At 64.4% G+C, this 56799-nt stretch carries 48 protein-coding genes (1 of these 48 cut by a window edge); 18 read left to right on the forward strand and 30 right to left on the reverse strand.

Annotated features, from left to right (window positions below):
- The 4 genes in view from SB756_RS05730 to SB756_RS05745 are tightly spaced (at most 2 nt apart) and all read left to right on the forward strand, a layout consistent with a single transcriptional unit that may run on beyond the window.
- On the forward strand, nt 1-527 hold the 3' end of the coding sequence (locus SB756_RS05730; protein ID WP_410910368.1) for a sigma-54-dependent Fis family transcriptional regulator. Its footprint begins 1384 nt before the window's first position; only the last 527 of its 1911 coding nucleotides appear in the window; its start codon lies beyond the left edge, outside the window; the stop codon is at nt 525-527.
- 2 nt (nt 528-529) lie between these two features.
- The gene (locus SB756_RS05735; RefSeq protein WP_410910369.1) at nt 530-2263 is read left to right on the forward strand and encodes an ABC transporter ATP-binding protein; all 1734 of its coding nucleotides are present in this window, start codon (nt 530-532) and stop codon (nt 2261-2263) included.
- Nucleotides 2253-2930, forward strand: coding sequence for a peptidase S8 and S53 subtilisin kexin sedolisin (locus SB756_RS05740; RefSeq protein WP_410910370.1), 678 nt, complete (start codon nt 2253-2255; stop codon nt 2928-2930). Before SB756_RS05735 ends, SB756_RS05740 begins: the two co-directional genes overlap by 11 nt.
- A complete protein-coding gene (locus tag SB756_RS05745; protein ID WP_410910371.1) occupies nt 2923-4215 on the forward strand; it encodes an NAD(P)/FAD-dependent oxidoreductase in 1293 nt (430 codons plus the stop codon). The genes SB756_RS05740 and SB756_RS05745 overlap by 8 nt, the downstream gene beginning before the upstream one ends.
- A 37-nt stretch (nt 4216-4252) precedes the next feature.
- Here the strand turns inward: SB756_RS05745 and SB756_RS05750 are convergent, their stop codons facing one another.
- Nucleotides 4253-5566, reverse strand: a complete 1314-nt coding sequence (locus tag SB756_RS05750) for a hypothetical protein (protein WP_410910372.1) — start codon at nt 5564-5566, stop codon at nt 4253-4255.
- 126 nt (nt 5567-5692) lie between these two features.
- Nucleotides 5693-7186: an aldehyde dehydrogenase family protein gene (locus tag SB756_RS05755; RefSeq protein WP_016499470.1), complete on the reverse strand. Its 1494-nt coding sequence runs from the start codon at nt 7184-7186 to the stop codon at nt 5693-5695.
- A gap of 494 nt (nt 7187-7680) precedes the next feature.
- Here SB756_RS05755 and peaA point away from each other — a divergent pair, with 494 nt between their 5' ends.
- From peaA to SB756_RS05780, 5 genes are all read left to right on the forward strand, one after another.
- Nucleotides 7681-9246, forward strand: coding sequence for a quinohemoprotein amine dehydrogenase subunit alpha (gene peaA, locus SB756_RS05760; RefSeq protein WP_341798740.1), 1566 nt, complete (start codon nt 7681-7683; stop codon nt 9244-9246).
- A gap of 48 nt (nt 9247-9294) precedes the next feature.
- Entirely contained in the window at nt 9295-10725 is a 1431-nt protein-coding gene (gene peaB, locus SB756_RS05765) for a quinohemoprotein amine dehydrogenase maturation protein (RefSeq protein WP_341798741.1), read from the forward strand.
- 1 nt (nt 10726) lies between these two features.
- A complete protein-coding gene (qhpC, locus tag SB756_RS05770) occupies nt 10727-11050 on the forward strand; it encodes a quinohemoprotein amine dehydrogenase subunit gamma (protein ID WP_016499473.1) in 324 nt (107 codons plus the stop codon).
- A gap of 32 nt (nt 11051-11082) precedes the next feature.
- Nucleotides 11083-12204: a quinohemoprotein amine dehydrogenase subunit beta gene (peaD, locus tag SB756_RS05775; protein WP_241801178.1), complete on the forward strand. Its 1122-nt coding sequence runs from the start codon at nt 11083-11085 to the stop codon at nt 12202-12204.
- Nucleotides 12205-12391: 187 nt separating this feature from the next.
- A complete protein-coding gene (locus tag SB756_RS05780; RefSeq protein WP_410910373.1) occupies nt 12392-14065 on the forward strand; it encodes a fatty acid CoA ligase family protein in 1674 nt (557 codons plus the stop codon).
- A gap of 67 nt (nt 14066-14132) precedes the next feature.
- Here the strand turns inward: SB756_RS05780 and mobA are convergent, their stop codons facing one another.
- The 3 genes from mobA to SB756_RS05795 form a co-directional block, all read right to left on the reverse strand.
- Complete coding sequence (gene mobA / locus SB756_RS05785) at nt 14133-14708, reverse strand: molybdenum cofactor guanylyltransferase MobA (RefSeq protein WP_174370435.1); 576 nt, start codon at nt 14706-14708, stop codon at nt 14133-14135.
- A gap of 61 nt (nt 14709-14769) precedes the next feature.
- Complete coding sequence (locus tag SB756_RS05790) at nt 14770-17898, reverse strand: efflux RND transporter permease subunit (RefSeq protein ID WP_341798744.1); 3129 nt, start codon at nt 17896-17898, stop codon at nt 14770-14772.
- Between the two features lie 11 nt (nt 17899-17909).
- Nucleotides 17910-19085 carry an efflux RND transporter periplasmic adaptor subunit gene (locus tag SB756_RS05795; RefSeq protein WP_410910374.1) on the reverse strand — a complete coding sequence of 392 codons (1176 nt, stop codon included), beginning with the start codon at nt 19083-19085 and terminating at the stop codon, nt 17910-17912.
- Between the two features lie 216 nt (nt 19086-19301).
- Between SB756_RS05795 and SB756_RS05800 the strand changes: the two genes are divergently transcribed.
- Both SB756_RS05800 and SB756_RS05805 read left to right on the forward strand, forming a co-directional pair.
- Nucleotides 19302-20003: a response regulator transcription factor gene (locus tag SB756_RS05800; protein WP_016499479.1), complete on the forward strand. Its 702-nt coding sequence runs from the start codon at nt 19302-19304 to the stop codon at nt 20001-20003.
- Between the two features lie 6 nt (nt 20004-20009).
- On the forward strand, nt 20010-21308 hold the full coding sequence (locus SB756_RS05805) for an ATP-binding protein (protein ID WP_016499480.1): 1299 nt from the start codon (nt 20010-20012) through the stop codon (nt 21306-21308).
- Here SB756_RS05805 and SB756_RS05810 read toward each other — a convergent pair.
- The 4 genes from SB756_RS05810 to nrfB all read right to left on the reverse strand — a co-directional run bounded on the left by SB756_RS05810 (nt 21283) and on the right by nrfB (nt 28515).
- On the reverse strand, nt 21283-22374 hold the full coding sequence (locus SB756_RS05810; RefSeq protein ID WP_341798746.1) for a sensor domain-containing diguanylate cyclase: 1092 nt from the start codon (nt 22372-22374) through the stop codon (nt 21283-21285). The genes SB756_RS05805 and SB756_RS05810 overlap by 26 nt on opposite strands.
- Before the next feature lie 125 nt (nt 22375-22499).
- On the reverse strand, nt 22500-23339 hold the full coding sequence (locus SB756_RS05815) for a DUF4434 family protein (RefSeq protein WP_410910375.1): 840 nt from the start codon (nt 23337-23339) through the stop codon (nt 22500-22502).
- Nucleotides 23339-26344, reverse strand: a complete 3006-nt coding sequence (locus SB756_RS05820; RefSeq protein WP_410910376.1) for a phage receptor — start codon at nt 26342-26344, stop codon at nt 23339-23341. Before SB756_RS05820 ends, SB756_RS05815 begins: the two co-directional genes overlap by 1 nt.
- A complete protein-coding gene (nrfB, locus tag SB756_RS05825) occupies nt 26341-28515 on the reverse strand; it encodes a cyclic di-3',5'-guanylate-activated glycosyltransferase NrfB (protein ID WP_410910377.1) in 2175 nt (724 codons plus the stop codon). Before nrfB ends, SB756_RS05820 begins: the two co-directional genes overlap by 4 nt.
- Nucleotides 28516-28707: 192 nt before the next feature.
- On the opposite strand from nrfB, the gene SB756_RS05830 reads away from it, so the two are divergent.
- Nucleotides 28708-29139: a PACE efflux transporter gene (locus tag SB756_RS05830; RefSeq protein ID WP_016499485.1), complete on the forward strand. Its 432-nt coding sequence runs from the start codon at nt 28708-28710 to the stop codon at nt 29137-29139.
- 180 nt (nt 29140-29319) lie between these two features.
- Nucleotides 29320-30879: a threonine ammonia-lyase, biosynthetic gene (gene ilvA / locus SB756_RS05835; protein ID WP_410910378.1), complete on the forward strand. Its 1560-nt coding sequence runs from the start codon at nt 29320-29322 to the stop codon at nt 30877-30879.
- A gap of 88 nt (nt 30880-30967) precedes the next feature.
- Here the strand turns inward: ilvA and SB756_RS05840 are convergent, their stop codons facing one another.
- Entirely contained in the window at nt 30968-31174 is a 207-nt protein-coding gene (locus tag SB756_RS05840; protein WP_341798750.1) for a hypothetical protein, read from the reverse strand.
- 368 nt (nt 31175-31542) lie between these two features.
- On the opposite strand from SB756_RS05840, the gene SB756_RS05845 reads away from it, so the two are divergent.
- Together SB756_RS05845 and SB756_RS05850 are read left to right on the forward strand one after the other, a co-directional pair.
- Complete coding sequence (locus SB756_RS05845) at nt 31543-32343, forward strand: lipopolysaccharide biosynthesis protein (protein WP_410910379.1); 801 nt, start codon at nt 31543-31545, stop codon at nt 32341-32343.
- Nucleotides 32344-32415: 72 nt separating this feature from the next.
- Nucleotides 32416-32916: a methylated-DNA--[protein]-cysteine S-methyltransferase gene (locus tag SB756_RS05850; RefSeq protein WP_341798752.1), complete on the forward strand. Its 501-nt coding sequence runs from the start codon at nt 32416-32418 to the stop codon at nt 32914-32916.
- Between the two features lie 3 nt (nt 32917-32919).
- Here the strand turns inward: SB756_RS05850 and SB756_RS05855 are convergent, their stop codons facing one another.
- The 3 genes from SB756_RS05855 to SB756_RS05865 all read right to left on the reverse strand — a co-directional run bounded on the left by SB756_RS05855 (nt 32920) and on the right by SB756_RS05865 (nt 34494).
- On the reverse strand, nt 32920-33162 hold the full coding sequence (locus SB756_RS05855) for a hypothetical protein (protein WP_016499490.1): 243 nt from the start codon (nt 33160-33162) through the stop codon (nt 32920-32922).
- Entirely contained in the window at nt 33159-33902 is a 744-nt protein-coding gene (locus SB756_RS05860; RefSeq protein ID WP_410910380.1) for a carbon-nitrogen hydrolase family protein, read from the reverse strand. Before SB756_RS05860 ends, SB756_RS05855 begins: the two co-directional genes overlap by 4 nt.
- Nucleotides 33903-33978: 76 nt before the next feature.
- Nucleotides 33979-34494 carry a DUF3016 domain-containing protein gene (locus SB756_RS05865; RefSeq protein ID WP_410910381.1) on the reverse strand — a complete coding sequence of 172 codons (516 nt, stop codon included), beginning with the start codon at nt 34492-34494 and terminating at the stop codon, nt 33979-33981.
- A 75-nt stretch (nt 34495-34569) separates the two neighbouring features.
- Between SB756_RS05865 and SB756_RS05870 the strand changes: the two genes are divergently transcribed.
- A complete protein-coding gene (locus SB756_RS05870) occupies nt 34570-35301 on the forward strand; it encodes a metallophosphoesterase (protein WP_410910382.1) in 732 nt (243 codons plus the stop codon).
- On the opposite strand, the gene SB756_RS05875 is transcribed toward SB756_RS05870, so the two are convergent.
- Together SB756_RS05875 and SB756_RS05880 are read right to left on the reverse strand one after the other, a co-directional pair.
- Nucleotides 35249-35863, reverse strand: a complete 615-nt coding sequence (locus tag SB756_RS05875) for a LysE family translocator (protein WP_410910383.1) — start codon at nt 35861-35863, stop codon at nt 35249-35251. The genes SB756_RS05870 and SB756_RS05875 overlap by 53 nt on opposite strands.
- Nucleotides 35864-35968: 105 nt before the next feature.
- Nucleotides 35969-36787 (reverse strand): AraC family transcriptional regulator, encoded by an 819-nt coding sequence (locus SB756_RS05880; protein WP_410910384.1) that lies wholly within the window; start codon nt 36785-36787, stop codon nt 35969-35971.
- A gap of 131 nt (nt 36788-36918) precedes the next feature.
- Here SB756_RS05880 and SB756_RS05885 point away from each other — a divergent pair, with 131 nt between their 5' ends.
- The gene (locus tag SB756_RS05885) at nt 36919-37542 is read left to right on the forward strand and encodes a LysE family translocator (RefSeq protein ID WP_410910385.1); all 624 of its coding nucleotides are present in this window, start codon (nt 36919-36921) and stop codon (nt 37540-37542) included.
- Here SB756_RS05885 and SB756_RS05890 read toward each other — a convergent pair.
- The 12 genes from SB756_RS05890 to SB756_RS05945 form a co-directional block, all read right to left on the reverse strand.
- Nucleotides 37539-39959: an autotransporter outer membrane beta-barrel domain-containing protein gene (locus tag SB756_RS05890; protein WP_410910386.1), complete on the reverse strand. Its 2421-nt coding sequence runs from the start codon at nt 39957-39959 to the stop codon at nt 37539-37541. The genes SB756_RS05885 and SB756_RS05890 overlap by 4 nt on opposite strands.
- A 133-nt stretch (nt 39960-40092) precedes the next feature.
- Entirely contained in the window at nt 40093-40368 is a 276-nt protein-coding gene (locus SB756_RS05895; protein WP_016499499.1) for a peptidylprolyl isomerase, read from the reverse strand.
- Nucleotides 40369-40467: 99 nt separating this feature from the next.
- Nucleotides 40468-40947, reverse strand: a complete 480-nt coding sequence (gene eco, locus SB756_RS05900) for a serine protease inhibitor ecotin (protein WP_410910387.1) — start codon at nt 40945-40947, stop codon at nt 40468-40470.
- A 55-nt stretch (nt 40948-41002) separates the two neighbouring features.
- Nucleotides 41003-41773 (reverse strand): 3-hydroxybutyrate dehydrogenase, encoded by a 771-nt coding sequence (gene hbdH / locus SB756_RS05905; protein ID WP_410910388.1) that lies wholly within the window; start codon nt 41771-41773, stop codon nt 41003-41005.
- Between the two features lie 38 nt (nt 41774-41811).
- A complete protein-coding gene (locus SB756_RS05910) occupies nt 41812-42828 on the reverse strand; it encodes an ABC transporter permease (RefSeq protein ID WP_341798762.1) in 1017 nt (338 codons plus the stop codon).
- Nucleotides 42828-43886, reverse strand: coding sequence for a microcin C ABC transporter permease YejB (locus SB756_RS05915; RefSeq protein ID WP_341798763.1), 1059 nt, complete (start codon nt 43884-43886; stop codon nt 42828-42830). Before SB756_RS05915 ends, SB756_RS05910 begins: the two co-directional genes overlap by 1 nt.
- Nucleotides 43883-45808 carry an extracellular solute-binding protein gene (locus tag SB756_RS05920; protein WP_410910389.1) on the reverse strand — a complete coding sequence of 642 codons (1926 nt, stop codon included), beginning with the start codon at nt 45806-45808 and terminating at the stop codon, nt 43883-43885. The genes SB756_RS05915 and SB756_RS05920 overlap by 4 nt, the downstream gene beginning before the upstream one ends.
- Before the next feature lie 13 nt (nt 45809-45821).
- Nucleotides 45822-46103, reverse strand: a complete 282-nt coding sequence (locus SB756_RS05925) for a peptidylprolyl isomerase (protein ID WP_410910390.1) — start codon at nt 46101-46103, stop codon at nt 45822-45824.
- Between the two features lie 79 nt (nt 46104-46182).
- On the reverse strand, nt 46183-47244 hold the full coding sequence (locus SB756_RS05930; protein WP_410910391.1) for a 3-deoxy-7-phosphoheptulonate synthase: 1062 nt from the start codon (nt 47242-47244) through the stop codon (nt 46183-46185).
- A gap of 554 nt (nt 47245-47798) precedes the next feature.
- Nucleotides 47799-48350 carry a YbhB/YbcL family Raf kinase inhibitor-like protein gene (locus SB756_RS05935; RefSeq protein WP_410910392.1) on the reverse strand — a complete coding sequence of 184 codons (552 nt, stop codon included), beginning with the start codon at nt 48348-48350 and terminating at the stop codon, nt 47799-47801.
- A gap of 48 nt (nt 48351-48398) precedes the next feature.
- Nucleotides 48399-48707, reverse strand: coding sequence for a hypothetical protein (locus SB756_RS05940; protein WP_059395338.1), 309 nt, complete (start codon nt 48705-48707; stop codon nt 48399-48401).
- 165 nt (nt 48708-48872) lie between these two features.
- On the reverse strand, nt 48873-50171 hold the full coding sequence (locus SB756_RS05945; RefSeq protein ID WP_341798767.1) for an MFS transporter: 1299 nt from the start codon (nt 50169-50171) through the stop codon (nt 48873-48875).
- A 414-nt stretch (nt 50172-50585) separates the two neighbouring features.
- Between SB756_RS05945 and SB756_RS05950 the strand changes: the two genes are divergently transcribed.
- Nucleotides 50586-51461 (forward strand): AEC family transporter, encoded by an 876-nt coding sequence (locus tag SB756_RS05950; RefSeq protein ID WP_410910393.1) that lies wholly within the window; start codon nt 50586-50588, stop codon nt 51459-51461.
- Nucleotides 51462-51477: 16 nt separating this feature from the next.
- On the opposite strand, the gene SB756_RS05955 is transcribed toward SB756_RS05950, so the two are convergent.
- From SB756_RS05955 to SB756_RS05965, 3 genes are all read right to left on the reverse strand, one after another.
- Nucleotides 51478-52611 carry an HlyD family secretion protein gene (locus SB756_RS05955; protein WP_410910394.1) on the reverse strand — a complete coding sequence of 378 codons (1134 nt, stop codon included), beginning with the start codon at nt 52609-52611 and terminating at the stop codon, nt 51478-51480.
- On the reverse strand, nt 52608-54257 hold the full coding sequence (locus SB756_RS05960; RefSeq protein WP_410910395.1) for an MFS transporter: 1650 nt from the start codon (nt 54255-54257) through the stop codon (nt 52608-52610). Before SB756_RS05960 ends, SB756_RS05955 begins: the two co-directional genes overlap by 4 nt.
- Before the next feature lie 65 nt (nt 54258-54322).
- Complete coding sequence (locus tag SB756_RS05965; protein ID WP_410910396.1) at nt 54323-56740, reverse strand: TonB-dependent siderophore receptor; 2418 nt, start codon at nt 56738-56740, stop codon at nt 54323-54325.
- Nucleotides 56741-56799: the final 59 nt, after the last annotated feature.

Here is a 56799-nt window from a genome sequence, read left to right on the forward strand (position 1 = left end):
TGGGGGCGGGGGACGAGCAGGATATCGACGTTGCGCTGATCTGCGCCACCCACCGTGACCTCAAACGCCTGGTGCAGGAACAGCATTTCCGCGAAGACCTGTACTACCGGGTCAACGGCGTATCACTGCGCTTGCCGGCGCTGCGCGAGCGTGATGACCTGGCGCAGATCATCCAGGGCCTGCTGGACAAGGCCGATGCCCGTGGCGTAACCCTGGACCCGGCACTGGCCACATTGCTCGAAGGCTTCGACTGGCCGGGTAACATTCGCCAGCTGGAAATGGTAGTGCGCACGGCGCTGGCCATGCGCGAGGACGGCGAGCAGGTGCTGACCCTGGACCACCTCACCGATTGCCTGCTGGACGAACTGGCCAGCGGCACGGCGCCCTCCGGCAGCCTGAAGGACAACGAACTGGAACTGATTCGCGGCGCCTTGGCGCGCCACCAGGGCAACGTTTCCGCCGCGGCCGAGGCACTTGGTATCAGCCGGGCGACGCTGTACCGCAAGCTCAAACAGTTGCGCGGCTGACCATGGGCCCCTTGTTCGCAAGGCTGGTGGACTCCAGCGACCCTGCGCTCATGCGCCAGGCGTTGGCCTGGCTGTATGGTTTCGTACGCCCGCATCGGCGTGCCATCGGCCTGTTGCTCGGCTTGTCACTGGGCGCCTCGCTGCTGGCGCTGGCACAGCCCTGGCTGGTCAAGACACTGATTGACGAGGGGCTGTTGGCCAAGGACTACCAGACCCTCTGGCACATGGCGGCGATCATGATCGGCGCGGGCCTGTTGGGCACGGTGCTGGCCGGGGTCAACCGCTACCTGCATACGCGGTTGTCGGGGCGCATCCTGTTTGCCCTGCGTGATGACCTGTACCGTCACCTGCAGCAGTTGTCGCCGACATTCTATGGGCGGCGGCGCATGGGCGACATTCTTTCGCGGCTGGATGGCGATGTGGCGGAGATCCAGCGGTTTGCCGTGGATTCGTTGTTCTCGGCTGTATCTGCCGTCATTGGCCTGGTGGGCGCGGTGGCGTTGATGCTGATGCTGTCATGGCAGCTGTCGCTGTTGCTGGCGTTGCTTGTGCCGATCGAGGTGCTGTGGCTGCGCTGGATGCGGCGCAAGGTGGAGCGCGAGGTGCGCAGCCTGCGCGAGCGTTCGGCGGATGTGTCTTCGTTCCTGGTCGAGACCTTGCCGGCGATGAAGTTCATTCAGGCAGCCGGCCAGCAAGGCCGCGAGGCAGGGCGGCTGGACCAGCTTGGCCAAGGCTACATGCGTCAGCTGTTAAAGGTGCAGGTGACCGAATTCTTCACCCAGGCCATCCCCGGCACGCTCACCTCCTGGTGCCGCGCTTGCGCGTTCCTGGTCGGTGGTTGGTGGGTTATCCAGGGGACCTGGCAGTTGGGCGCGCTGATCGCCTTTTCCACCTACATGGGCATGGCAGTAGGCCCGGTGCAGAGCCTGCTGGGCCTGTACGTGGCGGTGCAGCGCATGGCGGTGAGCCTGGGGCGGGTGATGGAGCTCAAGCGCGAGGCCGTGGCCGTGCGCCCGGCAGCCAACCCGCTGCCCATGCCCGACGGGCCGGGCGAATTGCGCCTTGAGGCGCTGAGCTTCGCCCATGAAGGGCGGCAGGGCGCCGTGCTGGACAACGTGCAGGTGTGCGTGCCGGGTGGCCTGAAGGTGGCCATCAGCGGTGCCTCGGGGGTGGGCAAGTCGACCCTCATCGACCTGCTGCAACGTTTCTATGACCCGGACGCCGGGCGCATCCTGCTGGATGGCACCGACCTGCGCGAACTGGACCTGGCCGCGCTGCGCCGTCGCATAGCCGTTGTCAGCCAGGACATCGTGCTATTCCGTGGCACCCTTGCGCAAAACCTTGCCTACGGCGTGCCGGAAGCCAGCCGCGCGGAGCTGGAGCGAGTGGTGCGCCTGGCGCGGCTGGACAGCCTGGTCGACAGCCTGCCGTTGGGTCTGGACAGCCTGTTGGGCGAGCGTGGCCAGCAGTTGTCCGGCGGCCAGAAGCAACGCATTGCCATCGCCCGTGCGGTACTGCAAGCCCCGGCGATTCTGGTGCTGGACGAGGCCACCTCGGCGGTGGACGAAGCCACTGAACGCGAAGTGATCGCGGCCATCGACCAGTTGTTCGCCGGCCGCACGCGCATCCTGATCAGCCACCGGGCTTCGACCCTGGCCGACGCCGACCTGCACTTGCAGCTGCATGACGGCCAGCTGCAGGTGCTGCCGCAGGAGGTGATCAAGCATGGGCACTGATGTGCGCGTTGGCATTGTCGACAGTGGCTGTTCGCCGCAGCAGGCCAGCGGTTTGCTGGGCGCCCGGCGTTTCTGGCTGGGGGACGGTCAGCTGCGTGAAGGAGAAATGCTGCCCGACCCGCTAGGGCATGGCAGCGCGGTACTTGCCAGCATGCAGCGTGAGGCCGGGCCGGTACCGTTGCTGGTGGCTCAGGTGTTCAGCGGTCAGGCCAGCACCAGTGCCCTGCAGGTGGCTGCGGCGCTGCTGTGGCTGGTGGAGGCGGGGGCTACGCTGGTCAACCTCAGTCTCGGCTTGCAGCAAGACCGGCCTGTGCTGCGCCAGGCCTGTACCGAAGCGCTGGCGGCTGGCGTGCTGTTGTGTGCATCCAGCCCGGCGCAGGGTGAGCCGGTGTACCCCGCCAGCTACCCCGGCGTGTTCCGGGTTACCGGTGATGCCCGTTGCGCGCCCGGCCAGTGGTCCTGGCTGGGCACCCGGCAGGCAGACTTTGGCGGTTATGTCGGGGCAGGCGGCAGGGCGGGCGCGAGTTTGGGTTGCGCAGCCTTGAGCGGCAGGATCGCGGCGCTGATGCGCGAGGAGCCGGGGATGGACCGCCAGCAGGTTTATGACTGGTTGCGCCGCAATGCAGCGTTTACCGGCCCTGAGCGACGAGGTGCCAGCCATGCCTGAACCGCGCATTGTGGTACTGGGCGCCGGCCCTGCAGGTGCTGCCACGGCTATCGGCTTGCGGCGGCTTGGCTACACCGTGACGGTGGTGTCGCAATGGCGACGTTTCGCGGCAGTGGAAGGGGTTTCGCAGCGGGTACTGGAGGGCTTGCGGCATGCGGGTCTTGGCGGGGCCTTGGGCCACGCGGCCATGCCGGCTACCCGGCAGGTGCACTGGAATGGCCAGCACCTGCACATGAACCAGGAATTTCTGCTGGATAGGCAACGGTTTGACCGGGCGCTGCGCGACGACCTTCAGCGTGCGGGTGTGAGTGTGGTCGAGGGGCGGGTGCGCGAGGTCGTGCACGAGGGCGGTCATCGTGTTCGTCTGGACGATGGGCAGGTACTGATCGCTGATTTTCTCGTTGAGGCCCGAGGCCGTCAGGCACCGCTGGCCGCGGACCGCCTGCGCGGGCCGGAAACCGTCAGCCTGCTCAATGCCTGGGAGGGTAGCCCCGGGGCGCCTGCGTCGGCAGTGGAAAGCCTGGAGGATGGCTGGGCGTGGATGGCGCGGCTGGAGGATGGCCGCTGTTATTGGCAAGTCACGCTGGACGCCGCCGGGTTGCCGGGTAAGTCCGAGCTGGGGGCCTACTGCGCAGACCGCCGATGTCAGAGTGCACTGGTAGCCGAGCTGTTCGATGAGAGGGCGCGGGTGCCAGCACAGGTGCATGCCCGCAGCAGTACGGCGATTGTGGCGGGCGAATGTGTCGGGCAGGACTGGATACGGGTGGGTGATGCCGCGATGGCCGTTGATCCGCTGTCGGGCAACGGTATCTTCCAGTCGCTATCTTCGGCGTTACAGGCACCGGTGGTGATAAATACATTGCTGCGCAGGCCTGAACGGGCCGAGTTGGCGCGGCAGTTCCACCAGCAGCGGATCGAGCAGCTGTTCTTGCGCTTTGCCCGTATCGGGCGGGATTTCTACGGGCAGGAGCAGGGGCGGGCAGGGCAGCCGTTCTGGGCCAGGCGCCAGGGCTGGCCGGATACGCAGCCACTGCATCAGGCGGCTGATTGGCAAGCAGTACGGGTTGAGCGGCGGCCGGTGCTGCGTGATGGGCTGGTGGATGCGGCCGAGGTCGTGGTAACGCCGGATCAGCCGTTGGGGGTGTGGCATTTGCAGGGCGTGGCGTTGGCGCCTGTACTGCGGGAAATACGTAGTGGCCGGCCTGTTGAGGCGGTGTTGTCGGGGCTTGCGGGTGAACAGCAGAGGATGGTGCGGCGGTGGCTGATGGAGCAGGGCTTGGCTTGAGATTGCCGGGGCTGCAAAGCAGCCCCAGCATCTTGAATCAGAAGAAGGTCCCGACCACCAGTTGCATATAGGTCCCGGTGTCCGTCCCACCCAGCTGCGTACCGCCATTGGCCGCACTGCGCTCAGGCTGGTAGAACCCCACCAACGGGCTGATCAGCAAGTGGTCGTTGACCATCCACTCCACATACAGGTCCAGCTCCCGCCCGCCGAGGTTGCCCTGGTCGGTGTCCAGCGTATCGAAGTCGAAGTACAGCGCGCCGACGGTCAGGTTGTCCCTTGGCTTGCCTTTGAGCGCCATGTGGTGCACCTGGCTGTTCTTGTTGAACGGCCCGGCATAGTTGGCTGCCACTTCACCCTGGAACCAGGTGCCATAGCCTCGGCTCAGGCCGTAGAACAGTGGGTCGAAACCTTCGGAGAAGCGGCTGTAGCGGTAGGTGGCGGTGGGTGACCAGGGCAGTTCGGAGAAGGTCCAGTTGCCCTCCAGGTACCAGGCATTCTCGCGCCCGCCGGTCTTGTCCTGGGTTACGTACTCGGCGGCCAGTTCCAAGTCTTTCACGCCCAGGTTGCCGCGCCCGCGCAGGCTGGCGGTGTTCATGCCATCGCGGTGCTCCAGGCCCATGATCTGCGCGTAGCGCTGGTCCACGTCCAGGCCGCGGATCCAGCTGAGGCCAAGGGTACCGGCGTCGGCGACGTGCTCCAGGTTGGCCACCGCCAGCGAGGTGTCGGCCTGGTAATGGTTGTCGGATTTCAGCCACATCAGGTCGCCGCGCCAGCCCTGTTTGCCGCCCAGGCGCAGCACGGCGGTGCGGTCGAAGGCCTTGCGGGCAGCCAGGTAGTAGGCACCGCCACGGTCGAAGTTGGCGCCCAGGTCGACCTTGCCCAGGTTCACCGGGTCGCCCTGGATCAGGAAGCCGTCACCCAGCGTCACCACCTGGCGGCCGCCAGAAATGTCCACGCCGTCTTCGCCTAGCGCCGGGAACAGGTTGGCCGAGCGCCAGCCCAGGTACAAGTCTTCGATGGCGGTACGGCGCTCATCGCCCAGGGTCAGGCCGGCAGCATCGCCGTCGCCCCAGGTGGCGGAACTGAGCAGGTTGAAGGCGCCGTACACGGCCCCGCTATCGGCCAGGGTCTGGCTGCCGCTGAGGCCGTATTTTACGTAGCCTTCCTGCCAGGCGGTGCTGCCGGGTTGGCGGTTGCCGGCCTGGTTGAAGCTTTCGTCGCTATGGAACGTGCCGAACAGGGCTTCGAGGTCGGCGTTGAGGGTGGTGCCGTTCTGGTTGTACAGCTCGTAGGCTTGGCTGGCGGGCGCGGCGAGCAGCAGGGCCAATGTGCAGGCGAGTGTGTGCTTCATGGGGGGCTCCATGGTTTTTTATTGTTGTTTTTGGGTTGCCTGGGCCGGCCTCTTCGCAGCACAAGGCTGCTCCTACAGGGACCGCTTGCGCTTGCGTGCGGCGAAGAGGCCGGTACAGGCGGAAGATCAGAGCTTGATCAGCACCGACTTGAGCTCGGTGTAGTGCTCGATGGCCGCTGCGCCCATCTCACGACCCACGCCAGACATCTTGTAGCCACCAAATGGCAGCGCCGGGTCAAGCGCGCTGTGGCAGTTGACCCACACCGAGCCGGACTTGATGCGCGGGATCATCCTATGCACCGCCGCCAGGTCGTTGGACCAGATGCTGGCGCCCAGGCCATAGGGGTTGTCGTTCGCCATGCCGATTACTTCGTCCAGGTCATCGAACGGCATCGCCACCAGCACCGGCCCGAAGATTTCTTCCTGCACCAGGCGGTGGCGCTGGTCGACATCGACGATCACCGTCGGCTTGACGAAGTAACCCGGGCCAAAGCCTTCGCCGCCGCAGGCGATGGTCGCACCCAGTTCGCGGCCAAGCTCGATATAGCCGGTGACGCGGTCCTGCTGCTTGGCCGAGATCAACGGGCCCATCTGCACGGCCGGGTCCAGCCCGTTACCCAGCTTCATGCCGTTGGCGATCCCGGCGATGTCGGCCACCACATTGTCGAAGTGCTTGCGGTGCACGTACAGCCGCGAGCCAGCGCAGCACACCTGGCCCTGGTTGAAGAAGATCGCCGTGGCGGCGCCGGCAGCAGCTTCCTGCAGGTTGGCGTCGGGCATGACGATGGTCGGCGACTTGCCGCCCAGCTCCAGGGTGACGCGGGTCATGTTGTCCATGGCCGCCTTGCCGATCAGCTTGCCCACTTCGGTGGAACCGGTGAAGGTCAGCTTGTCGACGCCGGGGTGGCGGCTGAGCGCGGCGCCGGCATTCAGGCCGGTGCCGGTCACCACGTTGAACACGCCTGCCGGGTAGCCAGCTTCGTCTACCAGTTCAGCCAGCTTCAGCACGCTCAGCGGGGTTTCATCGGCGGGCTTGAGCACGATGGTGCAGCCGGTAGCCAGGGCCGGGCCGAGCTTCCAGCAGGCCAACAGCAGCGGGAAGTTCCAGGCGACGATGGCGCCGACCACGCCGATGGCCTCACGGCGCACAAAGCCGTGGAACTGGTCGTTGGGCATCAACGGCATGGAGGCTTCTACGGTGCTACCCTCGATCTTGGTGGCCCAGCCCGCCATGTAGCGCAGGAAGTCGATGGCCAGCTGCACGTCCATCACCTGGGCGACGGCGGCGCTCTTGCCGTTGTTCAGGCATTCCAGCTCGGCCAGCTGGCGAGCGTCGCGCTCCATCAGGTCGGCCAGGCGCCACAGCAGGTTTTGGCGTTCCCGCGGGCGCAGGCGGCTCCACGGCGAGTCGTCGAAGGCCTGGCGTGCTGCGCGCACGGCGCGGTCGACATCCTCGGCGTCGGCGGCGGGCACTTCGCCCAGCACTTCGCCAGTGGCCGGGTTGCGGAACGACAGGGTGCGACCGCTGGCGGCGTCCTGCCAGTCGGCGCCGATGCGCATCTTCAGCTTGCGTTCGAGAAAGGCGCGGGTGGCGGGCAGGATGGGCAGTTCACAAAGCATGGGGCTGTGCCTCTTGTCATTGGGTGTAAAGGGCACAGGCGCAATGGGCGTGCCAAGGTGGGCGGATGCCAGCAAGGCATTGAGTTGACTGGGTTTTGCCGTGATGCAAGGTTCGGATTGCAGGCGTGCGCTGTTGCACATTGAGACGGTGTGAGACCGTGGTGAAACAGTGGCTTCAAGGGCCAATCGCCGGCAAGCCAGCGCCCACAGGTACAGCGCAGGTCTTCAAGGTAATGGTTAACCTGTGGGAGCGGGCATGCCCGCGAAGGCCTGCATGGCAGGCCCCTGTCTCAGGATGAAACACCCTGTCGCGAAATGGCACGCTGCAATTGGCCATCCTTGCTGCTGGCCAACCCCAGCAAACTGCCTAAGAGGTTGAAAGGCCACGCTTTTACTGCAACTGGCACAGTTCCTGTATCACATCTGCCACATGCACACCTGCTGTACCAAAGCGTGCGAAAAACGATAAGAACAACAACCGTGGAGGTCTGACCTTGAAGACGACTCGACTCCGGCGGCATGCGGGCAAACTGGCGCTGGTCGCCGCCGCGCTGCTGAGCACCCAGGCCATGGCGGCCGAGCAGGGCCCGAGCCTGTTGCAGAACAAGTGCATGGGGTGCCATATCCCCGAAGGCAACGATACCTACAGCCGCATCAGCCACCAGCGTAAAACGCCGGAAGGCTGGCTGATGAGCATCGCTCGCATGCAGGTGATGCACGGCCTGCAGATCAGCGACGACGACCGTCGCACGCTGGTCAAGTACCTGGCCGACAAGCAGGGCCTGGCGCCCAGCGAAACCGATGGGGTGCGCTACGCCATGGAGCGCCGGCTGAACACGGTCGAGCATTTCGACACCCAGCTCAGCGAAACCTGTGGCCGCTGCCACTCTGGTGCTCGCGTCGCCTTGCAACGCCGCCCGGCCAAGGAGTGGGAGCACCTGGTCAACTTCCACCTCGGCCAGTGGCCGTCACTCGAATACCAGGCCCAGGCGCGGGACCGCGACTGGTTGCCGCTTGCCCTGCAACAGGTGGTGCCGGAACTTGCCAAGCGCTACCCGCTGGACAACCCGGCCTGGGCTGAATGGCAGCAGGCAAAACCGAAGGCCGACGTGCTGCCGGGGCAGTGGGCGTTCAGCGGCCACATGCTGGCCAAGGGCGATGTGCGCGGTGTGATGAGCGTTTCGGCCGGGGAGGGCGACACCTTCAAGGTCGAGGTCAAGGGCGCCTATGCCGACGGTACTCCTTTCAACGGCAGCGGCACTGCGATCCTGTACAACGGCTATGAATGGCGCGGCAACGTCAAGGTTGGCGACACCAATCTGCGCCAGGTATTCGCGGCGCTGGATGGCGAAATGAAAGGCCGCATGTTCGAGGCCGAACACGACGAGCGTGGCCTGGACTTCATGGCAGCCAAGGAAGGCAAGGCGCGCCTGCTGGCGGTGCAACCGGCATTCATCAAGGCCGGTGGCGAGAGCGAGATCACCTTGGTGGGCAGCGGCCTGGACGGCAAGCCCGACCTGGGTGCCGGGGTAGAAGTGACCCAGGTACTGGAGCAGACCCCGACGCTGGTACGGGTCAAGGCCCGCGCGGCAGCCGACGCCAAGCCCGGGCAGCGCGAAGTTGCAGTGGGCGCGCTTAAAGGCGTGAATCTGGCGGTGTACGACAAGGTCGAGGAAGTGAAAGTCGTGCCGGCGTTCTCCATTGCCCGCATCGGCGAAAACGGCGCTTCAGTGCCGAAGGTGCAGGGCCGCTTCGAGGCGGAAGCCTGGGGCAAGGATGCCAGTGGCCAGCCGCTGCGCATTGGCTACCTGCCGGCCACCTGGAAGGTCGAGCCGTTCAACGAGCGTGCGGTCGAGGACGAGGACGTCAAGTTCGCCGGGCAGATGCAGGCCGATGGCGTGTTCGTGCCAGGCGGTGCCGGCCCTAACCCCGAACGCAAGATGATGACCAACAACGCGGGCAACCTGAAGGTTATCGCCACGCTGGCCGACGGTGGCCAGACCGGCGAAGGGCACATGATCGTCACCGTCCAGCGCTGGAACAACCCGCCGCTGCCGTAACGGCAGGGTGTAACGGTTTTCCATCGGATCGATTACCGGGAGGTCGCCATGGGCGCACTACTGAACCTGGTCGAACGCAACCTGCATGAAGTGCAGGTTGATGCCGACCGCATGCTGTTCCATATCCCCAGCAGTTCGCTGTTCACCGCCGACGCGGTGACCGGGGGCATCATCGACACGTTGCGCCAGCAAGGCTGTTCGGCCGAGGAGCTGATGCAGCGCCTGGGCCAGCAGTTTGCCGGCAACGATATCCAGGACACCCTGCGCGAGCTGATCGCGCTGGAGCTGGTCAGTGACGGCTCGCCGCTGACCCCGGAAATCGGCGTCAAGCGGGTCGAGCGCACCGCGCTGAATACCGTGGTGCTCAACGTCAACACTGGTTGCAACCTCAGCTGCACCTATTGCTACAAGGAAGACCTGGACAAGCCTTCTGCCGGCAAGAAGATGAGCACCGCCACCGCCGAAGCCTCGGTGGAAATGCTGCTCAAGGAGTCGCCCGACGAGGAGCGCTACAGCGTGGTGTTCTTCGGTGGCGAGCCGTTGTCCAACCGGCCGCTGATCGAGCACATGGTGGCTTACTGCGAGCGGCGTTTCGCCGAGGCGGGCAAGCAGGTGGAGTTCATCATGACCACCAATGCCACGTTGCTGACCGAAGAAATTGTCGACTGGCTCAATGCCCACCGTTTCGGCCTGTCGATCAGCATCGACGGCCCCAAGACCGTGCATGACCGCAACCGCATCACCGTGGGCGGGCAGGGCACCTATGACGTGGTGCGGCGCAAGGCCGACATGCTGCTGTCGCGTTACAACAGTCGCCCGGTGGGCGCGCGGGTAACCTTGACCCGCGGCATCACCGATATCGAGACCATCTGGAACCACCTGTTCAACGAAATGGGCTTTGCCGAAGTCGGCTTTGCCCCGGTCACCTCCGGCGACATGGCGGCCTTCAACCTCACCGGCGAAGAACTGGTTGAGGTCTTCGCCAACATGAAGGCGCTGGGCCGCCGTTACCTGGACGCAGCGCTGGAGCACCGCAACATCGGTTTCTCCAACCTGCACCAGCTGATCACCGACATTCACGAGGGCCACAAGAAGGCCCTGCCATGCGGTGCCGGGCTGAAAATGCTGGCGGTGGACCATGAAGGTGAGCTGAACCTGTGCCACCGTTTCACCGGCTCTAGCCTGCCGACCTTCGGCAACGTGCATCAGGGGGTGAAGCAGGTGGAGCTCAACGACTTCCTGTCGCAGCGCCTGGACCGCAGCAACACCGGCTGCGAGAGCTGCCGCATTCGCAACCTGTGCTCTGGCGGCTGCTACCACGAAAGCTACGCCCGCTACGGCGACCCGCAGCACCCGACTTACCACTACTGCGAACTGATGCGCGACTGGGTCGACTTCGGCATCGAAGTCTACAGCCGCATCATGGCCGCCAACCCGGCCTTCATCGACCGCTACATCACCCCGCGGAAGGCGCACTGACATGAAGCACTTGAAGCCCCTGAACAACAAGGCGCGCATCCTTGAGCAGGCCGCTGCCGAAGACCGCATCGAAGAAGTCATGGCCATGAGTGCGGTGGCCGGCTGCACGGCCACCACGGACCCGGGTTGGGAAGTGGATGCCTTTGGTGGCGTGAGCTCGCTGTGCCAACCGATGGAGGCCGACCTGTATGGCTGCTCCGACCCTTGCTGGTGGCCGGCCCAGGTGCCGGACATGATGAGCACCTATCAGGACTGGAACGCCCAGGCGACCAACTCGGCGGATGACTGGCGCAACCTGGGCACTGTGTTCCCGAAAGACAAGTAACCGGCCCAACAAGAATGACAAGGGGAAACCGCATGAAAGCTGGACGCTGCGCGCAACTCGCGCTCACCATCGCCGCCACGGCCTGCGCCGGGCTGGCTCAGGCTGACGACACCGGGCCTGCGCTGAAGGCTGGCCACGAATACATGATCGTGACCAACTACCCGAACAACCTGCATGTGGTCGATGTGGCCACCGACACGGTGTACAAAAGCTGCCAGATGCCCGACAAGTTCGGCCCTGGCACTGCGATGATGGCGCCGGACAACCGCACCGCCTACGTGCTCAACAATCACTACGGCGACATTTACGGCATCGACCTGGATACCTGCAAGAACACCTTCCGGGCCAACCTGTCGAGCGTGGCGGGTGAAGTGGGCCGGTCTATGTACTCGTTCGCCATCAGCCCGGATGGCAAGGAAGTGTACGCCACGGTCAACCCGACCCAGATGCTGAACGACCATTACGTGGTCAAGCCGCCACGGCTGGAGGTGTTCAGCACCGACGATGGCCTGCAGGCCAAGCCGGTGCGCACATTCCCGATGCCGCGCCAGGTGTACCTGATGCGTGCCGCCGACGATGGCAGCCTGTTTGTCGCAGGGCCGGACATCTACAAGATGGATGTGAAAACCGGCAAGTACACGGTGGCCTTGCCGCTGCGCAACTGGAACCGCAAAGGCTACAGCGCCCCGGACGTGCTGTACTTCTGGCCGCATCAGAGCCCGCGGCACGAGTTCACCATGCTGTACACGATTGCCAGGTTCAAGGACGACAAGCAGGACCCGGCCACCGCCGAGCCACTGTATGGCTACCTGAGCGTCGACCTCAAGACCGGCAAGACCCACACCCAGGAATTCGCCGACCTGACCGAGCTGTACTTCACCGGCCTGCGCTCGCCTAAAGACCCGAACCAGATCTACGGCGTGCTCAACCGCCTGGCCAAGTACGACATCAAGCAGCGCAAGCTGATCAAGGCGGCTAACCTTGAGCACACTTACTACTGCGTCACCTTCGACAAGAAGGGCGACAAGCTGTACCTGGGCGGCACCTTCAACGACCTGGCAGTGTTCAACCCGGATACGCTGGAGAAGGTGAAGAACATCAAGTTGCCGGGTGGTGACATGTCCACCACTACGCCGCAGGTGTTCATCCGCTAGAACGAGGGTGGATTTACTGGCCTCTTCGCAGCACAAGGCTGCTCCTACAGGTCACCGCGTTCCGATGTATGGGCTGGCCTCTTCGCAGCACAAGGCTGCTCCTACAGGTCACCGCGTTCCAATGTAGGAGCAGCCTTGCGCTGCGAAGAGGCCGGCCGAGACACCACAAAAACAACAAGAGGTTGCCATGCCCCAGCCAAGCTACTCCCAGGGCAATCCAGACAAAGCCCTGCTTACCCAATGCATCGGCGACGCCTTCGATACCACTGTCGCCCGCTTCCCCGACCGGGAGGCGCTGGTGGTGCGCCACCAGGCCCTGCGCTACACCTGGCAGCAACTGGCCGAGGCCGTCGACCAGCACGCCCGCGCGCTGATGGCACTGGGCGTGCAACCCGGTGACCGGCTGGGTATCTGGGCACCCAACTGCGCCGAGTGGTGCATCACCCAGTTCGCCAGCGCCAAGGTGGGCGCGATCCTGGTCAACATCAACCCGGCCTATCGCTCCAGCGAGCTGGATTACGTCCTCGGGCAGTCTGGCTGCCGTTGGGTGATCTGTGCCGACGCGTTCAAGACCTCCGATTACCACGCCATGCTGCAGGGGCTGATCCCAGCCCTGGCCAGCGGCCAACCCGGCGCGCTGATCTGCGAGCGCTTCCCCGAACTGCGCGGCGTGGTCAGCCTGGCCGTCTCGCCACCCCCAGGCTTCCTGGCCTGGCCCGCGTTGCAAGCCCGTGCCGACGCTGTCAGCCGCGAGGCCCTGGCCGAGCGCCAGGCGCAATTGCGCTGCGATGACCCGATCAACATCCAGTACACCTCGGGTACAACCGGTTTCCCCAAAGGTGCCACCCTCAGCCACAGCAACATCCTCAACAACGGCTACATGGTCGGCGAAAGCCTGGGCCTTACCGAGCACGACCGGCTGGTGGTGCCGGTGCCGCTGTATCACTGTTTCGGCATGGTCATGGCCAACCTTGGCTGCATGACCCACGGGAGCACCCTGATCTACCCCAATGATGCGTTCGACCCGCTGGCCACACTGCGTGCGGTGGCGGAGGAAAAGGCTACCGCGCTGTACGGTGTGCCGACCATGTTCATCGCCGAACTGGACCACCCGCAACGCGGCGAGTTCGACCTGTCGAGCCTGCGCACCGGGATCATGGCCGGCGCCACCTGCCCGATCGAGGTGATGCGCCGGGTGATCGGCGAAATGCACATGGCCGAGGTGCAGATTGCCTATGGCATGACCGAAACCAGCCCGGTGTCGCTGCAGACCGGGCCCGATGATGACCTGGAGCGCCGGGTGACCAGTGTTGGCCGTACCCAGCCACGGCTGGAGAACAAGGTGGTGGACGCCGACGGCAACACCGTGCCGCGTGGCGAGATCGGCGAACTGTGCACCCGCGGCTACAGCGTGATGCTCGGTTACTGGAACAACCTCAAGGCCACGGCCGACAGCATCGATGCCGAGGGCTGGATGCACACCGGCGACCTGGCGGTAATGGACGAGCAGGGGTATGTGCGCATCGTCGGGCGCAGCAAGGACATGATCATTCGCGGCGGCGAGAACATCTACCCGCGCGAGCTGGAAGAGTTCTTCTTCACCCACCCGGCGGTGGCGGATGTGCAAGTGATTGGCGTGCCGTGCAGCAAGTACGGCGAAGAAATCGTGGCCTGGGTGCGGCTGCACCCGGGGCATACCGCCAGTGAAGAAGCGCTGCGTGAGTGGGCGAAGGCGCGGATTGCGCACTTCAAGGTGCCCCGTCACTTCCGCTTTGTCGACGAGTTCCCGATGACGGTGACCGGCAAGGTGCAGAAGTTCAGGATGCGCGAGATCAGTGTCGCGGAGTTGCCTGCTGGATGATGCATTACCTGTACCGGCCTCTTCGCGGGTTTACCCGCGAAGAGGCCGGTACAGGCAGCAGAGAATCTCAGCCTTGCAGCAGTTCCGGGCTGTTGAAGTTGCTCAACCGGCGATCATCATCGGCACACTCCAACCCCTGCACCGCCTCGCGCAGCAAGGCCTTCTGCAAACTCCGCTCTCCCGTCGCCCAGGCCTGCTCCAGCATTGGCAGTAACCGCCGTGGCAGCACGCTGAACATCGGCTGCCAAAACCCACCCTGACGTACCATTGCCGCACTGTCACTGGCCACCGCCAGCCTTGACAGCGCCTCGATCAAATCGCGGTCAACCAGTGGTGCATCGCAGGCCAGTACCACCATCCACTCATGCCGTGCCACCTTGAGCCCGGCAATCACCCCCGCCAACGGCCCGGGGAAGTCCGCTTCGGCATCGCCCACCAGCTGGTCAGCGTACGTACGGTAAGCCTCCTGGTTACGGTTGCAGGAAATCACCAGGTCATCGCTTAGCGGCCGCACCACCCGCTGTACATGCGCAACAAGCGGTTCGCCCTGCCACGCGACCAGGCCTTTGTCACGGCCGCCCATGCGTTGGCCACGGCCGCCGGCGAGAATGAGGATGGAGCAGGGGGGCAGTGCATCAGGCATGAAAAAGGGCTCCGGGCAGTCATTGCCGGGAACCCTCCCATTTCACACGGGGCTTGTCCAGTCAGCTTTCGCTGATCCCAACTTGTGCGTTGGCGTCACGCGCCTGACGCCGTCCCGCAAGGCGCATCACCACCACGAAGAACACCGGCACAAACACCACCGCCAACGTGGCGCTGAGCATGCCGCCGATCACCCCGGTGCCGATGGCCTGCTGGCTGGCCGAGCTGGCGCCGCTGGCAATGGCCAGGGGTACCACGCCGAGGATGAACGCCAGCGAGGTCATCACGATGGGCCGCAGGCGCAGGCGGGCGGCCTGTACGGCGGCGTCTGCGGCGTCCATCCCTTGGTCGACCAGGTGCTTGGCGAACTCGATGATGAGGATGGCGTTCTTCGCCGACAGGCCGATCAGGGTAATCAGGCCAACCTTGAAGAACACGTCGTTGGGCATGCCGCGCAGGGTCACGGCCAGCACCGCGCCCAGGATACCGAGCGGTACCACCAGCAGCACGGCGGTCGGGATCGACCAGCTTTCGTACAGCGCTGCCAGGCACAGGAACACGATCAGCAACGACAATGCCATCAGCATCGGCGCCTGGCTGCCGGACAAACGCTCCTGCAGCGACAGGCCGGTCCACTCCAGACCGGCGCCGGGCGGCAGCTGCGCCACCAGGCGTTCGATTTCGGCCATGGCTTCGCCCGAACTGTGGCCGGCAGCCGGCTCACCGGAAATCGACACCGCCGGGTAGCCATTGTAGCGGGTCAACTGCACCGGGCCGCTGACCCACTTGGCCTGGACGAATGCGCCCAGTGGCACCATCTTGCCGCTGTTGTTGCGTACGTGGATTTTCAGCAGGTCTTCGACCTGGCTGCGCTGGTCGCCTTCGGCCTGCACCACCACCCGCTGCATGCGGCCCTGGTTGGGGAAGTCGTTGACGTAGCTGGAGCCCACCGCCACATCCAGTACCGAGCCAATGTCGGCGAACGACACGCCCAGGGCATTGGCCTGGCGGCGGTCGATCTCCAGTTGCACCTGCGGGCTTTCGGCCAGCGAGGCTTCGCGCACGTTGGTCAGTACCTTGCTTTTGCCTGCATTGGCCAGCAGCGTGTCGCGGGCGGCCATCAACTCGGCGTGGCCCATACCACCGCGGTCCTGCAGGCGGAACTCGAAGCCGGTCGACTCACCCAGGCCGTCGATAGGCGGCGGCAGCACCGAAAACGCCACGGCGTCCTTCAACTGGGAGAAGGCCGCGCTGGCGCGGTCGGCAATCGATTGGGCGCTGTCGTCGGCACCACGCTCGGACCAGTCCTTGAGGGTGGTGAACGTCAGCGCTGCATTTTGCCCGCTACCAGAGAAGCTGAAGCCGAGGATCACGGTGGTGTTGCCCACGCCGGGTTCTTCGGCGTTGTGTGCCTCGATTTGCGCGGCCACCTGCTCGGTGCGCATGCGGCTGGCCCCGGGTGGCAGCTGGGTGTCGGTGATGGTGTAGCCCTGGTCTTCGGTGGGCAGGAATGCCGTGGGCAACTGGCTGAAGCCATAGCCCAGCACCGCCAGCAGCACCGCGTACACCAGCAGGTAGCGGCCGCTGCGCTTGAGCGCCTGCACCACCCAGCGCTGATAGCCGTTGCTCATGCTTTCAAAGCGCCGGTTGAACCAGCCGAAGAAGCCTTTGCGTTCATGGTGCTCGCCCTTGGCCACCGGTTTGAGCAAGGTGGCGCACAGCGCCGGGGTGAGGCTGAGGGCCAGGAATGCCGAGAACAGGATCGACACTGCCATCGACAGCGAGAACTGCTGGTAGATCACTCCCACCGAGCCCTGCATGAAGGCCATGGGCAGGAACACCGCCACCAGCACCAGGGTGATGCCGACGATTGCACCGCTGATCTGGCCCATGGCCTTGCGCGTTGCTTCCTTGGGCGGCAGGCCTTCCTCGGCCATGATGCGCTCGACGTTTTCCACCACCACGATGGCATCGTCGACCAGGATGCCGATGGCCAGCACCATGCCGAACAGGGTCAGCACGTTGACCGAGAAGCCCATGGCCAGCATGACCGCGAATGTGCCCATCAGCGCCACCGGCACCACCAGGGTGGGGATCAGGGTGTAGCGCAGGTTCTGCAGGAACAGGAACATCACCGCGAACACCAGCAACATGGCTTCGAACAGGGTGGTAATGACCTGCTCGATGGACACCTTGACGAACGGCGAGGTGTCGTAGGGGATGTCGTACTTGACGCCTTCCGGGAAGTAACGCGCCAGTTCCTGCATTTTCGCCCGCACCAGGGTGGCGGTTTCCATGGCATTGGCACCCGGCGACAGCTGCACGCTGAACGCGGTGGCCGGCTTGCCGTTCAGGCGCGTGCCGTACTGGTATTCCTGGGCGCCGATCTCGACCCGGGCGACATCACCGACGGTGACCGTGGAGCCATCCAGGTTGGCGCGCAGGACAATGGCGGCAAATTCCTCGGGGGTGCTCAGCTGGCCCTTGACCACCACGTTGGCGGTGATTTCCTGGGTGTCGCGGCTGGGCAGGTCGCCGATGCTGCCAGGCGCGACCTGAGCGTTCTGCGCCGCAATGGCCTCGGCCACGTCGTTGGGCGTCAGGTTGAAACCGATCAGCTTGCCCGGGTCGATCCAGATGCGCATGGCGCGCTCCGAACCGTACAGCTGGGCCTTGCCGACGCCCTTGAGGCGGCGGATCTCGTTCATCACGTTGCGCGCGAGAATGTCCGACAGTGCGGTTTCGTCGAGCTTGCCGTCTTCAGAGGTGAGGGTGCCCAGCAGCAGGAAGCCGGTGGACACCTTTTCCACTTGCAGGCCCTGCTGGGTGACCGGGCGCGGCAGGCGCGACTCGACCACCTTCAGGCGGTTCTGCACGTCGACCTGGGCCAGGTCCGGGTTGGTCCCCGGGGCAAAGGTGGCGGTGATGGTGGCGCTGCCGAGGCTGCTCTGCGACTCGAAGTACAACAGGTTGTCGGCGCCGTTGAGCTCCTGCTCGATCAGGCTCACCACGCTTTCGTCCATGGTCGCCGCCGAGGCGCCCGGGTACACGGCGTAGATTTCCACCTGCGGCGGTGCCACGTTGGGGTACTGGGCCACCGGCAGCTGCGGGATGGCCAGCGCTCCGGCCAGCAGGATGAACAGCGCGACCACCCAGGCGAACACCGGGCGGTCGATGAAGAATTGCGGCATGAATCAGGCCCTCACTGGCCGGTGTGCTGTGCGATGGGCGGTGCCCCGGATGCGTTGTCGACCTGCACCTGGTCACCGGCCTTGACGTGTTGCAGCCCCTCGACCACTACCCGCTCGCCGGGGGCCAGGCCTTCGCTGACGACCCAGCGGTCGCCTTGGGCGCTGCCCAGTACCACCTGGCGATCGCTGACCCGGGCCTGCTGGTCCACCACCAGCACCTTGGGCACGCCGGCACTGTCGCGCAGGATGGCGCGCTGGGGCACGCTCAGGCCCTTGGGTTGCACGGCCTGCTCCAGGCGTACGCGCACGTAGCTGCCGGGCAGCAGGTCGAGGTCCGGGTTGGGGAACTCGCTGCGCAGGGTGATCTGGTTGGTGGTGGGGTCGACGCTGATGTCGGAGAACAGCAGCTTGCCGGGCAGTGGGTAGGCGCTGCCGTCGTCCTGGATCAGCGTGGCGCGGGCCTGGCCGTCGCCCACCTGCTGCAGTTCGCCTGCGCGCAAGGCGCGGCGCAGGGCGTTGAGCTCGCGGGTAGACTGGGTAACGTCGGCATGGATCGGGTCCAGCTGCTGGATGGTCGCCAGCGGGGTGGTCTCGCTCTGGCCGACCAGTGCGCCTTCAGTGACCAGGGCACGGCCGATACGGCCGGAAATCGGTGCCGTTACTGTGGCGTAGCCGAGGTTCAGGCGGGTGCGTTCCAGGGCAGCCTTGGCGGCGGCCACTTCGGCATCGGCCTGCAGGAAGCTGGCCTTGGCGTTGTCATATTCCTGGCGGCTGACAGCCTTGTCGTCGACCAGTTCGCGGTAGCGCTGCTCCTGCAAACGCGCCTGGTACAAGGTGGCCTCGGCCTTTGCCAGGGTGGCGCGGGCGCTGTCATGATCAGCCTTGAATGGCGCTGGGTCGATCAGGAACAGCACATCGCCCTGTTTGACGTCACTGCCTTCGCGGTACACCCGCTTGAGCACCACGCCCGCGACGCGTGCGCGCACTTCGGCGGTGCGCGGCGCCAGGATGCGGCCGCTGAGTTCGCTGCTGATAGCCAGTGGCTGCAGTTGCAGGGTTTCTACCCGCACTTGCGGTGTGGGGGCTTTTTCGTCTTGCTCGGCGCTGTCGCCACAGCCGGCCAGGGACAGGCTCAGAAACGCCATGAGCGCCAATGGGCGCAGGCGATGGGGGAGGGTAGTAGGCATGCGGATCTTCCGATGATGACCGCGCCTATGGTACGGCAGGTACTGCCCATGCGGCTGTTAACACCTGTAGGGCGAGTGTGAAAAAGTGTGAAGAACAATCCTTTCGAGCGGCTGGGTTCTATATTCTGCGTATGCCTGTGCCGGCCTCTTCGCGGGTAAACCCGCTCCCACAGGGATCGCGTACAGGCCTACCTCAACCCAGATTCCCAAGCACCTATGCCGAATATTTTCCTGGTCGAAGACGACAGCGCCCTGTCCGAGCTGATCGCCAGCTACCTGCAACGCAACGACTTCCATGTCCAGGTGATCGCCCGGGGCGATCATGTGCTGGACGAATATCGTCGGCAAAAGCCTGACCTGGTCATCCTCGACCTGATGCTGCCGGGTATCGATGGCCTGCAACTGTGCCGCCTGCTGCGCCAGGAGTCACAGACCCTGCCGATCCTGATGCTGACCGCCCGCGACGACAGCCATGACCAGGTATTGGGCCTGGAAATGGGCGCCGACGACTACGTGACCAAGCCCTGCGAGCCCCGCGTGTTGCTGGCCCGCGTGCGTACCCTGCTACGCCGCAGCAGCGTCAACGAGCCGCGGCTGGATAACGACCTGATCCTGATCGGAGGCCTGCGCATCGACCTGGCCGAGCGCACGGTCAGCTGGCGCGGCGAAGAGGTGGAGCTGTCCAGCGGCGAGTACAACCTGCTGGTGGTGCTGGCGCGCAATGCCGGCGAAGTGCTGAACCGCGACCGCATTTTGCAGCAGCTGCGCGGCATCGAGTTCAACGGCACCGACCGTTCGGTGGACGTGGCCATCTCCAAGCTGCGGCGCAAGTTCGACGATAACGCCGGCGAAGCGCGCAAGATCAAGACAGTGTGGGGCAAGGGCTACCTGTTCAGCCGCGTCGAGTGGGAGTGCTGACCGGCCATGCTCAAAATCCTGGTGCGGTTGTATCTGGTGATCATCGTCGCCTACGCCGGTGCGTTGCTGTTCATTCCCGATACCATCGTTGGCCTGTTCCAGGAACGCTTCATGGCCTACAACCTGGACCAGGCCAAAGGTGTGCAATCGTTGATCGTGCGCCAGTTCCACCAAGCCCCGCGCGAGCAGTGGCCGGCCGTGGAGAAAGACCTGGCCAATGCGTTCGCCCCGCTGGAAGTGAAGCTGCTGCGCATGGGCCAGGCCGAACTCAGCGCGGATGAGCAAGCGCGGCTGCAGCACGGCCAGTACGCGGTACGAATTGCCGAGTGGGGCTACTACGAAACAGTGCTGGCACCGCTGGACAAGGAGTGGCTGGTGCGCCTGCATGCACCGCCAGACCCGCTGGACATCAATGTGCTGTCGTGGGGCGTGACCGTGCTGATCGGTGCGGCCATGCTGGGCTGCCTGTTGTTATGGGTATGGCCGCACTGGCGCGACCTTGAGCGCCTGAAGGAAACCGCCCGGCGCCTGGGCCAGGGGCAGATGGCCGAGCGCACTCACATTTCGCCACATTCCAACATTGGTGAGTTGGCCGGGGTGTTCGACACCATGGCCAGTGACCTGGAGCGCCACGTCAACCAGCAGCGCGAGCTGCTCAATGCGGTGTCCCATGAGCTGCGCACGCCGCTGACCCGCCTGGACTTCGGCCTTGTGCTGCTGTTCGACGAAGTGCCGCAGGCCAGCCGCAAGCGGCTGCTGGAGCTGGTGGGGCATGTGCGCGAGCTGGATGAGCTGGTGCTGGAACTGTTGTCCTACAGCCGCCTGTACAACGCCGACCAGGCCCGCGAGCGGGTCGAGGTGTCGTTGCTGGAACTGGTCGACAGCGTACTCGGCGGTTTTGCCGAAGAGCTTGATGGCCGGGGTATCCAGTGGGAAGTAAGGGCCGAGGGCAATTTGCCCCGGTTTGTGCTGGACCCACGGCTGACAGCGCGCGCGGTGCAGAACCTGGTGCGCAATGCCATGCGCTACTGCGACGAAAGCCTGTTGCTGCGCTTGCGTCTGGAGGACGATGGCGCTTGCCTGCTGACGGTGGAGGATGACGGGATTGGTATTCCGGTGGAGGAGCGGGAGCGGATTTTCCAGCCGTTCTACCGGCTGGATCGCAGCCGCGACCGCAACACCGGCGGTTTTGGCCTGGGGCTGGCGATCAGCCGGCGGGCGATCGAAGGGCAGGGCGGGACCCTGACTGTGGCGCAGTCGGCGCTGGGCGGGGCGCAGTTCAGGATTCGCTTGCCAGCTGGGTAGTCCACAGCACGAAACGGTCTTTGCCGGTGTGTTTGGCTTCATACAACGCCTGGTCGGCCTTGATCAGCGCCATGGTTAACGTATCGCCCGCGCTCACCTGTGCCAGGCCGATGCTGATAGTCACCGGATGAGCACCTGAATCTTCACGCACTCTGCGTAGCAATGCCTCCACCCGCTGTTCAGCGCCTTTTTGGTCCAGCCCCTCAAGAAAAATTGCGAATTCCTCGCCGCCCAACCGCGCAAACTCGGCGTCGACCATGGCTGCCTTGATGTGTAGCGCAACGCGTTTGAGTACTTCGTCACCGATGTCGTGGCCGAAACGGTCGTTGACCTTCTTGAAGTTGTCTATGTCGACCATCGCCAGGTACTGCCCGGGGGTTGCCTGATGCAACTGTTGCTCCGCTTTGGCCATGAACGAGCGGCGGTTGGGGATTTCGGTCAGAGCGTCGACGTAGGCTTGCTCGAGCAGCACCTTGGACAGGTAAAAGTTGTGCAGCTTGGTCTTGCGGATCTGCAGGTAGCTGTAGCTGACCAGGCCGCTGAGAAACACTGCGTAGCTGATCAACATGGCGCCTTCGACCGCGTCGGGCTCCATGCGGGTGTGGTAGAACGGGCTGAGCATCACCCACGTGATGGCCATGGCGCAGAAGAATGACCAGCGCCGCACCGGCAGCACCGACATGGCATACAGCACGGTGGAGACCCCTAGGATCAGCCATACCGGGCGCAGGGCCACCGGGAGGCCTTCGATCACCAGGCGCATGCCCAAGGTGATGACGGTGATGAACAGCAGGTTGAGCACGTCGAAGTGATGGCTGCGGCGGGTAAAGTTCAGCACGACGGCCAGGCAGCCGAGCAGGGAGATGAACAGGTAGGACAGCCAGGTGAAGCCCTGGCCTGCGAGGAAACTGACGATCAGGTCGAAGACCAGCCAGACCAGGATACTCACGCAGATTACCAGCAGGCAGAACGGGCGCATGGACTCGAATTCGTGCTGGCGGAACTCGGCGCGCAGGGCGGCGGGGGCGACCTGCTTGCGTACGTGCTCCTCGATGGTTTTGAACATGGGTGAGCTCCTGGGGGTACTGCTTTGCCAGGCCGGGCCCTTTCGCAGCACAAGGCTGCTCCTACAGGAGGCGTGCGCTATCTGCAGGAGCAGCCTTGTGCTGCGAAAGGGCCAGCCCTGGCGACTCAATTCTGTGGCAAAACACCCCGGGCCCAGGGCCTGTAGCGCAAGTCAAACACCGCCTCGAGATGGCACCCGCCAACCAGTTTCGGCTCCGTAGGTTCAGCCCTGAATACCTGCCCAGGTGCGCTCACCTGGCGGAACGCCTCGCGCACCACGCCTATTCGGCACGGCAAGGCCTGTTCGTAACCCTGGCGCACCAACGGCGGCAATCGCCCGGTGCCGGCGCCATCCTGCCACCACACAGTCAAGCCCAGGCCTGCCAGTTGATCCAGCCAGGCGGCGTTGACCCGGGGCGACAGCTTGCCTGCGCTGAAGGCACTGATGTGCAGAGGCTTGTCCAGTTGGCGGTTGAAGGCCTGTAACTGGCTGAACAGCGCTTCGCGCCGCGCGGGGTCGCGAAAATGCTGGTCGTCCAGCTCCATGGGCAGGTACCAGCCGTCCACCGACAACTGCCAGGCCTGGCGCAATTGCTGGTACTGGGTGAGCGAGCGCCCTAGTTGCGCTTTCCAATAGCTGTTCAGGCCTTCGCCGTCCAGTTCATCCAGACGCTGGTAGTAGGCGGGGTCCATGTACAGCCCCAGCACCACCTGCAGGCCTTGGGCACGTGCGCTGCGCAGGCTGTTGGCCAGCCAGCCCTGGGTGCCGCCGAAGTCGCTGTCGCCATAGGCGCTCCATTGCACGATCAAAGCCTTGCCCCCCTGGGCCACGGTGGCATGCCACAGCTGTTGCCACTGGGCGGGAGTGACATTGGCGTCGCGGTTGAGCGGTTGGTAGAACAGGCGCTGGTCGGCCGTGGCGGGCAGGCACAGGGCAAACAGGCAGAAGGCGAGGATCGCACGCATCAGAAGGTCATCTCCGCACCGACCAGCACGCCGTTGGCGCGCTCGTAAAGATTGCCGCCCAGCGACTGCTGGTACTCGGCACGCACTTTCAGCGAGCCGCGGTAGGCGTTGTAGCGGTCGTCATCGAACCACCATTGCCAGCGCACGCCAACCCCGGCCCGGGCGTCCTGGCGCCAGTCGTTGCTCGGGTCCTGGCTGGAGAACTCGACAAAGCCATAGGGCATGAGGGTTTGCGGGGCACTGCCGGGAAGTTTCCAGGCATGGCCTTGCTGGTAGCGCGACAGCCAGGCGTGATCGCCGGCGCGGGTCCACCAGGCCGCGTCGAGGTAGAGGAAGCGCTCGTTCCAGTCGTCTTCATCCACCCGCCAGTCATTGCGCCAGTCGCCCTGGTCGAAGAACGAGGCGGTGGCGCGCAACAGCAGGTCGTTGCTCGATTCGGCATGGTGGCGCAGGTCGCCCCAGTTGCCACCGACCTTGGCCGGGCTCAGCAGCTGGCCAAGGCTCAGGCCGCGGTAGTGCGCTTCGTCGATCTGCCGCTGGTGGTACAGCTCGGCGTACAGGTTGAGGTTGGCCTGGCCGAGCGGCTTGTAACGCAGGCCGACCCCTGTACCCATGCTTTGCGCATAGTCGGTGCGGCTCTGGCCACCGAACAGTACCCGGCCATACACCGACAGGGTGCTGCCGTTGCGGCTGGGTTCTTCGCCCAGGGCATGGTCCCACATGGCCAACTGCACGTTCTGCGATTGGGCACGGCGTGAGCTGCCGCTGCGCTGGCCGTTGTCGAGGAACTTGTCATTGGTCGAGGTGCCGGCGGGTGACCAGGTGCTGGCCAGGGTGATGGTGTCACGCCGTGACAAGCTTTCGTGGGCTCGGCGCTGGCGGTATTTGCGGGCTTCCAGGCTGCCGTATTCGTCGTCACCGTCGACCAGGTTCTGCTCCACATCGAGGATGCGGCGCAGCTCGCGGCGTGCCGAGGCACTGTCTTCGGCTTCGTCGTAGCGCAAGGCCAGGGTTTCGCCGAGGCGATAATCCTCGGGGAAGTCATGCGTGGCACGCTCCAGGTAGGGGATTGACTGGCGGCGCTGGGCCTTGTCTGTCGAGCCGGCCAGGCGCATGCCGTAGTCGGCGCGGTAACGTGGCTGATCGGGGGCCAGGCGCACGGCTTCGGCGAGCCAGGCCATGCTCTGGGCGCTGTCGCCGGCCAGTTGCGCGGTGTTGGCCGCGGCGTGGTAGTGGTCGGCCCGTGGGTTGCTTGCCAAGGCATGGCGCTGGAAACCCAAGGCCGCCTGGTAATTGCCCTGGCGCTGGGCAATGGCTGCGCCCAGTGCCCAGTCATCGGCGCTGTGGTGTGCGGCAGCGTCCCAATAGCGCCGGGCCGCGTCAGCGTCGCCTGCGTTCAGCGCGCCACCGGCGGCCGTGAGGCGGGCGTTGTCGGTCCAGGCGCTGTCCGGCAGGCTGCGCCAGATAGGCAGCGCGGCTTCGGAGTCGCCGGCCGCTTCAAGTGCATAGGCCAACGCCAGGCGGTTGCCGGCGTCGCCCAGGCGCTCGGCGGCCTGGTAGTAGACCACCGCTTCACCGGGTTGGTCGGGCATGGCGCAGCGGCCCAGGGCGCGGTACTGGCCGGGCTCGCGGGGGGTGGCCGGCACCGCCTGGCGAACGGCGTTGCACTGGCCGGCCTCGGCCAGGCGGCCGAGCAACTGGGCACGGGTATTGGCATCGACCCGGGGGATCAGGCCGAGCATGCGGTGGCTTTCCAGAGGCCCATCGTTGCGGGCATACAGGTTGCCCAGGCGCTGCAACAGCGATGGGCTGAGGCGGCCCTGACGGCGCTCGTAGGCCTGTTCCAGCAGTTGCCGGGCGTGACCGGCCTGGCCCTGTTCCACCAGCAGGAACGTAGCTTGCTCCAGTGCGGCCAGGTCGCCACTTTGCCGGTAGCGGTTTTCCCATTCTCTGGCTGTGCGCGGTTGTGGGGGCTGCGGCGGGTCGCCATACAGGCGTTGCTTGAGCACGGCGTAGGCGCGCGTGTCGGTAGTGGGTGTGCAGCCTTTGAACTGTTCGCGGGCCAGGTCCGGGTCATGGCGTGACAGCCAGTCGACGGTGTCCAGGCAGGGGCGTTGCAGGTCGTTGCTCAGGCGGCGCACCAGTGCCGCATCATCACCTTCGCGGGCCAGCTCCCACAATTGCTGGCGCTGGTCGGGCTTATTCAGTTGATCTGGCGGCAGCGACTGCAACCAGCGCTGGGCTTGCTGATTGTGGCCCATGGCAATGGCGCGGTTGGCCATGGCCAGGCGCGCCTGGTCAGCTGCTTGAGGAGAGGGCGCGCTGGGCAGCAGTTTGTTCAACCCTTTTTCATCCACCTGCTGGACATAGGCATTGGCCAGGCGTTGCCAGTCTTCGGCGGGCAACTGGCCCTTGTCGGCGAGCGGCTGCAGTTGCTCGATGGTTTCCTTCCAGTTGCGCAGTTGTTCGGCGAAGTTGGCCCGGACCAGGCGCAATACCTGGCCGTCATCCCTGGGCGGCAACTGGCTGAGCCAGTCCAGCGCCTTGCCCGCGCCACCGAATTTGGCCAGGCTCAGGCTATAGGCCTGCCACAGGCGCACGCGTTGATTGCCCTCACTGGCAGCCAGCCATTGTTCCACCTGGCTGGCCGGCGGTGGGTCCTGTTCGATCCAGGTCAGGCGCAGCTCGAGCAGGGCGTCGGCGTATTCGGGGCTGCCGTCGAGCTGTGCGGCCAGCGCTTCGGCTTCCTTGTAGCGGCGTTGATGGGCCAGGGCTTCTACCAGCAGTGCGCGGGCCTCGTCGTTGTTCGGCACCCGGCCCAGCACGTGACGGGTCAGGCGCTCGACCTCGGCCCAGTTGTCTTTCTTGGCCTCACGATAGCCGCGGTCCATGAACGGGAAGCTGGTGAACCGCTGGAAGTCGGTCATCGGTGCCGAGGCGTCGACAGGCAGCGCGGCGCAGCACAGCAACAGGCCAGTGAAAGTGAGGGAAAAGCGCGGCTTCATGCCACCTCCCGGGTCAGATCAAGGGCGGCCTGCTGCTCGATGGCCTGTTCGTCAAGCGCCTGCTGCAACACCTGTTCGGTGATGATGCCGCGGGCGATCAGGTGCTCGCCCAGGCTCTGGTGCTCGGGGTCGAAGTCGATCAGCGCCTGGTTGAACAGGGTGACCGGGACCATGCCGCGCACCTGCAACAGCGTACCGAGCATGATCTGGTGGTGGCTGACACGCTCCAGCAGCGCTTCATCGTCCTGATGGCGCTCCAGAATGGCCAGCATGTCGCGGGTTTCCGGCTTCTGCCAAGGGCTTGGGTAGTGGTAGCGCAGGCCCAGGGTTACCCGGCCCTGCGGCGCCAGTCGCACGCGGACCGGGCGTTTCAGGTAGCGGCTGATCACCCCCAGCGACACTTGGCTGACCGGGCTTTCGCTGGCAAGGATCAGCGTGTCGCCGTCTTCGGCAACGGGCAGCACGCCATAGTGCGTCGCCAGTTTGCGTGGCAGTGTGGCAATCAGTTGCGGGTCGAGCTTGAACGGGTTAAGCGGCGCCCAGGGCAGGTCCAGCTGCTCGGCCAGGGTGGCCACCAGTTGTTCGCTGTTCACCCAGCCACGCAGCAGCAGCTCGCGGCCCAGGCGCCGGCGTACCGGGCTGGTGATTGCCTGTTGCAGCTGTTCGTCACTGATCAGCCCTTTGGCCACCAGGCGCTGGCCCAGCGGCGTGCGGGCAGGGGCTGCGATGGCGGGGAATTCATGGGTGGTCTTGTCCCAGGCCACGCGCCGCGAGTCGCCCATTTCCATCACTTGGCGCAGGGCACGCAGGTTGGCGAAGAAGTTGACGAAGTTGCTCCACATCATCCGCGGTGCCGACAGCAGGCCTTCGCCGATACCATAGAAACGGGTGACGAACCAGCCGCGCTGGAACAGGCGATTGAACAGCATCAGCCCGTTCAGCCACAGCAGGGTAGACAACAGCCAACTGTCGCTAAGGATCGACATGAAGCGCCACGAGTCCGGCGCGATCACCGTAACCAGCCACATGGCCAGCAACACCAGCAGCAACATGTTGACCAAAAAGCTCAGCAGGTAGGCGAACAGCCCACGGCGGTCGCGCCAGAGGAAGTAGTTGAGTGCGCCCTTGCGGCTCCAGCCGAGGTTGCTGGTGCCCTGGAACACGATGCCGACGATCCACCGCGACTTCTGCCGGATGGCATTCTGCCAGTCACGCGGAAAGTGCTCGCGCACGCAGATCACCTGGGAGAATTCCCGGCTCATGCCCGGGCGCCACTCCTGCTTCAGGGTCAGCGCCGGGTCGGTGATGGAATAACGGGCGAAAATGCACTTCATGCCCTTTTGCTTCAGACGAAAGCCAATGTCGTAGTCTTCGGTGAGGCTCTGCACGTCGAAGGCAATGCCGTCGCCGTCCTCCAGCAGCGCACTGATGGCGCGGCGGCTGAAGCAGGTACCGACACCGGCGCTGGGCACCTGGCCGGTCAGCGCTTCGCGGACGATGACGTCCTTGCCGTGGTTTTCGGCAAACTCGTCGACATAGTGGCCGGCGGTAAAACCTTTCCATTCCGGTGCGTAGGGGTAGACCGGGATCTGGATCATGTCCTTGTTCGGCAGCAGGTAGTTGAACAGGCGCAGCTCCATGGGCGAGATCACGTCTTCGGCGTCATGCAGGATGAAACCGGCGAACTCGATGCCGGCGTCCTGCTGGAAGCGCAGCAGGGCGTCGATGATGTTGTTCAGGCAGTCGGCCTTGCTGGTGGGCCCTGGGCGTGCGCACACCACCTTGTGCACGTTGGGGTAGTGCAGGCACACCGCGTCGACGTCGGCCTGGGTTTGCGGGTCGTTGGGGTAGGTGCCGACGAAAATCTGGTAGTTCTCGTAGTCGATGGTGGAGGCCGCCAGGCGCGCCATTTCACCGACCACACCCACTTCGTTCCAGGCCGGGACCATGATGGCCAGGGGTTTTTCCGGCACTTCGTACAGGCGCTTTTCGTCGGCCTTTTCGTACTTGTCATACACGCGAAAGCGCCGGATCAACTTGCGCACCCAGTAGCACAGGTCGATGAACAGGTCGTCCAGGCCCAGCAGGAACATCAGCGAGGCAAGGATGATGGCCAGGATCTTCAGGCCGAACAGCACGTAGGTGAGAAAATCGATGAATGCCAGGCTCATATGGCAGGCACCGGCATGGCAGAGTGGGCCATCGTCTTTATCCTCGCTCGCTTCCCTCGACGAAGTTGTACGAAATGTCACTTCTGTACGGGATAGATACAAGCAGCCCTATACGCTGTTGTCCAAATTTCGGGCTTTTTCTTGTGAGCTACATCTTGTAGCTTTACAGGTCGTTCATTCAGGGAGCTGAACATGCAAGGCAAGGCCCGCAAGATCGTCCAGGCCATTCTCTATGAAGCCATCGCGGTCGCCTGCGTGGCGCCCGCGCTGGAGCTGGCGTTCGGTGCCGGCATGGCGCAGTCGACGGTGCTGTCGGTGCTGATGTCAGGCATCGCGATGAGCTGGAACATGGGCTACAACTGGGTGTTCGAGCGCTGGGAAGCGCGCCAGCGCCAGCGTGAGCGCACATTCATGCGGCGCTTGCTGCACGCCTTGGGCTTCGAGGGCGGATTGGTGGTGATCCTGCTGCCGCTGGTGGCGTACTGGCTGGATGTGAGCCTGTGGGCGGCGCTGCTGACCAACCTGGCGTTGTTCGTGTTCTTCTTCGTCTACGCCTTTGCCTTCCAGTGGGGCTTCGACAAAGTGTTCGATGTGCCGCTTTCGGCGCAGCAAGCCAAGTGTTGACTTTGTGCCGCACTAACGGCTAAGTTCCTACCCCATGAATACATTCCCGCATGTGAACGCCATTATTATTACCGCCATTATCAGCTTGGCGGGCTAGCGCGTACGTGCACCGAACTCGCCCTGGAGGCGGGTTTTTTCTCTCTGACTCCTGGGCAACATAAAAAAGCCAAGGAGTCATCGATGACCAGCTTCAGCGTCCCTCGTCTTACCGTCACCCCCCAGCAACTGCTGTCGGAGCAGGTGCGGCGCATTCTGGCCGCGCCGGTGTACGACCTGGCCATCGAAACGCCGCTGCAAGCCGCGCCTGCACTGTCTGCCAGCCTGGGTAACCAGGTGCTGCTCAAGCGCGAAGACCTGCAACCTACCTTCTCGTTCAAGATCCGCGGCGCCTACACCCGTTTGTCACGCCTGAGTGCTGTGCAGCGCGAGCGTGGGGTAATCACCGCCTCGGCGGGCAACCATGCCCAGGGCGTGGCCCTGGCGGCGTCGCACCTGGGCATGAAGGCCACCATCGTCATGCCGACCACCACGCCGTCACTCAAAGTGGAGGGGGTGCGGTCGCGCGGCGGGCATGTGGTGCTGCACGGTGAGAGCTTCCCCCACGCCCTGGCCTATGCCCTGACGCTGGCCGACAGCGAAGGCGCCACCTTTGTGCCGCCGTTCGATGACCCGGACGTGATCGCCGGGCAGGGCACCGTGGCCATGGAGATCCTGCGCCAGCGCCCGGCCGCGCTGGACGCCATTTTCGTACCGGTGGGCGGTGGCGGGCTGATCGCCGGTATCGCTGCCTACGTGAAGTACCTGCGCCCCGAGGTGAAGGTGATTGGCGTCGAGCCGGAGGACTCCAACTGCCTGCAGGCCGCCATGGCCGCCGGCGAGCGGGTGATCCTGCCGCAGGTCGGCACCTTCGCCGACGGTGTAGCGGTGGCGCAGATCGGCGCTCATTGCTTCGAGCTGTGCCGGCATTTTGTCGACGAAGTGGTAACCGTCAGCAGTGACGAGTTGTGCGCGGCGATAAAGGACATCTACGACGACACCCGGTCGATCACCGAGCCTTCTGGTGCCTTGGCCGTAGCCGGGATCAAGAAGTACGTGGCACGCGAAGGCGTGCAAGGGCAGACCTTGGTGGCCATTGACTCCGGGGCGAACGTCAACTTCGACCGCCTGCGCCATGTGGCCGAGCGGGCCGAGCTGGGCGAGCAGCGCGAGGCGATCATCGCCGTGACCATCCCCGAGCAGCCAGGTAGCTTCCGCGCCTTCTGCCAGGCGCTGGGCAAGCGGCAGATCACCGAATTCAACTACCGCTACTTCCCAGGCAAGGAAGCGCGCCTGTTCGTCGGGGTGCAGACTCACCCGGTGCACGACCCGCGTGATCAGCTGTTGGCCAACCTTCGTGAGCAGGGTTACAGCGTGCTGGACCTGACCGACAACGAGCTGGCCAAACTGCATGTGCGCCATACCGTGGGCGGCCACGCAGCGCCGGGCGCTGATGAGCGGGTGCTGCGCTTTGAGTTCCCCGAGCGCCCAGGGGCGTTGCTGGGCTTCCTGGAGCGGTTGGGCAAGCGTTGGAACATCAGCCTGTTCCATTACCGCAACCACGGCGCGGCGGAGGCCCGGGTATTTGCTGCGCTGGAGGTGCCGGCGGATGAGTCGGCGGGCTTGCCCTTGGCACTGGACGAGATGGGGTATCGGTATTGGGATGAGACTGACAACCCGGCGTACCAGCTGTTCCTGGGCTGACAGTTATTTTAGACACCGGGGGCCGCTGTGCGGCCCCTCGTTGCGCCTGCAGGGATCGCACGGGCGCCTGTATATCGAGCGCCCACGATCACCCCACTTCACTTCGCTTGTTCAATTGCTCGCACTGCACCTGCGCATCTGTCCGGCTCGGGTAGCTCGGCTTGAGCCTCTCCTTCGCCTGGTTGTCGTAAATGTCGAACCCTCCACACACGGTAGCGGCGTAGTAGCGGGTACCCACGCGGAACGACTCCTTTTCTATCGGCACCGCAGGAACGATAACGAATCTGGTTTGCATGTTTCGTGCCTCCCCAGGCAGAGACTTAAGTATTAGTCTCACCCGTGACAAGCATCAAGCAGGCTCATGAATAAAACCGCGTTTGATGAAATGGCGGCGGGCCGTCTGTCGCCTCCAGGGTGGTAATCGGTATTCCTGATCCAAAGTGGGGGAACAACCCTTGGGCCAGGTGGTCTGCTGAAATGGACTGAGTCGAACCAGGCGGCATTGAACATGCACCGTCTGAGCGCTGTGCAGCGCTCCAGAACCCCGCCAGTCAGGGACATGGCGGTCGATTATGTTCAGGTAGGTAAAGTTAGGTAAAAGCGGCCACGGCATATACACGGATCAGTATTGTGGTTTGTACTGTCCAGTTAAAGATGCCATTGATGAACACACTTCCGTTGCAGCCAAGCGCTGAACGCGGGGCGTTCTCCAGTTTCGAGGCGTGTCGCAACACCCAACAGGGCCCCGTGGTGATCCTTGCCTCTGGCGCCTCTGCCAAGCATTTTCCGCTGGGCGAATTCGCCCATTTACCCATCATCGCCATGAACGGTTCGGTTGCGATGACCGCCGAACACGGCATCCATCCATTCTTCTACGTGTGCACCGACAAAAGCTTTCGCCAGCAACAGCCGGCCCTGTTCGCCACTGCCGTGCGCGACAGCGAGCGCCTGGCGCTCTGGCCCGAGCAGTATGCGGGTGCCGATGTGCCGGTAGGCACCGAGTGCTATGCCTTGCATAAAGCGGATACGCCGGGCCTGCTGGACGGGTTGCGTGGCCATGGTGACAGCTGCGTGTGCAACCGCACCCTGTGGAGCAAACGCAGCCGCTCGATTGCCTTCAGCAAAGACTTGGCGCAGGGTTTCTTCGACGCCCGCACAGTGGCGTACGTGGCCTTGCAGTTGGCCTATCACCTGGGCTTCGAAGAAGTGTTGCTGGTGGGGGTGGACCTGGATCAGAGCGTCGGCCGCTTCTACGAGAACGGCCAGGGGCAGTGTTCGCCGTGTGGGCTCGACCAGCATTGGGAGAGCCGCATCCTGCCGTCGTTGACGCTGATGGCCAGGGAGGTCGTGAACGAGCACTTCCACGTTTACAACCTGTCATCGATCTCGCGGATTCCAGCCGAGCTGATCCCCAGGGTCAACCTCAGGGAAGCGCGCCGGATTGCCGGTTGTGCAATTACCTGAGCAAGAAAGCGGGTGCGTGCAGGGCTGTGGATGCGTACAGTACGCCGAACGCAAACAGGCAGGAACCCGCTCATGTCCAGCGCATTCACCTTCATGCATTCGCCCGTCGGCACCCTGACCCTGGTTGCCCGCGGCCAGTGCCTGGCAGCCGTACTGTGGGAAGAGGAACGGGAAAACCGCGTGCGCCTCGGCGCCTTGCACCGTGACGACCAGTGCCCGGTGCTACTGGACACCGTGCGGCAGCTTGGCGAGTACTTTGCGGGCAAACGCCAGCGCTTCGAGCTGGCGCTGGATTTCGCCGGTACCGAGTTCCAGCGCCAGGTGTGGGCCGCGCTGCTGGCGATACCCTTCGGTGAAACCCGCAGCTACGGCGACATCGCCCGGCAGATCGGCAACCCCAGCGCGGTGCGAGCGGTAGGCGCCGCCAATGGCCGCAACCCGATCTCGATCATCGCCCCGTGCCACCGCGTGATCGGCGCTTCGGGCAGCCTGACCGGCTTTGCCGGTGGCCTGGCGGCCAAGCAGTACTTGCTGGCGCTGGAGGGCCGGCAAAGCCTCGCGCTGGACCTGTAGGCGTCAGCTGAACCAGCTGGCGACCAGGCAGGCCAGCAACGCCAGCGCCGAGCCAGCCATCAGGGTGTACTGCCGATGGGCCCGACGTGCATGGGCCTTGACCGCACGCAGGTACTCGCCGGGTGTCGGTGCATCGGGCCGATGGCGCAAACCCTCGGCCACATCGGCAAGCTGGCCCTGGATCAGCAAGCCGACCAGGTAGTAGGTGCAGGTGTAACTCAGCAACGCCAGAAACAGATAGATCATGCCGGGTGTGGGTCCAAAGGCAGGGCCATTGCGCTGGCGTTGCCAGTGTCCAGCATGATCAGCCCTTCACTGTGGTCGTCCAGGCGGGCCAGCAAGCGCCCCTGGCTGTCCCAGGCTGCCGAACCGCCCGCACCGATGAAGGTGTCGGCTGGCCCCACGCAGTTGGCCATCAGTATCGGCATGCCCAGTTCACGTGCCACCTCCGGGTAATGTGCGTATCCCTCGCGGATGCCCTTGGCGGTTTTCGCCACGCTGACCAGATACAGGTCGGCGCCGTGCTCGCGGGCGGCGGCCGCGTGGGCCATGAACATCGATTCGTAGCAGATTGCCGGTGCCACCCGATGATCGCCTACTTGCAGCAGCAGTGCCTGATCGCCTGGGGTGAAGTAGGGCAGCTCGTCATCATGCAGGCGCCGTTTGGCGTAGGCCTGGCGCGGTGCCCCGGGGCTGAAGATGGGCATGCCGATGCGAATACCGTCGGGTGTCGGCAACGGCAGGCCAACGGCCACGGTGATACCCAGGCGGTCACAGGCTGCCTGCAGCGGGCCCAGTCGCTCGGAGCTGACCGGCAAGGCGGCCTGGCGCGCAAGGCTGGGCTCATAGCCGGTCAGCGACAGTTCGGGGAACACCACCAGCTCCGCGCCAAGGGCCGCGGCCTGCTCGATGCAGGCCAGATGACGCTGGAGATTGCCTGGCAAATCGCCTTTGAGCGACGCCAGTTGTACGGCGCACAGTTTCATGAAATACCCTTCCCTGGTAAAGGTTGAAGGGCCGAGCATACTATCGGCACCAACGCCTGTACCAGTGAAGGCTTTTTCAGGTTGCCGGGTGCGTCGCGAAGCGCTGGCGGAACCAGTCGTCGAGCATGGCCTTCTCGGCATACAGGCGGTCGCTGCTGCTGGCGCCCCGGCCGGGGCGGCTGAGGTACATCTTGTCGCTGACCCGTTCCTCGGCCTGCTGGGCGGGTTTGCCCGGCTGGCTGAGGGTGTAGGTGAGGTCGATGCTCGGCCAGGTGATCTCGCGCATGAAACGCACATCGTAGGCCTGGCTGTGCCAGGGCTCGAAGCGCCCGGCCAGGTCGATGTCGCGGATATCGATGACCAGCTGCTGGCCCGGCTGCAGGTAACGCTGACCGAGCTTTTGCAGGTACTGGGTAAGGGACTTCATCACATAGGCGTCGGCGCCACGCTCATAACCGTGGCTGTCCAGGCTGGCGTCGCGGAATTGTTCCGGGTGGTCGAAACGCACCTCGACCTGCGCGGCCGGGGAGCCTTGTGCCATGCTGTTCAGTGACAGCGCCATGAGCACGGCACACACGAGGGCGGTACGCATGATGCACCTCCGGGGTAGATTGGGGGTGTTTCCATTTTACGCCCGCCATGGCAGCACCTGCAGAGGAAGATTGTAATGGGACGGTTTCGGCGGTTGCTCGCCAATATCCGGGGGCGTGACCTGGCGGTGGGCGATATCCATGGTCACTTCCAGCGCCTGGAACAGTGCCTTGAAGCGGTGGGGTTCGACCCCGCGGTAGACCGCCTGTTCAGTGTGGGTGACCTGGTCGACCGGGGGCCGCACAGCGAGGCCGTGCTGGAGTGGCTCGCGCAGCCTTGGTTCCATGCGGTGCAAGGTAACCATGAGGCGCTGGCAATCACTCGCGTGCGTGGGGGGCGGCTTGACCTGGACATGTACCGCGCAGCGGGTGGGAGCTGGTTCCTGGACCTGCCGCGGGCCGCACAATTGCGCTTCGTGGAGCGCTTCGAGCAGTTACCGATTGCCATCGAAGTGGAAAGCGCGGCCGGCCTGGTCGGGTTGCTGCATGCAGACAGCCCGTTTGCTGATTGGGCAGTGCTGCGTTCATGGCTGGAGCTGGAGCTGGATCACGACCCGAAGGTACGCGAGGTATGCCAGTGGTCGCGGCGGCGCCTGAAGGAAGGCGATACCCAACCGGTGCAGGGCCTGCGTGCTTTGCTGGTCGGGCACACGCCGGTGCTGGAGGCAAAGCTGCTGGGTAATGTCTGGCACCTGGACACGGGGGGCTGGGCGAGCGGCCACTTTACCTTGATGGACATGCGTACCTTGCAACTGGTCAGCCCCGGGCCAGATGCAGCAGCAGCGCCGCAGCCAATATCACCAGCATGAGCCCTGAGGCCCGCTCCAGCCACGGCAGGCTGCGAGCGAAACGCCGCAGTACCCGCTGGTTACCGATGGCCACGGCCACCAGCAGGTCCCAGAGCAGGACGATGCTGAACATCCACACGGCGTAGGCCGATTTCCAGCCGGTGCTGGCGCTGGCTACCATACTGGCAAGGCTGGCATAGAACAGCGCGTTCTTGGGGTTGAGGATGCCGGACAAGAAGCCCATGCCCAGATTGTGCCACCAGCCTTGGACCCGCTGGTTGTCAGTGACTGAGCGCAGGCTGGTTTGCCCGGCATGGCGCAGGAACAGCACGCCGGTGTACAGCAGGTAGCTGGCGCCGGCCAGTTGCAGGGACGTGAACAGCAGGCTGCCTTCCTGCAACACCGACAGGCCGGTGAAGGCCATGGCGATGAACGCGCCATTGGCCAGGGCAATGCCCAGGCAGGCGCCGCTGGCGATGCGCCAGCCGCTGTTGATCGAGCTGCGTGCGACCAGGAAGAAGTCCGGGCCGGGTGAGAGCAGGGCGAGGAAGTGGGCGAGGGCGATGATCAGGAACTGTTGCATGGGCGGCGCGGCTCTGCGGGAAAAACCGCAGTCTGCTGCCGGGCTTGTCAGGCGTATTGAAGAATATTGCGTGGTAGTGCCTTGGGGCTGCTGCGCAGCCCTATCTCAAGGGCTGCGCACATCCCGATACTGCCCTGGCGTCACGCCCACATGGGCCTTGAATACCCGCTGGAAATGGCTTTGGTCGGCGAACCCGAGGCGGTAGGCCACCTCCGCCAACGCCAGCCCTTCACCCAACAACTGCCGCCCGCGATTGATCCGGGCATTGAGCACATAGGCATGCGGGGTCAAGCCGGTGGCGGTGCGGAATGCGCGGATCAGCTGGTAGCGCCCAAGGCCGGCTTCGCGGGCCAGCACCTCCAGGCATAGTTGCGCGGGGTCTTGCCCTTCGAGGCGCGCGATCAACCCGCTCAACGCAGTCGCCCCCAAGGCGGGGGCTGCTGCCAGAGGGGCTTGTGCGGAAAAGTCCAGGTCACCCACAAAGGCAATCAATGCCGCATCCTTCTCACTGTTGCTGGCGCTGGAGAACAGCAACCTGTTCAGCTCGCAGAACTGCCCATACACCGCCGGCGCCCGGCAGATACGCGCCGGCTCGCCGGGCCCGGCGCCGCCTAGCCCCGACTCCAGGCGCACGTATGCCAGCCAGTCGGCATCCACATGCAGCATCTGGTAGCTCCAGGCGTGGCCGGGCTCGGGGTTGCAGGCATGTACGCGGTGGGCTGGCACCAGCACCAGCGTGCCGGGCGTCAGCCGTTCCTGCCCATGCGCGGCGCCGCTGAAATGGCTGTGGCCGGCATCCACCGCACCGATGGAAAATGTCGGGTGACTGTGGGCCTTGTAACAGGCCCGGCTATGACAGGCGCGGCGGCTTTCCACATGCGGGAGTGCCGGGTCGCGCCACAGCGCGGCGTGGGAGCGGGGCATCACAAGGTCCTCTATGTCGCAGGCAGCGTAACAGGTGCCGCGTACCCATACAGTTTTTATCGCTGGCTGTAGCTTGACCGCAAGGCCCGGCAGAGGCCGAAATAGACGCTTGTTGCCAAAGGAAAACAACAATGGACCTTTCAAGCCTGCTGCTTTTCATCCCCGCCTGCTTTGCCCTGAACATGGCGCCGGGGCCGAACAACCTGCTGTCGCTGCACAACGCCAGCCGCTATGGCCTGCGCACGGCCTGCGTGGCCGGGGGTGGTCGCATCGTCGCCTTCAGCGGCATGATCGCCCTGGCGGCCATGGGCCTGGCCGTGGTGCTGCATACCAGTGAATACTTGTTCCTGGCCATCAAGGTAGTGGGTGCGGCCTACTTGTTCTACATCGCCTGGCAACTGTGGCGTGCACCGGTAGGCGAGGCAGTGGTGGCAGCGGACCACCCGCGTGGCACCTGGCGCCTGACGCGCCAGGAGTTCTGGGTGGCGGCCGGCAACCCCAAGGCCATCCTGATCTTCACCGCATTCCTGCCGCAGTTCGTTACGGTCGGCAGCGCCACCCCGGTGAGCGAGCAGTTTCTTTGGCTAGGGGTGTTGTTCCTGCTGTTGGAATGGGCGGCCATTGCCCTCTATGCAGGCCTGGGCGCCTACATGCAGCGCTGGTTCAGCCAGCCTGGCCCGCGCCGCGTGTTCAACCGGGTCAGCGCCTCCCTGCTGGGCTGCGCCGGCCTCGGCTTGCTGGCGGCGCGCCGCTAGAACTGCCAGCGCACCCCCAGGTTGACGCCGCTGGCTTCCTGCTGGCGGCTGTCCAGGTTGGCGGTGTACTGCACGCCGCCATGCAGGCTCAGCGCTTGGCTGACCTGCGCCACCACGCCGCTTTCCAGTTGCACTGAGGTATAGCGGTAGTCGGTCTTGACCTTGTCGACACCATCGAAGGTCAAGGTGTCGCGGCCACCGTCGCCGTGCCACAGGTTAACCTGCGCATAGGGCTGCAGCAGGCGCCCGCTGCTTCCCGTGAACGCACCTTCCAGGCGCACACCCAAGCGCCCGGTAAGCTCGACCTGAGCGTCATGGCTGATGTGCGAGACACTATCGTTTGCGCTGTCGAGCGAGACTTTTTGTGCAATCAGCTGGGCTTGCGGCTCCAGCGTCCAGCGTTCGGACAGGGCGATGGGGTAGCCGGATTCCAGCGACGCCGTCCAGGCGTGGCCATCGATGTCCAGCTTGTCGCCGCGGTGCGAGCGGGCACGTCCATCTAGACGGGTGTACTGCAACACTGCATCCAGATACGCGCCTTGTGGCCCGACCAGCGTCCAGTAAGTGCCGACGCTGTCACCATCAAGTTTCAGGTCACCCACGCTGCGATCTTGCTCGGCCAGGGCGAAACCTTTGACGTCGGCGTCCAGGCGGCTGTGGCTGACGTAGATACCGACATGCTGACGGTAACCGTTGTCGCCGACCTTGGCATACAGGTCCTGGCCCACCTTGAAACCGTACAGGTCGCCATCCAGGCTCGGGCTGACCGTACCGCTCCATTGCTGGCGCAGGGTGCCGCCGTAGGCCTGCCCCCAACTGGCAGGCAGGGCGCCTTCGCCTTTGAGCAACTGTTGGTCGCCCTGGCGTTGATGGAAGGTGCCCAGGGCCTGGCGGGCGATAATCGCAGCGCCTCTTGGGGCGGCAGCGTAAACCGGCACCTCCGGGCGATACAGCGGCAGGCTTTCGCCTTGCACGGGGGCGGGCAGGTCAACCTGGCCAGGTGCCGGTGCGGCAACAGGTTGTGTCTGGGCCGGTGCTATCACAGGTGGCTCGCCCGGCTGTGAAGGTTGAGTGGGTTGTTCGGGCTCGGGTACCGGTGCTGGAGCGGGTGGCGCGACCAGCGTCGAGCGCAGGTACCAGCTGTTTTCGCTGCCAGCGGTTACACCACCTTTGAACAACCGGTAGTCATAGGCACCCACCGATAGCGTTTGCGTCTGCACAAATGCAGTGGCCGTGCTGGTGGCGCCGTCACGGGCTTCGACGACCTGGATGCCGTTCTGTGCAGTTGCTGCACCCGCGCCATTGAGGTTGTTGACGAGCAATTGCGTGGAGCCGCTAATGGCGCCACGGCTGACTACCAGGCGGTCGGAGGCTGCGCCATCGCCTGCCAGCACGCTATTCAGGCGCAGTGTGCCGTTGTTACCGGTGTAATCGCCCTGAACGGTCAGGCGGCCTTGAGCGTCGTTGCCACGACTCAGGTCGATGGTGCCGGCGTTGACTACCGATACCTTGCTGTCACTCTGGATGCTGACGATGCTGCCCTGACGGCTGTTCAGCGCGCTGCTTGCATCGATTTGCAGGGTCCCGGTCCCAGTGGCCGGGATCACGCGCGGCTGATCGCTGCCCAGGTCTCCCAGCGTAAGGGTGTCGTTGAGGGTGAGCCGGCTGCCTTGCTGGAGGTTGATGGACTCCCAGTTTATGTACGACGCACCTTGGCCGACCTGACTCTGCTCGAATGTCAGTGTGTCCGTGCCGGTACCGCCGTCCAGGATAACGGCAGAGTTGCCCAGGTCGAGGGCGCGGACGATGGCGGTGTCATCGTCATTCTCCATGATGACCCGTTTACCGATCTGGCCACCCGTCCAGGTAAATTCATCCTTGCCGTTGCCAGTGCGTATTTCGCCTTTGAGCGTGCCGCCGCTGATGGTTATCTTGTCAACGCCGCTACTGGTACTGATATCACCGCCGACGGTGCCGCCCGTCATGATGATCGTGTCGTTGCCAAGCCCGCTGACCACGTTGCCAACAACAACGGTTTCGACACCGAGCCCTTGGGAAATCTCGAGGAAGTTGTCAGCGAGCTTGAGATCGATTCGGCCAATGCTGCCGCCTTTGAACCACGCCGTGTCACCATCTTCAAAAGCGCCCGTGATGGTGCCGCCGGTCATGGTGAACGTGTCCATGTCACCGCCTTGGTTCAATGACCCGAGCGTGCCGCCAGACATGGTGAAGGTGTCTTGGCCATTGCCTTGTTGCAATGACTGGACCGTTCCGCCGCTGAGGGTGAACTCATCAGCGGCATCGGTTTGCACGAGGGCGCCAAGGGTCTCACCGGGGGTAACCGTCAGGGATTGGGAATGAGCCAGTAATGGCAGTGCCAGCAGGGGGATGGGCAGCAGCAGGCGGGGGCATCGCATAGGCAGGTCTCCGGGTCCATTCAAGGGTCCACTACCTGAAGCGACGCCAGCAGGACGGCTTCGGCCCTGCCGGAGTTGTATGCAATGTAAGGTGACGGGACAACTGGCAAAAATGTCAGGTGGCCCGCTGCCATCAATCGCGGTAGAACGTTTGCACCAGGTGGTAGCCGAACTTGCTCTTGATCGGCCCGTGCACCACACGCAAAGGTTTCTTGAAAATTACCTGGTCGATAGCGCCGACCATCTGGCCCGGGCGGACTTCGCCCAGGTCGCCGCCGCGCTTGCCCGAAGGGCAGATAGAAAACTTTTTGGCGAGCACGTCGAAAGCCTCGCCGTTGGCGATGCGCTGTTTGAGCTTTTCGGCTTCGTCAGCGGTCTTGACCAGGATGTGGCGGGCTTGGGCTTTCATGAGGTACCTGTGCTTCGGGCGCGAAAAAAGGGGCGCATTATGCCTGATAGATTCGCCTTGCAGGAGCGGCACAAGGCCGCTCCTGCAGGGACCGCGGTATTACTCTGCTTTGGCCTTTTGCACGTCCTGCGACGCCGACCAGATGCGGTAGCGCACCTCGACATCCTTGGGCACATACACCACCACCGGCAGCTTGCTGTTGTAGCGCAGCATGAAGCCGTCACCGATTACCGGCACGAAGGCCTTGGTCTTCTTGCCATCCGGGCAGGCCATCAGGGTGCTGGCCGGGCCGCTGACTTTGTCCAGGCGGTAGTAGTTGTAACCCCAGCCTTCCAGGGTGCGTTCTTCCAGGCTGCCGCCCAGGCGCTGGCGATTGCAGTCGACCTGCAACGTCTTGCCGGCGAGGATTTCCAGTTTGTAGGCCGATTCATCGGCCTGTGCCGGCAGGTGGATAACCTGCCGGGTAAAGCCTTTTTCCGCTGCGGGGTAAGGCGCGACGTCCTTCAGGCTGGCCGCCATCAAAGGCGTGGCGGCAGCCAGGGTGAGGGCCAGAATTGCGGTCATCGGGGTAGGGCGCATAGGGCCTCCTTGCAGATAAACGAATGCGAACCCGCCGCCAGGCCCAGGCTGCCCGTCACTGGGCCAACCAGCCACCATCGACGTTCCAGGCGGCGCCGCGAACCTGGCTTGCGGCCTCGCTGCACAGGAATAGTACCAGTTCACCCAGGTGCTCGGGGGTGACAAACGCCAGCGACGGTTGCTTTTCGGCCAGCAGATCATGCTGTGCTTGCAGCAGATCGCCACCGTTGGCAGCACGATCGTCGATCTGCTTTTGCACCAGCGGGGTCAGCACCCAGCCGGGGCAGATGGCGTTGCAGGTGACATAGCTGGTCGCGGTTTCCAGCCCTACCACCTTGGTCAGGCCGATCACACCATGCTTGGCTGCCACGTAGGCCGCCTTGCCGGTCGAGCCGACCAGGCCATGCACCGAGGCAATGTTGATGATGCGCCCCCAGTTGCGCGTGCGCATGCCCGGCAGGGCCAGGCGCGTGCCATGGAACACGGCTGACAGGTTCAGGGCAATGATCTTGTCCCAGCTTTCCAGCGGGAACTGCTCCACCGGCGCTACATGCTGGATGCCGGCGTTGTTGACCAGGATGTCGACGCCACCGAATTGGCGTTCGGCCAGGGCGAACAGCGCTTCAATCTGGGCCACGTCCGACAGGTCGGCCGGGTGGTGAACCACCTTCACGCCATGGCGGGCGATGTCGGCAATAGCCGGTGCCGGGTCGCCAAAGCCGTTGAGCACGATATTGGCGCCAGCGCGGGCCAGCACCTGGGCGATACCCAGGCCGATGCCGCTGGTGGAACCGGTGACGAGTGCAGTCTTGCCTGTGAGGGTCATGCAAAGCTCCTTGTCATGTAAAAGCCGAGCGTGAAAATTCATCCTCGGGGATCAAACGCTTCGCGCAAGCCATCCCCGATAAACACCAGCAATGACAAGATCACCGCCAGCGCAAAAAACGCCGTAAAGCCCAGCCACGGCGCTTCCAGATGTTGCTTGCCCTGGGTCACCAGCTCACCCAGCGAGGCACTCCCGGCCGGCATGCCGAAACCGAGAAAATCCAGTGCAGTCAGGGTGGTGATTGCCCCGGTCAGCATGAACGGTACATAGGTCAGCGTGGCGTTCATGGCATTGGGCAAGATATGCCGCAGCATCACCTGGCTGTCCGGCAACCCCAGCGCGCGAGCGGCTTTCACGTACTCCAGGTTGCGCCCACGCAGGAACTCGGCGCGCACGACATCGACCAGGGCAAGCCAGGAGAATAGCGCCATGATGCCCAGCAGCCACCAGAAATCCGGCTCGACAAAACCGCTGAGAATGATCAGCAGGTACAGCACCGGCAACCCCGACCACACCTCCAGCAGGCGTTGCCCGAGCAGGTCCACCCAGCCGCCGTGGTAGCCCTGCAACGCGCCGGCCACCACGCCGATAAACACGCTGACCACGGTCAGTGCAAAGGCAAACAGCAGCGATACCCGCGTGCCATACAGCACCCGAGCCAGCACATCGCGGCCCTGGTCGTCGGTGCCTAGCCAGTTGCTCGCGCTGGGCGGGCTGGGGGTGGGTACCAGCAAGTCGTAGTTGGGGGTGTCGGCGCTGAACGGGATGGGCGCGAACAGCATCCAGCCGCCCTGGCCTGCGATCAATTGCCGTACATAGGCACTGCGATAGTCGGGCTGGAATGGCAGCTGGCCGCCGAATTCCTGTTCGGTGTAGCGCTTGAGCGCCGGTACGTACAGGTCGCCCTTGTAGCCCAACAGCAGCGGCTTGTCGTTGGCCACCAGCTCAGCGCACAGGCACAACAGCAGAAGGCCGGCGAACAGCCACAGCGAGACCCAGCCGAGGCGGTTGCGGCGAAAGCGTTGCAGGCGGCGGCGCGAGACGGGCGAAAGCATCAGTGCGCCCTCGTGTCGAAGTCGATACGCGGGTCGAGCAGGGTGTACGACAGGTCACCGATCAGGCGGATCAACAGGCCTGCCAGGGTGAAGATGAACAGGGTGCCGAACACCACCGGGTAATCTCGCGACACGGCGGCCTCGTAGCTCAGGCGGCCCAGGCCATCGAGGGAGAAGATCACCTCGATCAGCAACGAACCGGCGAAAAACACCGTGATCAGTGCCTGCGGTAACCCGGCCACCACCAGCAGCATGGCATTGCGCAGCACATGGCCGTACAGCACTCGGCGCTCACTCAAGCCTTTGGCGCGGGCGGTGACCACGTACTGGCGGGAAATCTCGTCCAGGAAGGCGTTCTTGGTCAGCAACGTAAGGGTTGCGAAACCGCCGATCACCAAGGCCCCGACCGGCAGCACCAGGTGCCAGAAGTAGTCGGCCACCTTGCCCACCAGGCTGAGTTCGTCGAAGTTTTCCGAGACCAGGCCACGTACCGGGAACCAGTTGAGCGAGGTGCCGCCGGCGAACAGCACGATCAGCAGCAAGGCGAACAGGAACGAGGGCAGGGCGTAGCCGATCACGATCAGTGCGCTGCTCCAGGCATCGAAACGGCTGCCGTGGCGCACCGCCTTGCGGATACCCAGCGGGATCGATACCAGGTAGGTGATCAGGGTGGCCCAGAAGCCCAGCGACAGGGTGACCGGTAACTTGTCGAGGATCAGGTCGGTGACTTTGGCACCACGGAAGAAACTGCTGCCAAAGTCCAGGCGGGCATACTGGCCGAGCATCAACCACAGGCGTTCGGGGGCGGACTTGTCAAAGCCGTACTGGCGCTTGATCTCTTCGATCAGTTTCGGGTCCAGGCCGCGGGCGGCCCGCGACTCGCTGTGCACCACTTCCGCCCGGGCGCCGGGTGCGCCGCCACCCAGGCCTTGCAGCCGCGCCACGGCCTGTTCCACCGGGCCACCCGGGGCGGCCTGGACGATGGCGAAATTCACCAGCAGGATCGCCAGCAGCGTCGGGATGATCAACAACAGGCGGCGCAGGATATAGGTGGTCATGGCGAGGTCTTCCGGCGTTCGGCCATTTGCGCGTTGGTCAACGGGGTGGGGCTAACCTCCCACCAGGTGTCCAGGCCTTCGTCAAAGGCGGCCTGGACTTTGGGCAGGCCGAAACGGTTCCACCAGACGGTGGAGCTGCCCGGCGGGTAATAGTTGGGGATCCAGTAATAGTTCCATTGCAGCACCCGGTCCAGGGCATGGGCGTGCTGCAGCATGTCGGCCTGGGTGTCGGCGCGCACCAGGCCGTCGATCAGCTGGTCCACGGCCGGGTCCTGCAACACCATCAGGTTGTTCGAGCCGGGGTCGTGGGCGGCTGCCGAGCCAAAATAGTTGTACAGCTCGGCACCGGGCGACAGGGTGACCGGGTAGCCGGTGACGATCATGTCGTAGTCGCGTGCCATCAGGCGGTTGACGTACTGGGCTGAATCGACATTGCGAATGTTCAAGGTGACGCCGATCTGTGCCAGGTTGCGTTTCCACGGCAGCAGCAGGCGCTCCAGGCCGGACTGGCCGTTGAGGAAGGTGAATGCCAGCGGCGTGCCCTGGTTGTTCACCAGGCGGTCACCTTCGGGGTGCCAGCCGGCTTGTTCGAGCAGCGCCAGGGCCTGCAACTGCTGCTTGCGGATAACCCCCGAGCCATCGGTGACCGGTGCGGTAAACACGGTGGTGAAGACTTCGTCCGGTACTTTGCCACGCAGCGGATCGAGCAGCTTGAGTTCGCCGGCATCCGGCAGCTTGCGGGCTGCCAGCGGGGTGTTGGAGAACACGCTCTGCTGGCGGATGTACAGGTTGCGCATCATCTGCCGGTTGCTCCACTCGTAGTCCCACAGCATGCCCAGCGCCTGGCGCACGCGGCGGTCCTTGAACTGCGGCTGGTCGAGGTTGAACACGAAACCCTGGGCAACCTGCGGTTTGGCCGGGCCCAGGTGGGCGCGTTGCAGGCGGCCGTCGTCCAGTTGCGCGCCGTTGTAGCCCAGGGTGTAGGCGGTGGCGGAGAACTCGCGGTTATAGTCGTAGCCACCGCCTTTGAGCACCTGCCGCGCCACTTCGGTGTCGCCGAAGTACTCGATGCGCAGTTGGTCGAAATTGTAGCGGCCACGGCTGGCCGGCAGGTTGCGCGCCCACCAGGTCGGGTTGCGCTCGAAGGTGATGCTGCGGCCGTTGTCGATGCGCCCGATGCGGTACGGCCCGCTGCCGACCGGCTTGTCGAAGCCGGCACCATTGGCGAAGTCGCGCTGCTGCCAGTCATGTTCGGGCAGCACCGGCAGGCTGGCGAGGTCCAGCGCCAGGGTGCGGCCGTGGTCGGCCTTGAAGTCGAAGCGCACGTGCTGCGGGCCTTCCACGGTGACGCCGGTCACGTCGGCGAACTGGGTGCGGTATTTAAGGCTGCCCTTGCTCATCAACAGCTCGAAGGTAAACCGTACGTCCTCGGCGCGAACGGGTTTGCCATCGGCGAAGGTGGCACGCGGATCTATCTCGAAACGCAGCCAGGCATCGTCCGGGCCACGCTCCATGTTTCGGGCGATCAGGCCATAGACGGTGTAGGGTTCATCGAACGAGCGGACCGCCAGTGGCGCGTATAGCAGGCCGTCGACCTCGCTGACACCGATGCCCTTGTCGATATACGGCAGGATATGGTCGAACTGGCCTATCTCGATGGCCGAGCGGCGCAGGATGCCGCCCTTGGGGGCGTCGGGGTTTACGTAGTCGAAATGCTGGAAGTCCGGGGTGTAGCGGGGGGCTTCGTCGTAGACGGTGAGGGCGTGGGTTGGGGCCGCCTGTGTATTGAAGACAAGACTAAGCAGGAGCAGGCCACACAATCCCTGTGGGAGCGGGCATGCCCGCGAATAGGCCAGACCAGACAACCTCGTTGACTGCTCCGACGCATTCGCGGGCACGCCCGCTCCCACAGGGAGTTTCATCGGCTGCGAGGACTTAGTCCTGGCGGCTGGTCACTTCCAGCAGGTGGTACCCGAACTGGGTCTTCACCGGGCCTTGCACGGTGTTGACCGGGGCGCTGAACACCACGGTGTCGAATTCCTTGACCATCTGGCCCGGGCCGAACGAGCCCAGGTCACCGCCCTGACGGCTGGATGGGCAGGTGGAGTTGGCTTTGGCGATTTCGGCGAAGTCGGCGCCTGCTTCGATCTGGGCTTTCAGTTCGTTGCACTTGTCTTCGCTGCTGACCAGGATGTGGCGGGCGGTTGCATGGGCCATGGGTACTGCTCCTTGGGGTAAAAAGGCAAGCCTAGCGCACTTGCTTGGGGTATGTCTCGCCAGGCTCGCAACCTTGGGCTTACAGTTTTTGTGCCGCCTCACGCAACAGGGTTTCAGTCGAGGCCCAGCCCAGGCAGCCGTCGGTGATCGACACGCCGTATTTCAGTGCCCCCTTGCCCAGCGCTTGGCAGCCATCGAACAGGTGCCCCTCTATCATCACGCCAACGATCGAGCGGTCACCGGCCAGGCGTTGTTCCAGCACTTCGTTGAACACCGCTGACTGGCGTGCCGGGTCCTTGCCGCTGTTGGCGTGGCTGCAATCGACCATGATCCGCGCCTGCAACCCCACCTTGGCCAGGGCCTGGCGGGCCATGGCGATGCTGTTGGCATCGTAGTTGGGGCCTTTGTGGCCGCCGCGCAGTACCAGGTGCGTGTCCGGGTTGCCCAAGGTTTCGATGATTGCCGGGTGGCCCTGCGCATCCATGCCGAAGTGGCGGTGCGGGTGGGCAGCGCTGCGCATGGCGTCGCTGGCGATGGTGATGCCGCCGTCGGTGCCGTTCTTGAAACCGACCGGCAGCTCCAGGCCACTGACCATTTCGCGGTGAATCTGCGATTCGGTGGTGCGTGCGCCAATCGCGGCCCAGGCCAGCAGGTCGTCGAAGTAGCCGGCGGCCATCGGTTGCAGCAGCTCGGTGGCAACCGGCAGGCCCCGCTCGATCATGCTCAGCATCAGCCCGCGGGACAAGGCGATACCCGAGTGCATGTCGTCGCTGCCATCAAGGTGCGGGTCGTAGGCCAGGCCTTTCCAGCCCACGGTAGTACGCGGTTTTTCGACGTAGGCGCGCATCACCAGCAGCAGCTTGTCATCCACTTCGCGGCTGAGCGCGGCCAGGCGGTCGGCGTATTCCAGGGCCGAGCGTGGGTCGTGGATCGAGCATGGGCCGACGATGACCAGCAGGCGCTCGTCGCGGCCTTCGAGGATGTTGCGGATGGCTTGGCGGTGGGCCTGGACTTGCTGGGCCAGTTCACTGGACAGCGGCATCTGCTGCTTGAGCAGGTGCGGGCTGGGCAGGCGCTTGCTGACGGTGGTGTTGGCTGCTTGCGGCTGGGTCAGGGGCAGGGCGAGGTTGGAAGCTTGCATGGCGTTTTTCCCTGGGCGGACGGCGGGTTCAGGCCCGCGTCGTCGGCCCTATCGAGGTGTTCGACAGATCGTTGAATTCGTATTGGCTGCTGCATTGCCACCGGTAGAGGACCGATCGGAGGCGGCAGGCTGGCCCGAACGGGATTGGCTAAATCGCCAGGCAGAGGTGTTTGCGTAGTAATAAGTGGCGTAGTTCATGAATCTGTCCTCAATGTGAATCGGTGTTGTTCAAAGGCCTGAAAAGCAAAACCCCCGGTCGGGGAGCCGACCGGGGGTTTGAGTATTCTCATGTTCGGCGGCCCCTCGAAGGTGGGCGCCGTGTGGGTATCGGCGCCTAGTGGCTAAACCAATACCCAAAGTAATAGCTGGCAGGTGCCACGCAGCCGGCAACGGCCAGCACAGGGCGCAGGTTGCGACCGGTGTGGTTGGCGTGGTTGCGGGTGTGTTTTGGCATGTTGCTCTCCAGTGAATGAGCCCGAGCTTACTTCAGTTTTACCGGGCCATTCAATGGATAAATGCTATGGGGCCGATCATTTGTTTTTGTACTGATTGGTTCAATGACCATAACGACCGACCAGGCTCTGCGCCCCCAATGCGTGGCCTTGTAGCAACTGCAGCAGGCCATTGCGGTCCAGGCCTTCGGGCAAGGTGCCCAACGTCAGGTCGGTGGCGATCAGGGTCAGTGCGTAATGGTGCGGGTTGTCACCAGCGGGTGGGCAGGGGCCCCGGTAGCTGAGGGTGCCCCGCGAGTTGCGCCCCACAGTCACGTATTGCCCACTGAGCCCCGCCATGCCTTCCTTGAGCCCATCGTGTTCCGGGTCGATGTTGTAGGCGACCCAGTGCACCACGCCGATACCCTTGCCGCCGTCCGGATCGAACATGATCAGCGCGAGCGACCGGGTACCTGCGGGCAGGTTTTCCCAGCTCAGTTGCGGGGTGCGCTCTTCACCGGCGCCGCAGGCCGGGTCTGGGCCGACCTGCTGCAGGGCGATCACGCCACCATCGGTGAACGACGAGGAACTGATCGACAGCGCACCTTGGTTACTGCTGTTGGCCAACGCCGTGCAAGGCAGCAGGGCGGCGAGCAGCCACGGTTTGACGTTCATGACGAATCCTTGGCAGGGCTTTGGGGCGCAGTGTAGCCGAGGCGAGCCTTAGTGGCTGTCCTGGTCCTCGGCGGTGCCGCCGGTGTGCCCGGCCCCAGAGCCGGTCGCCTCGCCCGTGCTGTTGGAACCCCCACTGGCCCCGTCGGCGGCATCGCTGTTGCTGCCGGTGTCGCTGCTGTCGTTGTCCTGGCCACTGCCAGGGCTGTTGACGCTGCTGTCGTCACCGGCGGTCTTGCCGCCAGACTGGTCGGTTTGCGGACGGCTGTCGGTGTTGGTGTCGGTGGCGGCGAAGCTGATGCCGGTGAGGCTGGTCAAGGCCAGCGCCAGGCACAGCGAAAGCGGGCGAATGCGGATCATGGGAATGCTCCTTTGCGGATGATCTGTCATTCGTTTGGCTGGCGACGGGTGGCGGGGTGCCTTCTGGGCGACGGGTGGTCATTTTCGGGGCTGCTTTGCAGCCCAATCACGACGCAAGGCCGCTCCCACAAGGAAATGCGATTGCCTGTGAGAGCGGCCCTGGAATCAATGAGATTCTGAGCGCTGTGCTGGCGCCGGGGTTTCCGCCGGCTCCAGCGGTGGATGCTCCTGCGCCGCATGCATCAGGTCTTCGGTGACCCGCAGCTCGGCGCCGGTTGGCGAGAAGGTGGTCGAGGCGGTGAACGGCGCCGGGTGCTCTGCGGCCGGGCGCTTGCCACGGCGCCACATGAAGAAGCACACCATGGCCAGGTTGACCACGGCAAAGGCCCAGAACAACCCGGCCTCGCCAAACTCGGTCATCATCGGCGAAATCGCCACCGGCGCCATGGCCGAACCCAGCGAGTTGATCAGCAGCAAGCCTTGAATCATCGGTACCAGCGCATCGGAAGGCGCCCGGTCGGCCGCGTGGCTGACTGCCACCGGGTACAGCGTGAACACGCCACCACCCAGCAGGAACAGCATGGCCGGTAGCAGGAAAGAGTCCGACGGCAGGAATACCGTGATCAGCGAAAGCACCACGCACAGCGCGGCCAGGGCGATCAAGACGTCCTGACGGTCCTTGCGGTCGGACCAGCGGCCCACCGGGTATTGCAGCAGCATGGCGCCGAGGATCACCCAGGCCATCATGTTGCCGACCTCGCCCACCGCCAGGCCGATGCGCTGCAGGTACAACGGCAGCAGGGCATAGATGCCGGCAATCGCCACGCCCGAACCGAAGCAGCCAACCAGGCCAGACGGCGCCACACCCAGCAATTGGCGGGGTTTGAGGGGTTCGACCTGGTCCAGCAGGGGCGATACCCGCGGCAGGATCACGATAGGCAGCACCGACAGGGCAGCCAGCACGCCAGCCAGCATGAAGGGTGCGGTGTCGCCAAGCTGGGTGATTTCGCCCAGGCCTGCCTGGGCAATCACCCCGGCGCCGTAGAAGGCAATCATGTACAGCGCCAGCAGGCGGCCGCGGATTTTCGCGTCGCCGGCCAGCAGCAGCCAGCTTTCGATCACCAGGAATACGCCGACTGCTGCCCAGCCGTTGATCAGGCGCAGCACCGACCACCAGGTGACATCGTAGAACAGCCCCTGCAGCAGAATGGTCGCGGCGATCAGCGAAGCAAAGCTTGTATAGGCGCGGATATGGCCGATGCGCAAGATCAGCCGGTCGTTGAAGATGGCGCCCAGGGTCAGGCCGATGAAGTAGGTCGACGAGACGACACCGATGGTGGTGGCCGATTCACCGGCAGCGCCCAGGCGCAGGGTGGTCAGCGAAGACATGAAGCCGTTGCCCAGGGCAATGATGAACAGCCCGAGCAGGGGCGCCAGCGCCATGGCCAGCAAACGCGGAGACATACGAACCTCTAGTTGGATGAGCGGAATGAGCGCCTTCTCGGACGCGCACACCGGCTCGACCCGACAAGGGGGCGAGTGGCGACACGGATGCGACCTGGGCAAGACTCAACCGCTGGCCCCTTTGGGAATGGGCCGGGCGGGGAAGGTTGAGCCTATTTCACATGTGCGTTCATGTGTTCAGGCACGGACTCTGTCATTGCTGCGGGTTGCCACCGTTCAAGGCGACGGGCGAAAAGGAAGCGGGATTCTACGGGCTTGGAAGCTTTTGCCCAAGGGGCACGGGTATGCGACGAGACGCCGCAGTCCAAGGGCGACATGAAAGTGTCTTGGGCAGACATCTTGGGGCCCCTGTGCGGCCCCGGCCCTCTCACGGACTGCTGCATAATACTGAACCCACACCAAGGAAGGCCCATCATGTTCGCGTCGCTGTTCGCAGTCCTGGCCCCGGTTTTCATCGTCGCCGGCATCGGCTATGCCTGGGCCCGCAAGGGCCTGGACTACCCCACCGACTTCATCGCCCGGGTTGTGATGACTGTTGGCACCCCGTCGCTGGTGCTGTCCACCCTCAGCCGCACCGAGCTGAACCCGGATGCCTTCACCAGCATGGCTTTGGCTTGCCTGCTGTGCACCTTGGGCATGGCCCTGGCCGCGTTGCTGGTGTGTCGCGCTTCTGGCATGCATTGGCGAGTACTGCTGCCGGCGTTCATGTTCCCCAACACCGGCAACATGGGCCTGCCGATCAGCCTGTACGCCTTCGGTGAGCACGGCCTGGCACTGGCCGTGGCGTTTTTCCTGACCCTGTCGATCGTGCAGTTCACCATCGGCATGGCCATTTCCGGCACGGCGGCTTCGCTCAAGGCGCTGCTGCGCAACCCGATCGTCATCAGCCTGGCGGGTGCCATGCCCATCATCTTTCTCGATTTCGAACTGCCGCGCTGGCTGGCCAACACCGCAGACCTGCTGGGCGGCATGACCATCCCGCTGATGCTGCTGACCCTAGGGGTATCGCTGGCCAGCATTCGCCTGCGCCACGTGGGCAGCGGCCTGTTGCTGGGCGCTTTGCGCATTGGCCTGGGGGCTGCGATGGGCTGGGCAGTGGGGGCGGCGCTGAGCATGGACAACCTTGAGCGAGCGGTGCTGGTGGTGCAGTCGGCGATGCCGGTGGCCGTGTTCAACTACCTTATGGCGGTGCGAGCCAACCGTGAACCAGAGCAGGTGGCGAACCTGGTGATGTGTTCCACGGTGCTTTCGTTCGCCTGGCTGCCGGTGGTGCTGGCCTGGTGGATGTAGGTCGGCAGCAAGCACATCAATCCTGGTTACGGGTATCGATACTGACCACCACTGACATCCCCGGCCGCAGGTGTTTGGCATCTGGCTGGTCGGCATCCACGGTAATGCGCACCGGAATCCGCTGGGCAATCTTGACGAAGTTGCCGGTGGCGTTGTCCGCTTGCAACAAGGCGAACTCCGAGCCGGTTGCTGGCGAGATCTGCTGTACATGCCCCTGAAGCTTCAGGTGGTTGAGCGCATCCACGGTGAAGCTCACCGGTTGGCCGATGCGTACATTGGCCATCTGGGTTTCCTTCATGTTGGCAATCACCCACAAGGTGTCGGGCACCAGCGCCATCAATTGCGCGCCGGAATTCACATAAGCCCCCAGGCGTGTACCGATCTGCCCAAGCTGGCCGTCGCGCGGGGCGGTGACCCGGGTGTTGTCGAGGTCGATGCGCGCCAGCTCCACAGCCGCCTTGGCGTTCTCCACCGAGGCCTGCAGCGCGGCCCGGTTGACCACCACCGTTTCCCGGTCCTGGCGGGCGATTTCCAGCGCCGCTCTGGCTTGCGCCAGGCTGGCGACGGCAGCGGCTTCACTGGCACGGGCCAGGTCAAGTTCACGGCGTGACACAGAGCCGTCATTGACCAGCGCCTGGTTGCGGCCAAGGTCGGCTTTGGCCTTGGCTGCCTGGGCCATGGCATCGCCAATGGCTGCCTGACGCTGGGCAATGGTGGCTTCGGCGCTTTTACGCTGCTGCAGGTTGTTGGCCAGGGCCGCCTGCTGTTGCTGCAGCTGGGCGATGGACTGGGCCAGGCGCTGCTTGTAGATGCGATCGTCCAGTTGCACCAGCAGGTCGCCGGCCCTGACGAACTGGAAGTCGTGCACCGGCACGTCGACGATGTAGCCACTGAGTTGCGGGCCGATGATGGTCACCTGGCCGCGTATCAAGGCATTTTCGGTACTTTCGATAGCGCTGCCGAATGGGGGCAGGCGCCAGGCATACAGCACCAGCAGGATGCCGGCCAGGGCCACGCAGGCGAAGCTGATCGTTGACAGGATACGCACCCGCCGCGAGCGCCCCGGGCTGGTCGGCTCGCTGGGCGGTGTGGTGCCTTCCGGGGTTTCGGCGATGGCGTTGGTGGTCGTGGTGCGGGGGTCGTCGGTCATCGGGTGGGCGCGCCGGGGGTGGAGTCGGTGGAGGTGGTCTGGCGTCCTGCGTACCAGAGCCAGGTGCTACGGATGCAGATCCAGATCATGGTCAGGATAGCGATGCTGCCGATCAGCACGAATACATCGTTGTAGGCCATGACATTCGCTTCACGGGTGGCGGCATTGGCCAGCACACGCATGCCGGCCTCGTTGCGCAGGGCCGGGTCGGCGATGATGCCAGCGTAACCGGCGCCGCCGCTTTGGACCCGGGCAGTCACCAACGGTTCGATGTAGCTGAGGCGGTCCATCAGGTGGCTGGAGTGGAATTTCTCGCGCCAGGTCTGGAAGGTGCCCAGCAGTGCCGCGCCAATCAGGCCGCCAAGGTTGTTACAGATACCGAACAACACCGAAAAACTCACCAGGTTGCGCGGGTTGGCGCGTACATGGCTGATGCCCAGGGCCATCGACGGGCCGAGAAAAAAGGTACTCCCGAACGCCAGCAGGAACTGGCTGAAGTACATCTGTGCCGGGCGTGTGAGGTTGCTTGAGCTGCTGTCCATGAACGCACCTGTGGCCATGGCCAGTAGCGAGACCAGCAGCGGGATCACCAGGTGGTTGGGGTTGATGGTCAGGGCACTGCTGGCCAGGCCCGCCACCGCACCCAGCAGCATGATCCAGTACAGCGTGCGCATCTGCTCGCTGCCCATGTTCAGCACCTGCAGGAAACCGACCGCACCGGTGGACTGTTCGGAGGTGACCATGCGGATCAGCACCACACACAGTGCCAGGCGAATGATCGCACCGCTGCCCAGCCAGTGGGTCATCAGCAACGGGTTGCGCCGGTTGTGCTCGATGGCCAGGCCAGCGAAGATCAGGGCGATCGATGCCGCCAGTGCCACGCCGATCCACGGCGCCTCCAGCCACCATTCGATGCGCCCCAGCGACAGCGCGGCGCAGAGCAGGGCGGTGCCGCTGGCCATCAGGGTGAAGGTCAGGAAATCCAAGGGCTCGAACGTCTTGAAGCGGTCACCTGGCGGCAGCTTGAGCATCAGTACGCACCCCAGCGCTGCCAGTGCCAGCCCCAGTTCGAACAGGTACAGGCCACGCCATTCGGCGATCTGCAGCAGGTCTTCGGAAAAGATCCGCGCCAGCGGCAGCGCCAGTTGCGAGGCGCCCAGGCCCAGCACCATCGCCTTCAGCCGCCATTGCGCGGGAAACGCCTGGATCATGTAGTACAGCCCCAGCGAGCTGAGCGCTGCACCAACCATGCCGTGGGCTGCGCGCACGGCGATGGCCGAGTTGAGATCGTTGACAAGCAGGTGGGCGAAGGTGACCAAGGCATACAGCACCAGGAACACTTCGGTGAACGCGCGCAGGCCGAACTGCTGGCGGAACTTCACCAGCAGCAGGTTGATGGACACGTTGGTCATGACGTAGGCGGCGGGCAGCCAGGCCATTTCTGCGGTAGTCGCGCCCAGGGCGCCCTGCAGGAACACCAGGTTGGCGGTGACCAGCGCGTTGCCCAGGCCACCGGTGATGGCTACCAGCAGGCCGACCACCCCGTAGGCCAAGCGTTTGGCTGGCGAATGCAGGGGCGTGGAGGGCGAGCCCGGCAGGCTGGGTTTTTCGTGGGGGAGCCACTGGCGGGGGGCGTATTTGTCCATGGGGCAGACTGTACTTGAGCGGCAACCGCAAAGAAAAGTGTTACAGCCTGCTCCGGCCTCCAGGCTCAGAAATCCACGCTGGCCGATAAGCGCAAAACCCGCGGTGTACCTTGGGTCAGATAGTTGTTCGAGGTCGACGCCGATGCCCAGTACGCCTTGTTCGCCACGTTCTCCACATTGGCCCGCAACGTCACCTGCTTGTCATCGACCTTGAAACGGTAGCGCCCGCCCAGGTCCACCCGGGTCCAGGCCGGAATGCTCAGGCTGTTGGCCGCATTCACATACTGGCCGCCGGTACGCAATACCCGGGCGCTGAGTGCGGCGCCCTGAATGCCTGGCACGTCCCAGTCGGCCCCCAGGTTGTACTGGAAGCGCGGTACACCGGCAGCACGGTTGCCGTCGTTGCTGCCATAGGCGGTGTTCTTCTGCTCGGTGTGCATGAACACGGCACCGGTCAACAGGCGCAGGCCGTCCACCGGTTCACCGAACAGGTTCAGCTCCACACCTTTGTTGACCTGCTCGCCGTCCATGCTGAAGGTGTCCAGCGTTGCGCCGGGTGCGCGGTAGGTGACGCTGTTTGGTTGTTCGATGCGGTACACACCCAAGGTGGCGCCGAAACTGTTCCAGTCCAGCTTCACCCCGGCCTCCACCTGCTTGCTGCGCTTGGGCGGGAATACTTCGTTGGCATTGCTGACACTCGACGGTGCCGTCGGGCCCTGGGCCAGGCCCTCGATGCGGTTGGCATAGAACGACACATGCTCCCAGGGCTTGATCACCAGGCCATACACCGGGGTGGTGATGGACTCGTCGTACGGCGTGTTGCGCGCACCGGTGGCGGTCGCCCAGCTGTCCACGCTGATCGACTGGCGGCGCACGCCCACGGTCAGCAGCACGCGGTCATCGAAAAAGCCCAGGGTGTCGGACAGCGCCACGCTTTTGTTGCGGTTCTTGCCGACGATGCGCGGGTCGTGCAGGTCGCTGCCGAAATAGGTATCGGTCGGGCGCGGCACCTTCACCGGGTTGTACAGGTTGCTGTCGTAGCGCTTGGCCGCAGCCAGTGCTTCATAGGCTGAGCGCTGCTCACCCCACATGCCTGACAGGCCGAAATTGAAGCGGTGGCTGACCGGGCCGGTGGCGAAGCGGCCATTCAGCCCGGCAACGGCGCTCTTGTTGTCTTCGTCGTGGGGCGAGTAAAGGAAACCACCACGCGCGGTGCCGTTGGCGTCGCTGACGTACAGCGAGGAATACTCGCCATTTTCGCGGGTGTGCTTGGCGCCGGCGCCGGCGTACAGCATCCAGTTGTCGTTCAGGTCATACTCGGCGTTCACCATGCCGTAGGTGTCTTCCAGCTGCGACCAGCTCCAGGGCTGCGAGTAGTTGTCACGTGCAGATGGCGCGTGGGGCACCTTGCTGCCGGTGGGGTAGATCACTGCGCGGCCCTGGTTGATCCGCTCTTTCTGGTACCCCAGGTCGGTGGACAGGCGCAGCCGTTCGCCACGGTAATCAAGGGCCACGGCCACCAGAGTAGAGTGCTGGGCCTCGTCGTCGACGCCGGTGCCGCCGTCATGCTGGGCCAGGTTGATGCGAGCGCCGAAACGGTTGTCTTCACCAAAACGCTTGCCCAGGTCGAGGTGGCCGCCAACGTTGTCGCCAGTGGCGTAGTCGAGGGTGATATGCCGAGTGGGGGTGTCTTCGGCGCGCTTGGGCACCAGGTTGATGGCACCCCCAATGCCACTGCCCTGTGGCGCGACCCCATTGAGGAAGGCGCTCGACCCCTTGAATACCTCCACCCGTTCCAGCGCCTCGGTGGTCACTATCTGGCGCGGCAGCACCCCGTACAGGCCGTTGTAGCTGATGTCGTCGGTATTCAACGGCAAACCGCGGATGGTGAACACCTGCGAAAAGTTGCCGAAGCCCGCCGACTGGCGCACCGACGCGTCATTGAGCAACACGTCACCCAACGTGCGGGCCTGCTGGTCGGCGATGGTTTTGGCGGTATAGCTGGTAACGCTGAACGGCACGTCGCTGATTGCCTGGTCGCCGAGCACGCCCAGGCGGGCGCTACGGGCGACCTGGCCCCCTTGCCAGGTGTCGCTGCTGGCGGCCAGATCGCTGTTGATGGTGGTCGCGCCCAGCTCCAAAGCACTGCCCAGGTCTACCGTCGGCGCCAGGGTGTAGCCGCCACTGTCGGTGGTTATCAGGCTGCAGCCACTGCCGGCCAGCAAGCGGGCGAAGCCTTCCGGCACGCTGTAGTTGCCGTCCAGCCCTTGGCTTTGCGCGCCCTTGAGCAGCGCCGGGTCGAACGACAGCGGTACCCCGGCGCTGGCGGCAAAGCGCGCCAGCACGTCGGCCAGTGGCCCGGCAGCCAGGTGGTAACTGCGCGAGGTGGCATCGGCGGCCATCGCTGTGGGGGCCAGGGCGGCCATGGCGATGGCGAGGCTCAGGGCCTTCAAAGGCAAGCGGTACGTCTGGCGGGGCGTCATGCGAGGGTCCTGTGGGTGCAGAAAATAAAGGTTCTGCACTCATCACCGGACGACGCAGG

Origin of the sequence: Pseudomonas sp. SIMBA_068, assembly GCF_046534705.1 — a bacterium.
Taxonomy (GTDB): Bacteria; Pseudomonadota; Gammaproteobacteria; order Pseudomonadales; family Pseudomonadaceae; genus Aquipseudomonas; species Aquipseudomonas putida.

Bases quoted from the DNA above. Each gene is read 5' to 3' on its own strand.
- SB756_RS05735 (WP_410910369.1), top strand. From the start codon at position 530: ATGGGCCCCTTGTTCGCAAGGCTGGTGGACTCCAGCGACCCTGCGCTC.
- SB756_RS05740 (WP_410910370.1), top strand. From the start codon at position 2,253: ATGGGCACTGATGTGCGCGTTGGCATTGTCGACAGTGGCTGTTCGCCG.
- SB756_RS05745 (WP_410910371.1), top strand. From the start codon at position 2,923: ATGCCTGAACCGCGCATTGTGGTACTGGGCGCCGGCCCTGCAGGTGCT.
- SB756_RS05750 (WP_410910372.1), bottom strand. From the start codon at position 5,566: ATGAAGCACACACTCGCCTGCACATTGGCCCTGCTGCTCGCCGCGCCC.
- SB756_RS05755 (WP_016499470.1), bottom strand. From the start codon at position 7,186: ATGCTTTGTGAACTGCCCATCCTGCCCGCCACCCGCGCCTTTCTCGAA.
- peaB (WP_341798741.1), top strand. From the start codon at position 9,295: ATGGGCGCACTACTGAACCTGGTCGAACGCAACCTGCATGAAGTGCAG.
- qhpC (WP_016499473.1), top strand. From the start codon at position 10,727: ATGAAGCACTTGAAGCCCCTGAACAACAAGGCGCGCATCCTTGAGCAG.
- peaD (WP_241801178.1), top strand. From the start codon at position 11,083: ATGAAAGCTGGACGCTGCGCGCAACTCGCGCTCACCATCGCCGCCACG.
- SB756_RS05780 (WP_410910373.1), top strand. From the start codon at position 12,392: ATGCCCCAGCCAAGCTACTCCCAGGGCAATCCAGACAAAGCCCTGCTT.
- mobA (WP_174370435.1), bottom strand. From the start codon at position 14,708: ATGCCTGATGCACTGCCCCCCTGCTCCATCCTCATTCTCGCCGGCGGC.
- SB756_RS05790 (WP_341798744.1), bottom strand. From the start codon at position 17,898: ATGCCGCAATTCTTCATCGACCGCCCGGTGTTCGCCTGGGTGGTCGCG.
- SB756_RS05795 (WP_410910374.1), bottom strand. From the start codon at position 19,085: ATGCCTACTACCCTCCCCCATCGCCTGCGCCCATTGGCGCTCATGGCG.
- SB756_RS05800 (WP_016499479.1), top strand. From the start codon at position 19,302: ATGCCGAATATTTTCCTGGTCGAAGACGACAGCGCCCTGTCCGAGCTG.
- SB756_RS05805 (WP_016499480.1), top strand. From the start codon at position 20,010: ATGCTCAAAATCCTGGTGCGGTTGTATCTGGTGATCATCGTCGCCTAC.
- SB756_RS05810 (WP_341798746.1), bottom strand. From the start codon at position 22,374: ATGTTCAAAACCATCGAGGAGCACGTACGCAAGCAGGTCGCCCCCGCC.
- SB756_RS05815 (WP_410910375.1), bottom strand. From the start codon at position 23,339: ATGCGTGCGATCCTCGCCTTCTGCCTGTTTGCCCTGTGCCTGCCCGCC.
- SB756_RS05820 (WP_410910376.1), bottom strand. From the start codon at position 26,344: ATGAAGCCGCGCTTTTCCCTCACTTTCACTGGCCTGTTGCTGTGCTGC.
- nrfB (WP_410910377.1), bottom strand. From the start codon at position 28,515: ATGAGCCTGGCATTCATCGATTTTCTCACCTACGTGCTGTTCGGCCTG.
- SB756_RS05830 (WP_016499485.1), top strand. From the start codon at position 28,708: ATGCAAGGCAAGGCCCGCAAGATCGTCCAGGCCATTCTCTATGAAGCC.
- ilvA (WP_410910378.1), top strand. From the start codon at position 29,320: ATGACCAGCTTCAGCGTCCCTCGTCTTACCGTCACCCCCCAGCAACTG.
- SB756_RS05840 (WP_341798750.1), bottom strand. From the start codon at position 31,174: ATGCAAACCAGATTCGTTATCGTTCCTGCGGTGCCGATAGAAAAGGAG.
- SB756_RS05845 (WP_410910379.1), top strand. From the start codon at position 31,543: ATGAACACACTTCCGTTGCAGCCAAGCGCTGAACGCGGGGCGTTCTCC.
- SB756_RS05850 (WP_341798752.1), top strand. From the start codon at position 32,416: ATGTCCAGCGCATTCACCTTCATGCATTCGCCCGTCGGCACCCTGACC.
- SB756_RS05855 (WP_016499490.1), bottom strand. From the start codon at position 33,162: ATGATCTATCTGTTTCTGGCGTTGCTGAGTTACACCTGCACCTACTAC.
- SB756_RS05860 (WP_410910380.1), bottom strand. From the start codon at position 33,902: ATGAAACTGTGCGCCGTACAACTGGCGTCGCTCAAAGGCGATTTGCCA.
- SB756_RS05865 (WP_410910381.1), bottom strand. From the start codon at position 34,494: ATGCGTACCGCCCTCGTGTGTGCCGTGCTCATGGCGCTGTCACTGAAC.
- SB756_RS05870 (WP_410910382.1), top strand. From the start codon at position 34,570: ATGGGACGGTTTCGGCGGTTGCTCGCCAATATCCGGGGGCGTGACCTG.
- SB756_RS05875 (WP_410910383.1), bottom strand. From the start codon at position 35,863: ATGCAACAGTTCCTGATCATCGCCCTCGCCCACTTCCTCGCCCTGCTC.
- SB756_RS05880 (WP_410910384.1), bottom strand. From the start codon at position 36,787: ATGCCCCGCTCCCACGCCGCGCTGTGGCGCGACCCGGCACTCCCGCAT.
- SB756_RS05885 (WP_410910385.1), top strand. From the start codon at position 36,919: ATGGACCTTTCAAGCCTGCTGCTTTTCATCCCCGCCTGCTTTGCCCTG.
- SB756_RS05890 (WP_410910386.1), bottom strand. From the start codon at position 39,959: ATGCGATGCCCCCGCCTGCTGCTGCCCATCCCCCTGCTGGCACTGCCA.
- SB756_RS05895 (WP_016499499.1), bottom strand. From the start codon at position 40,368: ATGAAAGCCCAAGCCCGCCACATCCTGGTCAAGACCGCTGACGAAGCC.
- eco (WP_410910387.1), bottom strand. From the start codon at position 40,947: ATGCGCCCTACCCCGATGACCGCAATTCTGGCCCTCACCCTGGCTGCC.
- hbdH (WP_410910388.1), bottom strand. From the start codon at position 41,773: ATGACCCTCACAGGCAAGACTGCACTCGTCACCGGTTCCACCAGCGGC.
- SB756_RS05910 (WP_341798762.1), bottom strand. From the start codon at position 42,828: ATGCTTTCGCCCGTCTCGCGCCGCCGCCTGCAACGCTTTCGCCGCAAC.
- SB756_RS05915 (WP_341798763.1), bottom strand. From the start codon at position 43,886: ATGACCACCTATATCCTGCGCCGCCTGTTGTTGATCATCCCGACGCTG.
- SB756_RS05920 (WP_410910389.1), bottom strand. From the start codon at position 45,808: ATGAAACTCCCTGTGGGAGCGGGCGTGCCCGCGAATGCGTCGGAGCAG.
- SB756_RS05925 (WP_410910390.1), bottom strand. From the start codon at position 46,103: ATGGCCCATGCAACCGCCCGCCACATCCTGGTCAGCAGCGAAGACAAG.
- SB756_RS05930 (WP_410910391.1), bottom strand. From the start codon at position 47,244: ATGCAAGCTTCCAACCTCGCCCTGCCCCTGACCCAGCCGCAAGCAGCC.
- SB756_RS05935 (WP_410910392.1), bottom strand. From the start codon at position 48,350: ATGAACGTCAAACCGTGGCTGCTCGCCGCCCTGCTGCCTTGCACGGCG.
- SB756_RS05940 (WP_059395338.1), bottom strand. From the start codon at position 48,707: ATGATCCGCATTCGCCCGCTTTCGCTGTGCCTGGCGCTGGCCTTGACC.
- SB756_RS05945 (WP_341798767.1), bottom strand. From the start codon at position 50,171: ATGTCTCCGCGTTTGCTGGCCATGGCGCTGGCGCCCCTGCTCGGGCTG.
- SB756_RS05950 (WP_410910393.1), top strand. From the start codon at position 50,586: ATGTTCGCGTCGCTGTTCGCAGTCCTGGCCCCGGTTTTCATCGTCGCC.
- SB756_RS05955 (WP_410910394.1), bottom strand. From the start codon at position 52,611: ATGACCGACGACCCCCGCACCACGACCACCAACGCCATCGCCGAAACC.
- SB756_RS05960 (WP_410910395.1), bottom strand. From the start codon at position 54,257: ATGGACAAATACGCCCCCCGCCAGTGGCTCCCCCACGAAAAACCCAGC.
- SB756_RS05965 (WP_410910396.1), bottom strand. From the start codon at position 56,740: ATGACGCCCCGCCAGACGTACCGCTTGCCTTTGAAGGCCCTGAGCCTC.